General features: G+C 59.1%; 50 protein-coding genes and 2 pseudogenes (1 of these 52 running past the window's edge). 34 read left to right on the top strand and 18 right to left on the bottom strand.

Going from position 1 to position 57,671, the window contains the following annotated elements:
- A protein-coding gene (locus QP971_RS08730; RefSeq protein WP_204610730.1) for a transglycosylase domain-containing protein crosses the window boundary here: on the bottom strand, positions 1-1,852 show its 5' portion. It extends 398 nt beyond the left edge of the window; the window shows 1,852 of its 2,250 coding nt (coding positions 1-1,852); its start codon is at positions 1,850-1,852; the stop codon falls past the left edge of the window.
- Between the two features lie 75 nt (positions 1,853-1,927).
- Complete coding sequence (locus QP971_RS08725; RefSeq protein WP_034667960.1) at positions 1,928-2,305, bottom strand: DUF5318 family protein; 378 nt, start codon at positions 2,303-2,305, stop codon at positions 1,928-1,930.
- A 117-nt stretch (positions 2,306-2,422) separates the two neighbouring features.
- Here QP971_RS08725 and QP971_RS08720 point away from each other — a divergent pair, with 117 nt between their 5' ends.
- From QP971_RS08720 to QP971_RS08695, 6 genes are all read left to right on the top strand, one after another.
- The gene (locus QP971_RS08720; protein WP_269953952.1) at positions 2,423-3,511 is read left to right on the top strand and encodes an inositol-3-phosphate synthase; all 1,089 of its coding nucleotides are present in this window, start codon (positions 2,423-2,425) and stop codon (positions 3,509-3,511) included.
- A 54-nt stretch (positions 3,512-3,565) separates the two neighbouring features.
- A complete protein-coding gene (locus QP971_RS08715; protein WP_005326985.1) occupies positions 3,566-4,066 on the top strand; it encodes a MarR family winged helix-turn-helix transcriptional regulator in 501 nt (166 codons plus the stop codon).
- A gap of 86 nt (positions 4,067-4,152) precedes the next feature.
- Positions 4,153-5,124 (top strand): universal stress protein, encoded by a 972-nt coding sequence (locus QP971_RS08710; protein ID WP_284811364.1) that lies wholly within the window; start codon positions 4,153-4,155, stop codon positions 5,122-5,124.
- Between the two features lie 9 nt (positions 5,125-5,133).
- Positions 5,134-5,616: a hypothetical protein gene (locus QP971_RS08705; protein ID WP_284811365.1), complete on the top strand. Its 483-nt coding sequence runs from the start codon at positions 5,134-5,136 to the stop codon at positions 5,614-5,616.
- 17 nt (positions 5,617-5,633) lie between these two features.
- The gene (locus QP971_RS08700) at positions 5,634-7,493 is read left to right on the top strand and encodes a chorismate-binding protein (protein WP_284811367.1); all 1,860 of its coding nucleotides are present in this window, start codon (positions 5,634-5,636) and stop codon (positions 7,491-7,493) included.
- On the top strand, positions 7,490-8,236 hold the full coding sequence (locus tag QP971_RS08695) for an aminotransferase class IV (protein WP_284811369.1): 747 nt from the start codon (positions 7,490-7,492) through the stop codon (positions 8,234-8,236). The genes QP971_RS08700 and QP971_RS08695 overlap by 4 nt, the downstream gene beginning before the upstream one ends.
- Here the strand turns inward: QP971_RS08695 and trhO are convergent.
- Together trhO and QP971_RS08685 are read right to left on the bottom strand one after the other, a co-directional pair.
- Complete coding sequence (gene trhO / locus QP971_RS08690; RefSeq protein ID WP_005326978.1) at positions 8,233-9,168, bottom strand: oxygen-dependent tRNA uridine(34) hydroxylase TrhO; 936 nt, start codon at positions 9,166-9,168, stop codon at positions 8,233-8,235. The two genes, QP971_RS08695 and trhO, sit on opposite strands and share 4 nt — an antisense overlap.
- Before the next feature lie 191 nt (positions 9,169-9,359).
- Entirely contained in the window at positions 9,360-10,856 is a 1,497-nt protein-coding gene (locus QP971_RS08685) for a DUF1846 domain-containing protein (RefSeq protein WP_239274357.1), read from the bottom strand.
- 127 nt (positions 10,857-10,983) lie between these two features.
- Between QP971_RS08685 and QP971_RS08680 the strand changes: the two genes are divergently transcribed.
- Both QP971_RS08680 and QP971_RS08675 read left to right on the top strand, forming a co-directional pair.
- A complete protein-coding gene (locus tag QP971_RS08680) occupies positions 10,984-11,799 on the top strand; it encodes an Fpg/Nei family DNA glycosylase (protein ID WP_049377045.1) in 816 nt (271 codons plus the stop codon).
- Positions 11,800-11,817: 18 nt separating this feature from the next.
- Positions 11,818-13,395 carry a bifunctional ADP-dependent NAD(P)H-hydrate dehydratase/NAD(P)H-hydrate epimerase gene (locus QP971_RS08675; RefSeq protein ID WP_049377044.1) on the top strand — a complete coding sequence of 526 codons (1,578 nt, stop codon included), beginning with the start codon at positions 11,818-11,820 and terminating at the stop codon, positions 13,393-13,395.
- Here QP971_RS08675 and QP971_RS08670 read toward each other — a convergent pair.
- Entirely contained in the window at positions 13,392-14,033 is a 642-nt protein-coding gene (locus QP971_RS08670; protein WP_284787973.1) for an ABC transporter ATP-binding protein, read from the bottom strand. The two genes, QP971_RS08675 and QP971_RS08670, sit on opposite strands and share 4 nt — an antisense overlap.
- Before the next feature lies 1 nt (position 14,034).
- Positions 14,035-15,018: an ABC transporter permease gene (locus QP971_RS08665; protein ID WP_049377042.1), complete on the bottom strand. Its 984-nt coding sequence runs from the start codon at positions 15,016-15,018 to the stop codon at positions 14,035-14,037.
- A gap of 105 nt (positions 15,019-15,123) precedes the next feature.
- Between QP971_RS08665 and QP971_RS08660 the strand changes: the two genes are divergently transcribed.
- The 4 genes from QP971_RS08660 to QP971_RS08645 all read left to right on the top strand — a co-directional run bounded on the left by QP971_RS08660 (position 15,124) and on the right by QP971_RS08645 (position 18,688).
- Positions 15,124-16,272: a sensor histidine kinase gene (locus tag QP971_RS08660; RefSeq protein WP_049377041.1), complete on the top strand. Its 1,149-nt coding sequence runs from the start codon at positions 15,124-15,126 to the stop codon at positions 16,270-16,272.
- Positions 16,265-16,882, top strand: coding sequence for a response regulator (locus QP971_RS08655; RefSeq protein WP_049377040.1), 618 nt, complete (start codon positions 16,265-16,267; stop codon positions 16,880-16,882). Before QP971_RS08660 ends, QP971_RS08655 begins: the two co-directional genes overlap by 8 nt.
- Positions 16,882-17,856, top strand: coding sequence for an NAD(P)-binding domain-containing protein (locus QP971_RS08650; protein ID WP_284787968.1), 975 nt, complete (start codon positions 16,882-16,884; stop codon positions 17,854-17,856). The genes QP971_RS08655 and QP971_RS08650 overlap by 1 nt, the downstream gene beginning before the upstream one ends.
- An 82-nt stretch (positions 17,857-17,938) precedes the next feature.
- Positions 17,939-18,688, top strand: a complete 750-nt coding sequence (locus tag QP971_RS08645) for a DUF364 domain-containing protein (RefSeq protein WP_049377038.1) — start codon at positions 17,939-17,941, stop codon at positions 18,686-18,688.
- Here QP971_RS08645 and QP971_RS08640 read toward each other — a convergent pair.
- On the bottom strand, positions 18,685-19,275 hold the full coding sequence (locus tag QP971_RS08640; RefSeq protein ID WP_284811373.1) for a VanZ family protein: 591 nt from the start codon (positions 19,273-19,275) through the stop codon (positions 18,685-18,687). The two genes, QP971_RS08645 and QP971_RS08640, sit on opposite strands and share 4 nt — an antisense overlap.
- Before the next feature lie 78 nt (positions 19,276-19,353).
- On the opposite strand from QP971_RS08640, the gene QP971_RS08635 reads away from it, so the two are divergent.
- Positions 19,354-20,328 (top strand): MDR family oxidoreductase, encoded by a 975-nt coding sequence (locus QP971_RS08635; protein WP_269953962.1) that lies wholly within the window; start codon positions 19,354-19,356, stop codon positions 20,326-20,328.
- Positions 20,329-20,405: 77 nt separating this feature from the next.
- Here QP971_RS08635 and QP971_RS08630 read toward each other — a convergent pair whose 3' ends face one another.
- A complete protein-coding gene (locus QP971_RS08630; protein ID WP_239274365.1) occupies positions 20,406-20,864 on the bottom strand; it encodes a MarR family winged helix-turn-helix transcriptional regulator in 459 nt (152 codons plus the stop codon).
- A 333-nt stretch (positions 20,865-21,197) separates the two neighbouring features.
- On the opposite strand from QP971_RS08630, the gene QP971_RS08625 reads away from it, so the two are divergent.
- Entirely contained in the window at positions 21,198-21,839 is a 642-nt protein-coding gene (locus QP971_RS08625) for a hypothetical protein (RefSeq protein ID WP_269953963.1), read from the top strand.
- Here the strand turns inward: QP971_RS08625 and leuS are convergent, their stop codons facing one another.
- Positions 21,840-24,686, bottom strand: a complete 2,847-nt coding sequence (leuS, locus tag QP971_RS08620) for a leucine--tRNA ligase (protein ID WP_284811378.1) — start codon at positions 24,684-24,686, stop codon at positions 21,840-21,842.
- Between the two features lie 173 nt (positions 24,687-24,859).
- Here leuS and QP971_RS08615 point away from each other — a divergent pair, with 173 nt between their 5' ends.
- Together QP971_RS08615 and QP971_RS08610 are read left to right on the top strand one after the other, a co-directional pair.
- Positions 24,860-27,433, top strand: coding sequence for a hypothetical protein (locus QP971_RS08615; RefSeq protein WP_284811380.1), 2,574 nt, complete (start codon positions 24,860-24,862; stop codon positions 27,431-27,433).
- Positions 27,434-27,443: 10 nt separating this feature from the next.
- Positions 27,444-28,076, top strand: coding sequence for an MOSC domain-containing protein (locus tag QP971_RS08610; protein WP_284811382.1), 633 nt, complete (start codon positions 27,444-27,446; stop codon positions 28,074-28,076).
- Between the two features lie 285 nt (positions 28,077-28,361).
- Here the strand turns inward: QP971_RS08610 and QP971_RS08605 are convergent, their stop codons facing one another.
- Both QP971_RS08605 and QP971_RS08600 read right to left on the bottom strand, forming a co-directional pair.
- A complete protein-coding gene (locus QP971_RS08605; protein WP_284811384.1) occupies positions 28,362-29,573 on the bottom strand; it encodes an MFS transporter in 1,212 nt (403 codons plus the stop codon).
- A 263-nt stretch (positions 29,574-29,836) separates the two neighbouring features.
- The gene (locus QP971_RS08600; RefSeq protein WP_431831084.1) at positions 29,837-31,318 is read right to left on the bottom strand and encodes an NAD-dependent succinate-semialdehyde dehydrogenase; all 1,482 of its coding nucleotides are present in this window, start codon (positions 31,316-31,318) and stop codon (positions 29,837-29,839) included.
- 323 nt (positions 31,319-31,641) lie between these two features.
- On the opposite strand from QP971_RS08600, the gene QP971_RS08595 reads away from it, so the two are divergent.
- From QP971_RS08595 to trpA, 6 genes are read left to right on the top strand one after another with little or no spacing between them, the layout of a single operon-like run.
- Complete coding sequence (locus QP971_RS08595) at positions 31,642-33,159, top strand: anthranilate synthase component 1 (protein ID WP_284811388.1); 1,518 nt, start codon at positions 31,642-31,644, stop codon at positions 33,157-33,159.
- Entirely contained in the window at positions 33,156-33,803 is a 648-nt protein-coding gene (locus tag QP971_RS08590; protein WP_284811390.1) for an anthranilate synthase component II, read from the top strand. The genes QP971_RS08595 and QP971_RS08590 overlap by 4 nt, the downstream gene beginning before the upstream one ends.
- A 1-nt stretch (position 33,804) precedes the next feature.
- On the top strand, positions 33,805-34,839 hold the full coding sequence (gene trpD / locus QP971_RS08585; protein ID WP_284811392.1) for an anthranilate phosphoribosyltransferase: 1,035 nt from the start codon (positions 33,805-33,807) through the stop codon (positions 34,837-34,839).
- Positions 34,839-36,245: a bifunctional indole-3-glycerol-phosphate synthase TrpC/phosphoribosylanthranilate isomerase TrpF gene (trpCF, locus tag QP971_RS08580; RefSeq protein ID WP_284811395.1), complete on the top strand. Its 1,407-nt coding sequence runs from the start codon at positions 34,839-34,841 to the stop codon at positions 36,243-36,245. Before trpD ends, trpCF begins: the two co-directional genes overlap by 1 nt.
- 13 nt (positions 36,246-36,258) lie before the next feature.
- The gene (gene trpB, locus QP971_RS08575) at positions 36,259-37,464 is read left to right on the top strand and encodes a tryptophan synthase subunit beta (RefSeq protein ID WP_284811396.1); all 1,206 of its coding nucleotides are present in this window, start codon (positions 36,259-36,261) and stop codon (positions 37,462-37,464) included.
- The gene (gene trpA / locus QP971_RS08570) at positions 37,464-38,330 is read left to right on the top strand and encodes a tryptophan synthase subunit alpha (protein WP_284811398.1); all 867 of its coding nucleotides are present in this window, start codon (positions 37,464-37,466) and stop codon (positions 38,328-38,330) included. The genes trpB and trpA overlap by 1 nt, the downstream gene beginning before the upstream one ends.
- A 65-nt stretch (positions 38,331-38,395) precedes the next feature.
- On the opposite strand, the gene QP971_RS08565 is transcribed toward trpA, so the two are convergent.
- Entirely contained in the window at positions 38,396-39,607 is a 1,212-nt protein-coding gene (locus tag QP971_RS08565) for a dicarboxylate/amino acid:cation symporter (protein ID WP_284787930.1), read from the bottom strand.
- A 191-nt stretch (positions 39,608-39,798) separates the two neighbouring features.
- Between QP971_RS08565 and QP971_RS08560 the strand changes: the two genes are divergently transcribed.
- The 5 genes from QP971_RS08560 to QP971_RS08540 all read left to right on the top strand — a co-directional run bounded on the left by QP971_RS08560 (position 39,799) and on the right by QP971_RS08540 (position 42,670).
- Positions 39,799-40,269 carry an SdpI family protein gene (locus tag QP971_RS08560; RefSeq protein ID WP_284787928.1) on the top strand — a complete coding sequence of 157 codons (471 nt, stop codon included), beginning with the start codon at positions 39,799-39,801 and terminating at the stop codon, positions 40,267-40,269.
- 337 nt (positions 40,270-40,606) lie between these two features.
- Positions 40,607-40,828, top strand: coding sequence for a hypothetical protein (locus QP971_RS08555; RefSeq protein ID WP_284787927.1), 222 nt, complete (start codon positions 40,607-40,609; stop codon positions 40,826-40,828).
- An 85-nt stretch (positions 40,829-40,913) separates the two neighbouring features.
- Positions 40,914-41,279 (top strand): Rieske (2Fe-2S) protein, encoded by a 366-nt coding sequence (locus tag QP971_RS08550; protein ID WP_284787925.1) that lies wholly within the window; start codon positions 40,914-40,916, stop codon positions 41,277-41,279.
- Positions 41,280-41,380: 101 nt separating this feature from the next.
- Complete coding sequence (locus tag QP971_RS08545) at positions 41,381-42,346, top strand: bile acid:sodium symporter family protein (RefSeq protein ID WP_284811401.1); 966 nt, start codon at positions 41,381-41,383, stop codon at positions 42,344-42,346.
- 15 nt (positions 42,347-42,361) lie between these two features.
- Positions 42,362-42,670, top strand: a complete 309-nt coding sequence (locus QP971_RS08540) for a hypothetical protein (protein WP_239274576.1) — start codon at positions 42,362-42,364, stop codon at positions 42,668-42,670.
- A 12-nt stretch (positions 42,671-42,682) separates the two neighbouring features.
- Here QP971_RS08540 and QP971_RS08535 read toward each other — a convergent pair whose 3' ends face one another.
- Genes QP971_RS08535 through QP971_RS08520 form a run of 4 tightly spaced genes read right to left on the bottom strand, consistent with a single transcriptional unit; the run spans position 42,683 to position 45,816 of the window.
- Positions 42,683-43,015: a branched-chain amino acid transporter permease gene (locus tag QP971_RS08535; protein WP_239274575.1), complete on the bottom strand. Its 333-nt coding sequence runs from the start codon at positions 43,013-43,015 to the stop codon at positions 42,683-42,685.
- Positions 43,016-43,744 (bottom strand): AzlC family ABC transporter permease, encoded by a 729-nt coding sequence (locus tag QP971_RS08530; RefSeq protein ID WP_284787920.1) that lies wholly within the window; start codon positions 43,742-43,744, stop codon positions 43,016-43,018. It lies immediately after the preceding gene.
- A 39-nt stretch (positions 43,745-43,783) separates the two neighbouring features.
- Entirely contained in the window at positions 43,784-44,380 is a 597-nt protein-coding gene (locus tag QP971_RS08525) for a YqgE/AlgH family protein (RefSeq protein WP_239230176.1), read from the bottom strand.
- A complete protein-coding gene (locus QP971_RS08520; RefSeq protein ID WP_284811403.1) occupies positions 44,380-45,816 on the bottom strand; it encodes a CCA tRNA nucleotidyltransferase in 1,437 nt (478 codons plus the stop codon). Before QP971_RS08520 ends, QP971_RS08525 begins: the two co-directional genes overlap by 1 nt.
- Positions 45,817-45,994: 178 nt before the next feature.
- Here QP971_RS08520 and QP971_RS08515 point away from each other — a divergent pair.
- From QP971_RS08515 to QP971_RS08495, 5 genes and pseudogenes are all read left to right on the top strand, one after another.
- Positions 45,995-46,498: pseudogene (locus tag QP971_RS08515) on the top strand (NUDIX hydrolase); the annotation flags it as partial.
- Positions 46,498-48,693: a DUF6049 family protein gene (locus QP971_RS08510; RefSeq protein WP_284811405.1), complete on the top strand. Its 2,196-nt coding sequence runs from the start codon at positions 46,498-46,500 to the stop codon at positions 48,691-48,693. The pseudogene QP971_RS08515 and the gene QP971_RS08510, both read left to right, overlap by 1 nt.
- An 18-nt stretch (positions 48,694-48,711) precedes the next feature.
- Positions 48,712-52,140 (top strand): murein biosynthesis integral membrane protein MurJ, encoded by a 3,429-nt coding sequence (murJ, locus tag QP971_RS08505; RefSeq protein ID WP_284811407.1) that lies wholly within the window; start codon positions 48,712-48,714, stop codon positions 52,138-52,140.
- A 183-nt stretch (positions 52,141-52,323) separates the two neighbouring features.
- Positions 52,324-52,857 (top strand): YceI family protein, encoded by a 534-nt coding sequence (locus QP971_RS08500; protein ID WP_284767160.1) that lies wholly within the window; start codon positions 52,324-52,326, stop codon positions 52,855-52,857.
- 466 nt (positions 52,858-53,323) lie between these two features.
- The gene (locus QP971_RS08495) at positions 53,324-53,809 is read left to right on the top strand and encodes a hypothetical protein (protein WP_248099349.1); all 486 of its coding nucleotides are present in this window, start codon (positions 53,324-53,326) and stop codon (positions 53,807-53,809) included.
- 189 nt (positions 53,810-53,998) lie between these two features.
- On the opposite strand, the pseudogene QP971_RS08490 reads toward QP971_RS08495, so the two are convergent.
- Positions 53,999-54,708, bottom strand: a pseudogene (locus QP971_RS08490) (IS6 family transposase).
- A gap of 742 nt (positions 54,709-55,450) precedes the next feature.
- On the opposite strand from QP971_RS08490, the gene cmtR reads away from it, so the two are divergent.
- Together cmtR and QP971_RS08480 are read left to right on the top strand one after the other, a co-directional pair.
- Positions 55,451-55,810, top strand: coding sequence for a Cd(II)/Pb(II)-sensing metalloregulatory transcriptional regulator CmtR (gene cmtR / locus QP971_RS08485; RefSeq protein WP_003849933.1), 360 nt, complete (start codon positions 55,451-55,453; stop codon positions 55,808-55,810).
- Positions 55,807-56,406 carry a cadmium resistance transporter gene (locus tag QP971_RS08480; RefSeq protein ID WP_049361033.1) on the top strand — a complete coding sequence of 200 codons (600 nt, stop codon included), beginning with the start codon at positions 55,807-55,809 and terminating at the stop codon, positions 56,404-56,406. The genes cmtR and QP971_RS08480 overlap by 4 nt, the downstream gene beginning before the upstream one ends.
- 754 nt (positions 56,407-57,160) lie before the next feature.
- Here the strand turns inward: QP971_RS08480 and QP971_RS08475 are convergent.
- Entirely contained in the window at positions 57,161-57,592 is a 432-nt protein-coding gene (locus tag QP971_RS08475; protein WP_284811410.1) for an ASCH domain-containing protein, read from the bottom strand.
- Positions 57,593-57,671: the final 79 nt, after the last annotated feature.

The following is a 57,671-nucleotide window of genomic DNA, read 5'->3' as shown; positions in this document are numbered from 1 at the left end:
CGCCGTACATGATGCCGCCGTACTGATCGAAGATGGCGGAGGTGTTATCCGCGGTACCTACCCACACGGCGGTAGCCAGCTGCGGGGTGGCACCGACCATCCAGGCATCCTTGTTATTGCCGGTATCGCCCATCTGAGTAGTACCGGTCTTGGAGGCGGAAACACGGCCACCGGCAAGGGCGCCATTAGACCATGCGGCCACCGGCTCCATGGCTTCGATGACGTTATTAGCCACGTTGGACGATACGCGGCGCTCGCCCTCGTCTTCGGGGTGCTCGTACAGCACTTCGCCGGCAGCGTTTTCTACGCGCTGCACAAAGTGCGGGTTATGCCATACGCCCTGGTTGGCCAGGGTGGACATTGCGGTGGCCATATCGAGCGGGCGGGACTGGTACTGGCCCAGAACAATGCCTTCGAATGGCTGCTTGCCGTTTTCCGTCAGCGTCTTTTCAATGCCCGGCAGGGACTTAGCCACGCCAAGGGCGTGCGCCATATCTGCGGTGTCCTGCGTGCCGTTCTTGAGGTCCTCCTGCAGGCGAAGGAAGGAGGTATTCAGGGATTGCTTGGTAGCCTCGCGCAGGTTGCATACGCCGCAGCCGCCGCCCACGTTGGTGACAACATCCGAGCCAGGCAGCTGGTACGGAGCGGACGAGTAATTGGTATCTAGGCTGATGCCCTGCTGCAGGGCGGCCGCAAGGGTCATGATCTTGAAAGTAGAACCGGTCTGCAGCGGGGAGTTGGCGTAGTCCCAACCATTGGAATCGTGGCCGCCAAAGTATCCACGGACCGCACCGGTCTTCGGATCGATGGTCACGGAAGCCGCACGCGCATCCTCTTGCAGCGGAGCCATCTGGTCATCGACTGCCTGAATGGTGTTGTTTTGCACATTCATGTCGATGGTGGTGGTGATGCGCAGGCCGCCGGTGGACACCTCGTTTTCGGTGATGCCTACCTCTTCCAGTTCGCGGATGACCTGATCCTTGATGTGGCCATTAGCGCCTGGGGCTTCGGTGTAGGCAGAGTACTCAGCTGGGTCGCGCGTCTCTGGGAAGACCATGCCATCGCGCTGTTCCTGGGTGAGGTCACCCATGTCCACCAAGCCATCAAGGACGTAGTTCCAGCGGTCCTCGGAGCCCTCCTGGTTCACACGTGGGTCGAGGCCGGACGGGGACTGAATGAGGCCGGCGAGCATGGCGCCTTCCTCCGGAGTGAGGTCCTTGGCGTCCTTATCAAAGTAGGCGTTGGATGCCGCCTGGATGCCGTAGGCATTGCGGCCGAAGTACACGGTGTTGAGGTAGGCGTTGAGAATATCCTCCTTATCCCACTCATTGGTCATCTTCACCGAGTAGATGAGCTCGCGAATCTTGCGCACGTAGGAGTATTCGTTGCCCACCAGCGTGTTTTTCACATACTGCTGGGTAATGGTGGAACCGCCGCCAGCATCTTCATTGCCGGTTACCTTACCCACCACGGCTCGGCCGAGGCCGGTGAAGGAGAAGCCGGAGTTATCCCAAAAGTCACGGTCCTCCGCGGCCAGCACGGAGTCCTGCACGTATTCCGGGATTTCATCCAGCTGCACGTGGGTGCGGTTGCCTTCCGGCGGCACCAAGCGGGCGAGCTGGGTCTGATTATCACCCGCATAGATGGTAGAGACCTGGTTATTGGCCAGGTCTTTCGGCTCCGGAACGGAGTATTGCGAGTATGCGTAGGCAAAAAGTCCTGCGGGCAGTGCTACAAAGACCAGTAGGAACGCCAAAACGACCCACGGCCAGATGCGGCGCTTCTTTGTCGCCTGCTTTTTGCTGGGGCGAGCCACCTTAGTGGACTTGCCGGTAGATTCCTTCTCGGTCACTGATTCGTGTCCTCATTCATCCCTGATCACAAACTAAATAATTGCAGCTTACTGCCTAAGGCGGTGCGCTGGAAACTAACACGCGTTAAATGCAGTAGCAGAACGCAACAAGTGGTTCCACCGGCACTGGCGGCATACCTCCACCTCGTGCACTGTAAACTCCAAGCCCTCGGCTACAAACTCCGCTATTTCTTTCTCACTGCGGGCACTCCCGGCGCGGCGGCCGAGGTTCTCGCCATAGACCCAGCGCGTAAGCCGCAAAGGCTCGCCGCACACGGGGCATTCCTTATCCATGGTGCGCCCGTGGTGCTCAGCTGCGGCGCGCAGCAAAAAGTCAGCATCGCACACGTCCTCCCGCGTGAGCTGCCCGGCGCGAAATTCGCGCAGGTGGTGGGCGCGCTCCCACTCGTGGGAGAGCACATGCTTATAGGCAACGGAATTCACCCGGATCATCCTAATTACCTCTTCTTGATCGATCCACATGGTGTTATGCCACCGTAGGGCATAATTTTCGGCTTACTCTTGCGCAGTCACTGACAGCCACAACTCATGGAGTTAAAGGAGTAGACCGTGTCCGAAAAAGTAAAGGTCGCCATCGTGGGCGTCGGCAACTGCGCCACGTCCCTCATTGAAGGCGTGGAGTTTTATCGCGACGCCGCGGCCGATGCAGATATTCCCGGTTTGATGCACGCCCAGTTTGGCCCGTACCACGTAGGCGATGTGGAATTCGTTGCCGCCTTCGACGTGGATGCAGACAAAGTAGGCAAGGACCTAGCGGAGGCTACGCGCAGCTCCCGCAACTGCACCATTTCCATTACCGACGTCCCTGAGCTGGGCGTTACCGTGCAGCGCGGTCCTACCCTGGACGGCCTCGGCCGGTACTACCAAGAATCCATCGCGGAATCGGAAGCCCCGCTTGCCGACGTCCCCGCCATACTCCGCCAGTCCGGCGCCGACGTCGTAGTCTCCTACCTGCCGGTGGGCTCTGAAGAAGCGGATAAGTTCTACGCCCAGGCGGCCATCGATGCCGGCTGCGCCTTTGTCAATGCCTTGCCGGTCTTTATTGCTTCTGATCCGGTATGGGCGAAGAAGTTCGAAGACGCCGGGCTGCCCATCGTGGGCGATGATATTAAGTCCCAGGTGGGCGCCACCATTACTCACCGCGTCATGGCGAAGCTCTTTGAAGACCGCGGCGTGCGCTTGGAGCGCACCATGCAGCTCAATGTGGGCGGCAATATGGATTTTAAGAATATGCTCGAGCGCGAGCGCCTGGAATCCAAAAAGATCTCCAAGACGCAGGCCGTAACCTCTAACCTGCACAACTCGCCCATCGCCGGCAAGCGGGAGGACCGCAACGTTCACATCGGGCCTTCCGATTACGTGGAATGGCTCGATGATCGCAAATGGGCCTATGTCCGCTTGGAAGGCTCTGCCTTTGGCGAAGTACCTCTGAATTTGGAGTACAAACTGGAGGTCTGGGACTCGCCTAACTCCGCCGGTATCATCATTGATGCGGTGCGTGCCGCCAAGATTGCCCTCGACCGCGGGGTGGCGGGCCCGGTACTGGCCGCCTCGTCCTACTTGATGAAATCCCCGCCGGTACAAAAGGCCGATGACGTGGCACGCGCCGAGTTAGAAGACTTTATTGCCGGAAACTAATTTTTTAACTTCCGAACTACCGCACAGGGAAAACGGGCTATACAATCGTTTTCTATGACGCAGCAACATGAGGAGAAGGGCCCCGCTCAATCCCCGTCTACGTACGAGGATGCCGTCGAGGTCGCGCGTTCCATCCAGCCGTCGCTCAATAAGCTCATTCTTATTTTCCAGCGCACGGCGGAGGGCTCTTCACTGACCACCTCCCAGGTGTCCATCATGAACCAGCTGCGTATGCGCGGACCGTCGCGCGTTTCCACTATCGCGCAGGCAGAGCTTATCCGCATGCCTACCGCCTCCAACGCGCTCTACCAGCTAGAGCGCCGCGGCTACGTGGAACGCCACCGCGATGAAGAGGACCGCCGCGGCGTCTTGGTAGCACTGACGCAACTAGGCGAATCCGAACTAGCCATCGTCTCGCAGCAGCGCGCTTCCGCCCTAGCAGAAATCATGCGGTGGCTCGAGCCGAAGGATTTGGAGACCGCGAACGACGTTGCCACCGTCATCTCCAAGCTCGCTGATGTCTATCGCCCCACAATGAACGGCGAACAGCGCTAGTTTTACCCGCGGTGATTTCATTTTTCTTGGCCTTAACGTGATAATTGAGAAAACGAAAACCGTAATCTCTCACTAGTTCACTCCGTATGGCAACTGATTCTTCCGATGGGCATCTGCCAGCCTTGAACAAGGGCTCGGCCGATAAACCCCTTCGTATCCTCATTTCTTGGAGCCCTTCTTCCTCCGGCACCGAGGCTCTAGATTGTGCCGCGTGGCTTTCCCGTACCGCCACTACCCAGGTACGGGTCATCTCTACCGTGTTCCAGCCGTGGACTACTACCTCCCTCAGCAAGCTGGGCGGAAAATATAAGAAATGGTTTAAAGCACAAAAGGAAGCCTGCGCGGCCGCTACCCATGCCGCCCTCGATGAAGCCGGCGTACCCCGCAGCTGCTGGGATGATAAGCCTTCCCTCTTGGTCGACGGGCCTTCGCGCCCCCAGCTACTGACGGAGATGGCCAAGAAGTTCCAGGCAGACCTCATCATCTTAGGCCCCAACCAGGCGGCGCCGAAGGGCCGTTTCTTTGCTGGTTCTACGGCCGATACCCTGCTGCATTATTCCCCTCAACCATTGGGCTTGGTGCCCCGCAAGGTGAAGCTGTCCAAGCACGGCGTCACCCGCTTCAACTTTGCCATTACTGAACGCAGCCCGCGCGAAGATCATGAGATGCTTGCCGCAGCGGAGCTCGCGAACCGCTGGAACCTGCCGCTGCGCCTGCTTGCCTTCTCGGCAAACGGTCTGCTCAATACGCCGTCCAAGGATAAGCACGATATGGCGCTTAAGCTCACGGCCGAGTGGCTCGAGGATTCCCTCGCAATGCTGGACCGCGCCCGCGATTGCATCCAAGAGCAATTCCCCGAGCTGGATGTCACCTCTGAAATTGGTTCCGGCGCGGGCTGGGGCGGCGCGGTGGATTCGCTCAAGTGGAAGAAAGGCGATCTCATGCTCATGGCCTCCACCCCGCAGGGCCCCATCGCCCGCGTATTCTTGGGATCTACCGCCACGGAGCTGCTGCCGCATATTCGGGTGCCTATCTTGGTCCACCCATCCTGCGGTTAAGATTGGGGCATGAGCCTGCGACCAGAGCATCCCGAAAACGACCTGACCTCCGATGCGGACTATGCCAATCTGCGCCGCCCGGAACCGCAGAGCTTTGATGAGCTGGCCGATGAGCCAGACCCTTTAGCGATTGCCGCTGCTAACCGCCGCTCCACCCGCCAGGCCATCTGGTACATGATCGGCGTTTTGGTTCTCTCCGCGCTTTATGGTTTCGCGGTCGCGCTCGTCACCCGGCTCTCCGGCGGCCCCTTGTGCGAGGACGGCACCGCCGCGTGGCTCTGCACCGACGGGCAGCGCACCTTCTTTAGCCTGACCACCCCGATCATTCCGTTCTTCGGCATGATCGGCTGCGCCATCATCATGGTGCGCAAGCTGCACCGCTATCTGCGGTGGCGCAGTTGGATGGCCATTTTCTGGGTAATGGCCTGCAATTTCATGCTGTGGACTATCACCGATATCCAGCTGTTCCTCATGGACTCGGCCGCCGCGTAGAAACTTTCCGCCTCCCTATGATCCTCCTGCTTGATAATTACGATTCTTATACCTTCAACCTTGCCCACCTCATCGCGGAGGTAGCCGGACGCGAACCACTCGTCATCGCCGCCGGTGAAGCGGAAGGCCTGGCCGAGCGCGTCCATGGGGGCGAATTTTCCCACGTGGTGATCTCTCCTGGCCCGGGCACGCCGGAACGCGAAGAGGATTTCGGTGCTGCCCGGGGCATTATCGCCGCCGCGGCCGCGGCCGAGATTCCGGTGCTGGGCGTATGCCTTGGCCACCAGGGGCTAGGTCTGCTAGCCGGCGCCCAGGTGTCGCCGGCGCCGCAGCCGCGCCACGGTTTCGTCTCCACCATCCGTCACTCGGGCGAAGGTATCTTTGCCGGAATCCCGCAACACTTCGAGGTGGTGCGCTACCACTCCCTGCATATAGAGGAGGCCCCCGGTATCACCGTCCATGCCCGCAGCGAAGACGGCGTCATCCAAGCCCTCAAGGTCGATGGCTTGCCGCACTGGGGCGTGCAATTCCACCCCGAGTCGGTGCTCACGCAATACGGGCGGGATATTATGCGCAATTTCCTCGGCGGTTTCCGCCTGCTCCACCGCGAGGTGCCCGGCGCGGTGGACTGCCCACGGGTCTTTGCCGCCCTGCGCGCCGAGGGCAACGATGCCTTCTTCCTCGACTCCGCGGATCCCCGCGGGCGCTATTCCATCCTCGGCGATACCGCGGGCGCGTTGAGTCGCTCTTTCCGCTACCAGCTTGGCGACGCCCCCGATATCCTCACCCTCCTCGACCGCGAGCTCGCCACCCGCATCATCGATGCACCGGCCCTCCCATTTACCGGCGGGGTCATCGGGTACCTAGGCTACGAATGCGCCCAGCTCACCCTGCCGATTGAACTTAGCCACCGCTCCCCTTACCCAGATGCCTATTTTGTGCGGCCGCAGTCCTTCATCGTCTATGACCACCACGCAGAAATAGCGCACCTGTGCTGCCTTGCCGGCGACGGCGCCGAGCAATTGCTAAACCGCCTGGAAGCCGCCTTGGGTGCGGAGGAACCACGGCCTACGGGGGAGGACAGTGGGGCGTCGCTAAGCGCGGGCTCCTGGCGCAGCCCCGGCTACCTGGAGCGGATTAAACGCGCCCAGGAATTCCTGCACGCCGGCGAGAGCTACGAGGTCTGCCTGACCGATACCTACTCGGCCGCGGCCGAGGGCGATCTCTATCCCCAACTGCGCTCGCACAATCCCGCCCCCTATGCCGCACACCTCGTCTTCGATGGTGTGGAGGTCTGCAGCGCCTCGCCCGAGCGCTTCCTCACCGTGCGCGGTCGTGAGGTAGAGGCCAAGCCGATTAAGGGCACTATCTCGACCGACCAGGATCCCGCGCTGCTGACCACGGACCCGAAGACACGGGCCGAAAATCTCATGATCGTTGACCTACTGCGCAACGATCTCTCCCGGGTATGCGAGCCCGGTACCGTGCGCGTGCCAAAGTTGATGCAGGTAGAAAGCTATGCCACCGTCCATCAGTTGGTCTCCGCCATTACCGGGCAACTGCGCGCCAGTGCCACCGCGGTCGATGCCCTCCGCGCCACCTTTCCTCCCGGATCGATGACGGGCGCGCCGAAGCTGCGCACCTGCGAGATCATTGACCAACTCGAAACGGGACCGCGCGGTGTGTACTCCGGCGTGGTGGGCTACCTGGGGTTTGACGGTCAATCCGATCTCAGCGTGGTTATCCGCACGGCCGTGCGGACGGCCGGTGAGGTCACCATCGGCGCCGGCGGGGCCATCGTCCTGGATTCGGATCCGGCCGCCGAGCTGGAGGAGCGCGACCTCAAGGCCCAATCCGTGTTGGGGGCATGGCAATGAGCACCTACCTCTGGCACGAGGGCAGTTTTATTCCAAGCCAGGCCCACCCCGGACCCTTTGACGTTGCGGATTCTTGGCGGATGCTTGCCGACGCCCACTCCAATGCCCTCCCCCTGCACCTCCAGCGCTTCGAATCAGTGGCCGGCCCACTTCCCGCCGGCTTCGTACCCGCGATGCTGCAGCTTGTGGGTCTCGGCGATCTCTTCCCCCGCATCTCGCTAGCCGGCGGACACCTGCGCCTCGATATTCGCCCCGCACCCCCTGCGCGCAGAACCACCCGGTTGACCTATGTGCAAGCCCCGGACCCGCGCACGCAGCCTTTGGTCAAGGGCCCCGACTTCCCAGCGCTGGCAGGCTTCCGCGCCGAATACCAAGCAGACGGTACCGATGACACCGCCATCGTGGATGCCTCCGGTGCCATGGTGGAGACCACCACCGGCGCGCTCGTCGCTTGGGATGGGGAGACGCTCATCCTCCCCACCGGACTGGCGCTGCCTAGCATCACGCTGCGCCAAGTTGCCCGGCGCGCCTCAGACCTCGGAATTCACACCGAAACGCGCCCCATCACCCCCGAGCTCGCCGCCGAGTGCCCCCTGTGGTTCCTCAACTCGCTCCACGGCATGAGCCCGGTTAGCGAACTACACGCCCCCACCGGTGTCATCCATCCACCGCACAGCCCGCATACCACCGGGTGGCAGCACTGGTGGTGGGGCTGTTTCCGCAGGGAAACGGCGGGCGACTAGCTCTCCTGCTTGGCTAGCTGCGCTGCCACTTCGGCGCAATCCGGCCGACCGCAGTGCTGGGTTTCTACATGCTGGATGCAGTCATCACAGATGAGTACCTGCTGGCGGCAGGTATCTTCATTGATGCAATTGTGGAATGTATTCGTGCCCTTACCGCAGTGCACGCAGTGGCCGAGCTGAATGAAGCCGGGGTCTTGGAGTCCTTGGCCAAACTCATGGTGCATGCGCTTGTCAAAGACATACATGGAGCCTTCCCACAGCCCATCATTGCCGTACTTTTCGCCATAGCGCACGATGCCACCATCAATTTGGTAGACCTCTTTGAAGCCACGGTTCTTCATCAACGAGGACAGGATCTCGCAGCGAATGCCACCGGTGCAGTAGGACACCACCGGCTTATCCTTCATCCAGTCATACTTGCCAGATTCGATTTCCTCGATGAAATCATGCGTGGTTTTCACATCGGGCACGACGGCATTTTTAAACTTGCCAATCTCCGCTTCCATGGCGTTGCGGCCGTCAAAGAAGACGACCTCCTCGCCACGTTCTTCTACCAGCTTATTTACCTCTTCTGGCTTGAGGTGCACGCCGCCGCCAACGACGCCGTTTTCATCCACCTTCAGCTCGCCCGGCGCGCCAAAGGCCACGATTTCATCGCGCACCTTGACCGAAAGCCGCGGGAAGTCATCCGCGCCGCCTTCGGACCACTTGAACTGCATGCGCTTAAAGCCGGGGTATTCCTTGGTCTGGCGGACGTAGCGCTTGCAGGCTTCCATATCGCCGCCAACGGTGCCGTTGATGCCGTGCTCGGAAATGAGGATGCGCCCCTTGAGCCCCAGGGACTCGCACAGGGTGCGCTGCCACAGCATGATTGCGGTGGGATCTTCGATGGGGGTAAAGCAGTAATACAGGAGAACTTTGCCAATAGTCACGCCCCAATCTTAGGCCCGCAACTGTACAGTCCCCAATCGTTAATTCTAACCGTGCGGTCACGGCCTGTAGTGACTAGTCGATTGCCATACTTCTACACTGCAATTCCTCACTATTAACAGTGAGGAGCTCACTTTTGTAAGTGAGGAAGATCAGTGTGAAAGTGAGAGGACGAGCCCTTGCAGTGAGAATTCTAGCGCTTTTGGTACAGCGCCTTCTTGCGGGCAAAGACTGGGTCAGAGGTCACGAGCACGCCAAGGTTGCGGAAGATTCCCTCATCCACAGAACCCAGGATGGTGGTGGTGTGGACGTCGCAACCAGCAAGTTCCTTGATCTGCTCCAGCGCCTTGCGGGCATTGTCATCCTTCGCCGCAGACACGGACAAGGCGATCAGCACCTCGTCGGTGTGCAGGCGTGGATTCTTGGAACCCAGGTGCTTGGTCTTGAGCGTTTGAATCGGCTCGATGGACTCGGGCGACAGCAGGTGGATATCGTCATCGATGCCCGCCAAGTGCTTTAGCGCATTAAGCAGCATAGCTGCAGAACAACCCAGCAATGGCGAGGTGCGGCCGGTGATCATGGTGCCGTCGTGCAGCTGCATAGCAGAGGCAGGCTCGCCGGTTTCTTCCGCACGCTGGCGAGCAGGCGCCACCACAGGGCGGTCCTCAACCTTGATGCCGGCCTTAGCCATGATGACGGCGGCTCGCTCGGACTGCTCGGTGCCCAAGCCGGCACGCGCCTCTTCCACCTGCGCCTTGAAGTAGCGGCGGATAATTTCTTGCTGGGCAGCGGCGCGGCACACGGCGTCATCAGTAATGCAGAAGCCGACCATATTCACGCCCATGTCCGTTGGAGACTGGTACGGGGTGGTGCCGGTGAGCTTTTCCAAAAGCGTGCGCAGCAGCGGGAACGCTTCCACATCGCGGTTGTAATTCACGGTGGATTCGCCGTGGGCGGACAGGTGGAAGTGGTCAATAATATTGGAATCATTGAGGTCTACCGTGGCTGCCTCATAGGCCAGGTTCACGGGGTGTTCCAGGGGGAGATTCCAAATAGGGAAGGTTTCAAACTTGGCGTATCCGGCGTTATTGCCGCGCTGATGCTCGTGGTAGACCTGCGAAAGCGCAGTAGCCAGCTTGCCGGAGCCGGGGCCCGGCGCGGTGACCACGACGAGGTCGCGGGAGGTTTCCGCAAACTCATTGCGGCCAAAACCTTCATCGGACACGATGAGGTCCGTATTGGTGGGGTAACCAGGGATAACACAGTGGCGCGCCACCTTGAGGCCGAGGCGCTCTGCCTTGTCGATGAAGGCTTCGGCTTGGGAGTTGCCTTCCTCCAGCTGGGTCATGACGATGTTTTCTACCAAGAATCCGCGGCTGCGGAATACGTCCACCAGGCGCAGCAGGTCATCTTCATAAAGAATGCCCAGGTCCGCGCGCACCTTCTGGCGGGAGATATCTTTCGCGTTGATGCAGATGAGGATCTCTACGTCCTCTTTGATGCGCTCCAGCATCGCGATTTTATTGTCTGGGGTGAAGCCGGGCAGCACGCGGGAGGCATGCATATCGTCAAAAAGTTTGCCGCCCATCTCTAGGTAGAGTTTGCCGCCGATTTCCTCGCGGCGGGCGTGGATGTGCTTCGACTGCAGCTCGATGTATTTCTCGCGGTCAAAGCCGATTTTTTGCGTCATGATTTGAAAGCCTTCCCCTGAGTTAAATCATTCCGCATTTCGAGTTTACGCTATTGTCACCTCCCGAATAAGTGGGCTGGTTAGCGGCAGGTTTGGCCGAAAATTCTTCCCGGTTAGACTGAGTTCTATGCCTGAAGGTCACGTCATCCACCGCCTAGCTAATAAATTCAACGCCGATTTTCGCGGCATGCCGCTGCGCGTGACCAGCCCGCAGGGGCGCTTCGCAGCGGAGGCGGAGCTTCTCGATGGCGAGCGTATCGAGCTGGCAGAGACCTACGGCAAGCACCTTTTCGTACACTTTAGCGCCCAGGATCCGCGCCATATCCTCTATATTCACTTAGGCCTGATTGGCAAGCTGCGCTTCGAGCCCCGCGAGGAAGTAGGCGGACAGATCCGGGTGCGCATTGATAATGGCGCCGAGGCCGCTAACCTGCGCGGGCCGCAGTTTTGCCGCCTGCTCACTGAAGAGGAGTTCCGCGCACAGCTAGCCAAGGTAGGCCAAGACCCGCTGCGCGCGGACGCCGATGTGGAGGCACTCTGGGCCAAAGTGCATAAATCGCGCCGCAGCATCGGCTCTCTCATGATGGATCAGCACCTTTATGCCGGCGTGGGCAATATCTACCGGGCCGAGACCCTCTTTCGTCACGGCCTCTCCCCTTTCCTCCCGGGCCGGGACGTTTCCCGTGAAACCTTTGACGCCACGTGGGCGGACTTGGTGGATCTCATGGAATACGGAGTGGAGCACGGCCGCATCGATACCGTGCGGCCCGAGCACTCCCCCGAGGCCATGGGCCGCGAACCGCGCAAGGATGACCACGGCGGCGAGGTCTACGTCTATCGCCGCGCCGGCCTACCTTGCTATATCTGCGGCACCCCGGTGGCAGAAAAGGTCATGGAGGGACGCAACCTATTTTGGTGTCCGACCTGCCAACCGGCTCCTTAAAGGCCTATCCTGGCGAATATGCGACATGCCTATAGCGTTGCCGCCGTTCGCGCGGCAGAGCGTTCCCTTCTAGCCCAGCAGAACTTTGACGATGAGCTCATGCGCTTGGCCGCACGAGGCGTGGCGGCCACGGCCGCGAACATGCTCGGCTCTTATCGGCGCGTAACTATCCTTGTCGGGCCAGGCGGCAACGGCGGCGATGGCCTCTATGCTGGCGTTTTCTTGGCGGAGGAAGGCTATTCAGTAGTGGCTATCCTCGCGGCGGATGCCGCACACGAACCCGCGCTAGACGCATTTGCCACGGCCGGCGGAACCATAGCGCACGACCTAGGAAACGCCGATCTGCTTATCGACGCCGTCGCCGGCCTCGCCTCCACCCGCGGCCTTTCCGGTGCCCCACTGAGGGCCTATACCGAGGCCAAGAAGCGTGGGGTGCCGGTATTAGCTGTGGACATTCCTTCGGGAATTAACGCCGATACCGGCGTAGCCGCAGCCGATGCCGTAGAGGCAGACGTGACCATTAGCTTTGGCTGGGCCCGTGCCGGACATATCTTTGCCCCGGCATGCGGTGCGGTGGTGCTCTGCGATCTGCTCCTGCCCGGCGCCCCGCGCTCCTTTGCAGAAGAGCTTTCCGCTACCGCGGAGCCGGTGGGCTATATCGCCAATGAACCCACTATCCCCCTGCCCTACCAGTGGCCGACTGAGCCGGTGCTTTCCGGAGAACAAGGCCTAGTTACCGCCCCGAAGGCGGTGGGCTGCACGGGCCCGATTCTGGATCCGACTCCGGGGGCTCAAAGCACCAAATACACCGGCGGGGTGACCGCGGTATGTGCTGGCAGCAACACCTTTCCCGGCGCGGGCATTCTCGCCGCCACAGGCGCGGTGCGCGCCACGCCGTCCATGGTTCGCGTCGTGGGCAATGACTCCGTGGTCACGAGCCTGCCGGAGGTAGTGCCCCATGCCAGCGCCCAAGAAAAAGTCCACGCCCAAGCCTGGGTCGTAGGCCCAGGGCGAGGCACCGGACCGGAGGCGGCCGCCGAATTGCGCGCCGTGCTAGAACGCAGACTGCCCACGATTATCGACGCCGATGCGCTGACCATACTTTCTACCTGTGGGGATCTGCGCGAACTCGTACGCGATCATCCCTGCGCCGTCCTGACCCCGCATGCCGGGGAATTTGAGCGGCTCTACGCGGCAACTCTCGGCCGCGAACTTGATCTTTCGAAGGGACTCGGGGTGCACCTGCGCGAGCTTTCCGACGCGCTCGACTGCTTCATCCTGCACAAGGGCCGGATCACCACGGTCACGGCCCCAGGCCAGAAAATTTACGGCATGAACGCTGGGCATTCTTACGCAGCCACCGCCGGTTCTGGTGACGTGCTCTCTGGCATCCTCGGCGCCACGCTCGCGCAATTGGATATCGCTGAAGTAAGTGCGGAGACGATCATTCTGGAAATCCTCCATGCCGCGGCCATACACCAGCATGCTGCCGCCATTGCCGCCCACACCCCGGACGGCTTTGGGATTTGCTCCGCCTCCCAGATTGCCGCAGCCGTGCCGCAGGCAATCGCACGGCTGCTCGCCATGCAACGCTAGCTGAGCACGGAAACCTTCTCCTGTTCAGAAACGTGACCGTCCTTGACCTCTACCACGCGGTCAGCAAAATTCAGCAAGGAGCGATCATGGGTCACTAGCACGGTGGCGGTCTGCATTTCTTGGGTGACATCACGCAAAAGACGGATGATCTCCTGCGAGAGATGGGAATCAAGCGCAGAGGTAGGCTCATCGGCCAAGAGCAGGTCTGGCTGCTCCATCAGCGCCCGGGCGATATTGACGCGTTGGCGCTGACCACCGGACAACTGACCCATGCGTCGATTGCCCATTCCCGCTAGGCCGACAAACTCCAATAACTCATCGGCGCGCTGCGGACGCAGCTTGCGGCCAGCGATGTGGTCCATAATAAGCAGCTGGTCGCGCACATTGAGCGAGGACAGCAGGTTGGCCTGCTGGAAGATGATCGAGCGGGTGCCATCCACCTGCACGGACCCGGAGTCCGGGGTGATAAGCCCGGCGGCGACGGAAAGCAGCGTGGACTTGCCGGAACCGGACTCACCCACAATGGCGGTAAGCGTATTGGATTCGGCGTTGAGAGAGGCCTCGGCTAGAGCGGTAGTCGTTGTCTCGCCGTCCTGGTAGGTCACGGTAGCGTTGCGGATATCAAGAATGGTGGACATGTTAAGCATTTCCTCCAAGGGCATCGAGTGGGTTGGCTTTAGCTACGCGGCGGGTAGCAATAAGGGCACCGGCCATGCCGAGAGCCCAGATGCCAACCGCGGGAACGGCGATGGTGCGCAGGGAAACATCAAAGGGCACGGTGCCGGAAGCAAGCGCGCCGAGCACCCAACCAACGACGGCGCCCGCAATAGTGCCGGCGGCCAAGATGATGGCGGCTTGTGCCAGGGCATCGCGCAAGAGGTAACGCACGGTAGCGCCGAGCGCGCGCAAGATGGACAGGTCACGGGTGCGCTGGATGGTCCATACGGTCAGGAAAGCGACGGTGACCAGCGCGGAGATTCCGTACAGGAAACCCTGCATGGTTAGCAGCGAGCCGCGCTCAGACTGATAGGCCGCCAAGCCGGAAAAAGACTTGGACACCTTCACGGAGCCAGGAACCTCTTGTTTATATAGCGCTGCCGTACCAATCACGCCCTGCGGAGCGTGGCTGATGCGCTGCCAGGTTTCGGTAGATGCCCATACCACCTCGGAATGTGCATACATCGTCTCTGGGATGGTGTCCTCCACCGAAAAATCGGCGCTACCTAGGGTGACGGTATCGGTCGCGTCGATGGACTCTGGCAAGAGCACGCCCTGCTCCGGGATGGTCTTATCGGTACCCGGAACCTGGGTGCCGGCCGGCAGGCTGAGGACGGCAACGCCGCCGTGCCCCTCCAGCTTGGTCTGCGCTACGCCGAGCGGAATGCCGTCGCTGGCGATATCGCCGGCGTGCATCTCGGATTCACTAAAGGAGGGTTCCTCGGTGGAGAAGGAGATATATGGGTATTCCTTTTCCAGGGACTCCAACGCGGAAGTATTTTGCTTGGACAGGCCCTCCGTCAGACCGGAGAGCATCACGAGCAGAAGGGTAATGAGCGCAACCGTGCCGCCGATGAGCGCGAAACGGCCGCGCGCTGTGGTGATTTCTCTGATTGCTAGGAACATAGTTCTATATTCGCTTTATGCAGGTCAGAAGTAATCGGCCAGCTCGCTGAACCTCGAGTCAACCAAGTGGTTGATTCACGGTCCACCCGTACGCGGATATCCTGGGTGGTTGTGTTTAAAGGACAGAAATTATGGGTCTATGGCCTGCACGCCATGTTCGCGTTTCTGCTGGTCTTCGGCGTGGCGCGCGCCTATGTGGATGACCGGCTCGACGCCCGGGTAATCGGCTTAGCCATCACCCTCGCCGTGGTCTATGCCGCACAGCGTTGGCTGCCCACATGGTTATGGCTGGGTGGGCTATGCCTCCTGTGGCTGGGTCTGATGGTCCATGCGCAAGATTTCATGTGGTTGGAATTCCCGCTTATTTTTGTCTTTTTGCGCGCTTTGCCCACCGTGCCTGGGTTAGTCTCCATCGCCGCGCTGTGGGCAGCGGCCGCCTTTATTCCCGCCTGGCTGCACCCCGAGGGCTGGTCCATCGCTGCGGCCGTGGGACCACTTATCGGTACCGCCTTTGCAGCCACGGTCTTTTTCATCCAGCGGCGTCTGCAGGCAGAGGCGGCGCACCACAGGGACATAGCCAAGCAGCTGCGCGAAACCCAAGCCGAACTGGCCGCCAGCGAGCACCAAGCCGGCCGGCTAGAGGAGCGTGAGCGCCTCTCTCGCGAGATCCATGACACCGTCGCGCAAGGCCTCAGCTCCATCTTGTTGCTCTCCCGCGCGGCCCGCGGTACCGACGATCCAGCGACCAAAGAGGAGCAACTGGCGGTTATTGAAGACGTCGCGAGCGAAAACCTGGCTGAGGCCCGCCGCTTTGTCCGCGAACTAGCCGGCCCGGATGAGCGACTGGAAACCCAACTTAGTTCCCTGCTGTCCCAGATGCGCAGCCGCGTGAAAGCCTTGGGGGAAGAGACCGCCTTTGAGCTGGTGGTATCTGGAAGTGGCAAGGTGCCCGGACGCATCAAAGAGGTCATCATACGTGCTGCGCAGGAAGGGCTCAATAACGTCATCAAACATGCCCACGCCTCGCGCGCCGTGGTCACGCTCGGTCTCTTTGAGGATGCGGTGACCTTGGACGTCGTTGATAATGGATGCGGACTATCCGCCTCCCCTCGCCCCAGCGGCAGGGACCATGGTTTTGGGCTCAGCGGCATCCGCGGCCGCGTGGAAGCTGTGGGCGGCACCATGAACCTGGAATCCGGCGAAGGTACCGCCCTGGCCGTCCGTATCCCGCTGAAGGAGAAAAGCAATGGTTAATGTCATGCTGATTGATGATCACCCCGTGGTCCGCGCCGGCCTGCGCGCCATCCTCAATACCTTCTCCGATGTCGAGGTTGTCATGGAAGGCTCTACCGGCGCGGATGTGGATAAGCTCTTTACTGACGACGCCCCACAGGTAGACGCCGTGGTCTGCGATATCCAGATGCCTGGCATGGATGGCATCGCGGCCACCAAGCGGGTAGTGGAGGCCGGCGGCCCACCGGTACTCATCCTCACCACCTATGACACGCAGGCCGATATCCTTGCCGCCGTAGAGGCCGGCGCGATGGGCTATCTGCTTAAAGATTCCCCCGAGCAGGCGCTGCACGAGGCCGTGCTCAATACCGCCGCGCACCGCCGCACCTTGGCACCGGAGGTAGTAGACCTCCTAGCCCAGCGCGTGGGCCGGCCGCACGAATCGCTGTCCGCCCGCGAGCTAGAAATCCTCCGGGCGTTGTCTACCGGTTCCTCCAATAAGGAGCTGGCCAAGCAACTCTTTATCTCTGAGGCCACGGTCAAAACCCACCTCATCCATATCTTTCAGAAATTGGGTGTGGAAACTCGCACCGCCGCGGTGACCGTGGCGCGGGAGAGGAAGCTCATCTGATGCTGGACTGCATAGTCATTGGTGCCGGCCAGGCGGGTCTTGCGGTGGGCTACTATCTGCGCAAAAAGGGCCTGGATTTTGTCATTCTAGACGCTGAGCCCGGGCCCGGCGCGGCCTGGCGCCATACCTGGCCCTCGCTCACGCTCTTTAGCAATTCTGCCTCCTCCAACCTGCCGGGATGGCCCATGCCCCACTATGAAGGCTTTCCGCCAGCTAGCCACGTTATTGATTACTTTGCGCGTTATGAGAAGCGCTATGAACTGCCCATTCGTCGGCCGGTCACAGTGGATGAGGTAACCCATGACGGCGCGTGCTTCCACGTCTTCGCCGGCGAAGAGCATCTGACAGCACGCACGGTCGTGGCGGCCACGGGCACGTGGTCCGCTCCCTTTATCCCCTACTACCCCGGTACTTTTGACGGGAGGCAATGGCATTCCGCCTTCTATCCAGGCCCCGCGGACTTCGCCGGATCTACCGTGGCGGTCGTCGGCGCGGCCAATTCCGGTGCCCAAATCGCAGCCGAGCTCCTACTCTCCGGTGTGGAAACCACCTGGTATACCCGCAACTCCCCGCGGTGGATGCCCGACGACGTTGACGGCCGAGTGCTCTTTCAGCGCAATCGCGCCCGCCTCAACGCCATGCTCCGCGGCGAACCAGACCCCGGCGCGGATTCCAACCTGGGCGATATTGTGATGGTTCCGCCGGTTCTACGCGCACGGGATTCCGGACTCTTGCAGGCCACCCCTATGTTTTCTTCGCTTGCTGAAGTCACCGCAGACCACCTCATCTGGTGCACCGGTTTCCGGCCCGCCCTCCGGCCCATCCGCGGGCTCCTTGATGGCACCTCCCCCACCGTCGACGGCCTCTTCCTCGTGGGTTACGGCACGTGGACCGGACCCGGATCCGCAACCATTACCGGGGTAAGCCCCTTTGCCAAGCAGACCGCGCACGATGTAGCGAATATATGTGACTAAAGCTATAGGTTAGTCCCAGCTAATTCGACTACACTGCCTTCACACAAAGAGTGCGACACAATTTGGGAAAGCTGGTTTATGCATGTCTGCCTGGGATCTCTACGATGACCTCATCGATGCCATTCCCCGTGACATAGTGGTCTCCCGCGCCGCCCAAGGCCCGCGGTGGACCCGGGTATACACCGAAAGTCCTAGCTGCGGCATGGCCATGACCATGTCTGCCACCTCTCGCCCGGCCCAGATGCGCGCCGAGTACTCTGGGGTTCCTCTTCGCGCCATCGCCCAACTGGCCAAGAGCTGGAATTTTTCGGAGGCTTCCTTCGGCATGGCCGCGCTAAATTCCTACTACGCCACGCCTTCTGTAGCCGATGAGCATGGTTTTACGCTTGCCGACTCCCCCTGGCCCCACTTCTTTGATCCCTTCCGCAACGCCGTCGCGGGGAAGAAGGTCGCGGTCATTGGCCACTTCCCTTTTGCACCCAAGACACTCAACCAGGCTGCGGATTTTTATATGTTGGAGCGCTCGCTCAATGAGGGCGACTACCCCGATTCCGCCGCCGAATACATCCTGCCCGAGTGCGATTATGTCTTTATTACCGGCTCTGCCTTTGTCAATAAAACCGCTCCCCGCCTGCTCGAGCTCTCCCGCGAATCCTTCAATGTCGTCCTAGGCCCATCAACTCCCCTAGCCCCTGTACTGCTTGAACACTACGGCGTATCGCAAGTCACCGGCATGGTTCCGTCCAACCCCGCGGGGATGTTTGAGGGCCTAGAGAAAGGTGATTCCCTCGATATGTTCAACTTCGGACACCGAGTCACCCTAGGGCGCTAAACAATCACGCCGGCCAAGATTACGGCAGCGAGAGTACCCAGGCCCGCCGCCGCAGTCCAGCCGATGAAGCGCACAGCTCGCAGCTGTACCTTAAAACTGCTGCGGCTTACCAGGAACGCACCCAAGGATGCGCCGAGGGTATTGAAGACCAAGTCGTCTACGTCGCTAAATCCCAGCGAGAATACGTATTGGGTAATTTCGATACCTAGGCTGAGCGCCATTGCCAGAAGGATGGTTCCACCGCGGCCAAAGCGGATGCGCCGCGAATTGTGCCCCATTACTACCAAGCACGCACCGAGCGGCATAAACAGCGCTATATTGCCAAAGGTATTGGTCCACGGACCCCACCACGGATGAGGGTTATTAAAGCCGTTGAACATTTGCAGATCGAGGCTGCTGCGTGCGTGCGCAGACGCATCAACCACACCGGGGATATCTATGAAGGGCTTGCCCACCGTAGCTACTGCGATAGCCACCATGACAACCACGCAGGCTACGGCTGCACTGCGCCACAGCGTGCGCTTAGCAGGCATTCCACGCGCACCAATCTGACGCGAGGTGCGGGTGGGCATCGTGGTCATCGTCATGTCCTTCAAGTTAACAAGCGAGCCTGAAAAATCTCCGTGAGATTCGCTGTTAAATCGCTGCATCACATTTAACGTACGATGGTGAGCATGAGCACTCTACTAGTTACTCGCAACGATGATAAATCCGTCACGACCTCCTTTGAAGAGGGAGAGTTCCTCGGCGAGGGCGACCTTACCGTCGATGTGTCTTATTCTTCGCTGAACTACAAAGACGCCATGGCAATTGCCGGCGATCGTGGTGTCATGCGCACCAGCCCGCTGGTTCCGGGCATCGACGTGGTCGGCACCGTTGCCGAGTCCAACGTGGAACGCCTCCCGGTTGGCACCTTGGTAGCTTCCTTCGGTGATGGCCTAGGCGAGTTCCGCCACGGTGGCTACACCCCGAAGCAGCGCGTGAACTCCCAAGCAACCGTCGCCCTGCCCGCGGACTTCACCGCAGAGCAGGCGGCCGCCGTGGGAACCGCAGGTTACACTGCTGCCCTGTGTGTTAACTCTCTGCGCGGGCTACCCGATGGTCCAGTTTTGGTCACCGGCGCCACCGGTGGCGTAGGCTCCATCGCTGTGAACCTCCTCTCCAATGCTGGCTACGAGGTTCACGCGATGACCGGCCGCCCGGATGACTACTCCCAGTACCTCCACGAGCTAGGCGCCCACACCATTGTGGACCGCGCCGAATTTACTGAGGCCGGAAAACCCTTGCAGAAGGCAACGTATGCCGGTGCGGTTGATACCTCCGGTTCCCACGTCTTGGCTAATGTATTGTCCCGCACTGTGTGGGGCGGCACCGTCGCCTCCACCGGTATGGCCGCCGGCCCGGACCTGCCCACCACCGTCTTGCCTTTCATTCTGCGCAATGTGCACCTCGCCGGCGTTAACTCTGTCGACGCCCCGCTGCACTACCGCCAGAACGCTTGGCAGCTCCTCGCACGCAAGCTGGACCGGTCCATCCTTGAGTCCCTGACCAATACGATTCCGTTGTCGGACGTTGTCAAGGAATCCAAGTCCCTCCTCGAGGGCACCCACCACGGACGCACCGTTCTTAAGATTTCCTAGGTCCCGCCTAGCCAATCTTCTAAGGCGCCCGCCGTTATAGCGGGTGCCTTTTTACATCCACCGGCCGGCGCGGACAGCTAGCTTTCCGACGTCCCCTCTTTAACTACCGCGCGTAGCAACGTGCGGGAAATCCTGCCCAAGGTTTGTAGGTCTTCGTCACTAAGGGTGCCCACCACGATCTCTTCGACTGTGGCAGTATGTCGCACGATCGCTGTGTTGAAAGCAGCACTTCCCCTTTCCGTCACAGTGACTTCAACTGCACGGGTTCCTAACTCCGGCGCCTCGCGCCTGGAAACCAATTTTCGGGACTCCATGCGCACTAACTGCCGATGCAACCGCGACTTCTCCCACCGAAGCTCCGCCGCCAATTCATGCGGGCGTGTAGAAATCTGGCGCCGACGATTCAGCACGGCCAACACCGCATAATCTGCCTCGCTCAATCTAGAGCCACTCTGCAGCTCCCCAGAAAGACGTGCGTGGAGCGCTTCTTGCATGGCAACAAAGTCACCCCACGCCGCACTCTGCTCCACGCGCATCGCATTCCTCCTTTGGTTCTCCTTCTATCAACAGTCTATACTGCAGAGTTGATCTAGCAACTCATTGGCTTACCAAGAGTTGATACACCAACTCCCACTACTGCACAGAGATGTGGGTCTACGAGAACCACAATTGCACAAACCCATACCTTTGCTACCAAAAGCACTTTGATGTTCCTTTTGAATACCTATTCGCTGAAACGCACCATTGTTTGAGAAGATATGTTCTTGCCTTAAAAATTAAATAGTGAAGTAAATACTCGCGGCAAAGATGCGAGTGCGAAAGCAATGACCGCTCCGGCAGAGCAGACCACAGCGTTTAGAATGGCAAGCATGGATAAGCTATTTAGCACGTGCGGTTTCGACTTCGCGGATATGGAAGAACTCATTGCGGAGCTACCTAACGACCACGACATGTGGGAGGCGCCCGGATTTGATCGAGTGTTATTCCACGCCGACCCATCTGGCATGGCGGTTACAGGTATGGAGTACGAAGGGGAGTGGGCCGCAGTTCCTTCCTACCGGGGTGGGGAAGAGGCGCCGGGCACGATATATCGCGCAACGCCCTATATCGGCATTGTGGAAACTGGTGATCTACAGTTCGCGGCGCTGGCGGATGCGCCCTTCGCCCTGCCGGCAGGCAACCCAGTCGGAGGAGAAAAGCTCCAGGGACAGGTGCGGCCGGCGGTTGTGGCTTTGAATTACCAGGTAGGGGAGCCGGAAGAGTTTTCGTTGACTTCGCCCGCTACCGAGCGCTTCTACCGGAACTTCAAGCCCAGCATGCTTAACCCGCAGGTAGAGGTAGCGGGGACTATCGGAGGCGTCGCCAAGCACAGCAATGAGCTGGGCATGGGGGAGTTTTGGGTATGCGACCTCGACGGTCTCCCGCTCATCGTGAACGAGAAGCTGGAGGTCGGCAAGGGGATCCGGGCGCACGGCATTGCGCTGTGCGCCACGGAATTTTGGGACGAGTAACTACTTGACCACGAGGTTGACCATCCGGCCAGGGACGTAGATCTTCTTGACTACGTTCTTACCGTTGGTCAGCTCGGCAATCTTCGCGTCAGCGAGGGCAACGTCAAAGACCGCGTCCTGGTCCGCATCAGCGGCCACGTTGATCCGGGCCTTGACCTTGCCATTGATCTGAACTGGCACCTCGATTTCATCGTCTACCAGGTACTTTTCCTCATAAGTGGGGAAGGGCTGATAGGTGATGGTCTCGTCATGGCCGAAGCGCTGCCACAGTTCCTCCGCGATATGCGGGGCAATGGGGGAGACCAACTGTGCGATCGGCTCCACGGCGGCGCGCGGGGCCTCGGTGCGGTAGGTCTTGGTCAGGTAGTTGACGTACTCGATGAGCTTAGCCACCACGGTATTGAGCCGCAGGTTCTCGTAATCATCGCGCACGCCTGCGATGGTGCGGTGGAGCTGCTTGAGGTCATCCTCGCTCAAGGCGGCGTCGGTAGTGGCCAGCTCGCCGGTGTCCTCGTTGACGGCTAGGCGCCACAGGCGCTGCAGGAAGCGTTGGGAGCCTACGACGTCCTTGGTAGCCCACGGGCGAGACGTATCCAGAGGACCCATGGACATCTCGTAAACGCGCAGGGTATCGGCACCGAAGTCGCGGCAAATATCGTCCGGAGCCACGGCATTCTTGAGGGACTTGCCCATCTTGCCGTACTCCTGATTGACCTCTTCGCCGTTGTAGTAGAATTTGCCGTCCTTTTCCTCTACTTCAGCGGTTGGAACGTACACGCCGCGGGAATCCGTGTAGGCATAGGCCTGGATATAGCCCTGGTTGTACAGGCGGCGGTAAGGCTCTTGGGAGCTAACAAAGCCCAGGTCAAAGAGCACCTTATGCCAGAAACGGGAGTAAAGCAGGTGCAGCACAGCGTGCTCGACGCCGCCGACATAGAGGTCCACGCCGCCCGGGTCCTGCGGGCCATGCTGCTCCGGACGCGGGCCAGTCCAGTAGCGCTCGTTCTCGATATCGCAGAATGCCTCATCATTGCGGGGATCGATATAGCGCAGCTGGTACCAGGAAGAACCCGCCCACTGCGGCATAACATTGGTATCGCGGAAGTAGGTCTGTGGACCGTCGCCCAGATCCAGCTCTACCTCGACCCAGTCGCGCACCTTTGCCAGCGGTGGTTGTGGCTCGGAGTCCTTGTCCTCTGGATCAAAGGAAACGGGCTTATAATCTTCTACCTCTGGCAGCTCTACCGGCAGCATGGATTCCGGCAGGGCGTGGGCGAAGCCATCCTTGTCGTAGACGATGGGGAAGGGCTCGCCCCAGTAACGCTGGCGGGCGAAGAGCCAATCGCGCAGTTTGTACTGCACCTTTTCGCGGCCAGAGCCGTCCTTTTCCAGCCATTCAATGGCCGCGGCAATGGCCTCAGCCTTGTTCAGGCCGTTGAGGTCCAGGCCCTTGTCGTTGGAGGAATTAACCAGCGCGCCGTCCTCGGTCCAGGCTTCTTCCTCCACGTTTCCGCCAGAGACAACCTCCGTAATTGGTAGGCCGAAAGCCTGGGCAAACTCGAAGTCACGGGTGTCGTGCGCCGGAACTGCCATGATGGCGCCAGTGCCGTAGCCGGTCAGCACATAGTCCGCGATGAAGATCGGGACCTTCTTGCCAGAGACCGGGTTGGTGGCATAAGTACCCAGGAATACGCCGGTCTTTTCCTTGTTCTCCTGGCGCTCCAGATCGGACTTGGCGGCAATATCGGTGCGGTAGGACTCCACGGCCTCCTTCGGATCATCGTGTCCATAGGTCCAACGCTCATCCACGTCATCGTCATAAGGGATGGGGGAGAGGAGGGCGTCGACAAGCTCATGCTCTGGGGCCAGGACCACGTACTCGGCACCGAAGAGGGTATCCGGGCGGGTGGTAAAGACCTCGATCTCGTAACCCTCAGCAGGGAAGGAGACCTCTGCGCCGCGGGAACGGCCGATCCAATTGCGTTGCATGGACTTGACCTTGTCCGGCCAATCCAAAAGCTCCAGATCATCCAGCAAGCGATCGGAGTAGGCGGTAATGCGCATCATCCACTGCGAGAGGTCCTTACGGAAGACCGGGAAATTTCCGCGCTCGGACTTACCCTCAGCGGTGACCTCCTCGTTTGCCAGCACAGTACCCAAGCCTGGGCACCAGTTCACCGTGGAATTAGACAGGTAGACCAAGCGGAATTCATCGATAGCCGCGGCCTTTTCCTCTTCGGTAAGGTCCTCGTAGTAGCGGCCGTCCTTAGTGGTGCGCTTATTGGCCTCTAGTTCCTTGATGAGCTCTGCAATCGGGCGCGCCTTCTGCTGCTCCTCATCGAACCAAGAGTTATAAATCTGCAGGAAGATCCACTGCGTCCACTTGAAGAACTCCGGATCGGTTGATTCCACGGAGCGGCGCGGATCATGGCCCAGGCCCAACATGCCCAGCTGGCGGCGCATGTTTTCAATATTTGCCTCGGTGGTGGTGCGCGGGTGGGTACCGGTCTGAATGGCGTACTGCTCGGCCGGCAGGCCGAAGGCATCGTAGCCCAAGGTGTGCAGCACGTTCTTGCCCAGCATGCGGTTATAGCGGGCGTAAGTATCGGTGGCGATATATCCCAGTGGGTGTCCCACGTGCAGGCCCGCACCGGAAGGGTAGGGGAACATATCCTGCACATTGAGCTTTTCCTTAGGCAACTCGCCCGCATCGGTGGCGAGCTCGCCTACCGGGTTCGGGGCATTAAAGGTGCCATTATCTTTCCAGTACTGCTGCCAGGTCTTCTCGATCTGGTTCGCCAGCTCCGGGGTATAGCGGTACGAAGTGGAATCGCTCTGGGTAGTCATAATCACACAGTGTAATAGCCGCATCCCGGCGCGGGGTAGTTCGCTATGCTTTCCGCGTTCCGCAGGGCACGCACATCCAAAATCCCCGCCGTATTCGCCCCCGCTTTTCGCATCATTTCCGCCGCTCGCAGCCAAAATGCAGATCTGCATGAAAATGATCTAGGCTGGGGTAAATGAGCCAGGAGAAGTTTCGCAGCCAGCTATCATCTTTTGCAGACGCAGCGGTTTTCCAGGGGATCCCGCACCTGCGCCTCTCCCCAGCTACCGACACATTGGAGCTGTACCTACCGGCCGTAACCGCAGGTTATGAGCCAGAAGATCCCCAGTGGACCGTGACCGCACAGCTGCTCAATGGCAGCGAGGACACCCGCAAGTTCTACTACGTGGAGGGCGAGGAGCCCGGCTTGTGGATCAGCATGCCGCGGGCCTTTAGCCACCTCAGCGTCTCCTTTGAGGAGCACACAGTGGAATTCGCCGGCGTGGCCAATGGCGGCCTGTTGTTGGATTCCACCCATCGGCCAGTCGATACCACCACAGCGGTAGCCAAGGGTTCTTATACCTTCATCACCCCCACCGGCACGGAGCTTGCTAAGGCCAAGGTCGGCGAGGCCCGTCCCCACGGCGCATGGGAGGGCTGGACCATCGCCCCGGTAGAGGTCAGCCAGTCTTTCACCGTGGAGGTTCCGCGCCAGGAACCCGCGACCATCAAGGTGTCCGGCAGCCCTGATTTTGCCTGGGACATGGCCGTCAAGACGCTACCCAATGCCCATGGCCTAGATGGCGAACTGGTCTATACCCAGTCCCCGCGGATCATCGCCAATACGGATCTCAGCATGGAGCTGACCTATGTCCCCATTGGGGGGGAAGAGGAGGCCGTGCTGGAGGATGAACTACCGGAGGGCATCCACGAGGTGCTCCCCGCAGACGCCTTCGAGGATCCCTGGGTAGGCCGCTACCGCTTCACCCTGTACAAGGACGAGGAACTGGTGGATATCCAGTACCTCAACTTTGCGGAGTCGCTGCACATGCGTGCCAAGAACGAGGGCCCGCGCGGCACCAACTTCCGCTTTATCGACGCCCTGGGCAACCTTTCGCCGTTTAGCTATGCCTTGGCTTCTGCGCCGGGCAAGGCTATCCAGATGGAAAAGGGCCAGCGCGTCTTTGGCGGAGACGAAAGCGTGCGCGAGGAGACCGTCGGCAGTGAAGCCGGCTATGAGCTGACCTTCCAGGTGGAGCCGGCGACGATTCGCACCCGCGTCAAACGTACCGCGGCCGAGCCCGTAGATTACCTGGATAAGCAGGTCATCCTCGCGGACCAGCTCGATGCCGATGCACTTTTTACCATCCACTCACCGGAGCCCCTGCCGCTGGCAAAGTTCGTGGTTATTGATAAAAACCAGAAGATTAGGGACCTTGTCACCGCCAATGGCTCTACGGAGGCCGCCACCAGCCTGTCCGTGCCTAACCGCGCGCTGAAGTCGGCGCTGACGAAGAAGACCTCGCTGGAGCTCTACCTCCTGTGGTCCACGTTGTCCTATGAGGAATACCTCGAAGGACTGCCGGAAAAGGAGCGCGCAGCGCACCAAAAGCGCAGCTTTGAGCGTCGCGTCATGGAATATGAGGCCACCGCGGCCAGCGACCTCATTTATGCCGCCATCGCCACCGTGCGCAAGGCGCCGTTGGTCGCCCGCGCAACCATTGAGGACGGCATCCTCGTCCCCGAGCAGACGCATGAGGAGGAGGTAGAGCTGCTGGCTTGGGCGTGGCCGCTGGGCAATCCTGCGGGCGAGCCGCAACCGCTGGAACCCACGGAGGAAGGCTTCGAGCTGCCCGAGGAGCTGCTGAACGCCGGCCACCTCATCGTGGACTTCCGCGAGGATGAGCCGGCCAGCGACTTAGCCGCGCCACAGTACCCGCCGGCTAGCGCCCTCATCATCTTCCAGGACGGCGAAACCGAAAACACCGAAGGTATGTGGCCTACCTACGCGGCCATGCGCCGCCTCGCGCCCAAGGCCAAGGAAACCTTCGAGGGAATCATCAAGGAGATTGAGGCGGATCCGCGCGCCAGCATGGACGCCCTTATGGCCGCAGACTTTGAGCCAGGGCAGCGCATGCGCGCCTTTGTCCGCACCGGCTTGGTCTCCCGCACCTTCCGCCGCGAGGAGCCGGCCACCGAGCCTTCCTCACTCTTGGCCGCGCTTGCCGACGCCGCCCATGACTACGTCGAAGCCCACGGCTCCGCCTCCCTCGCGCGCGTGCCGTCCACCGGCGTCGACGATGTCACCCGCCCCATGCTGCTGATGAGTGCAACGGGCGAGGCACCTACGCCAGCAATGGACAGCGACCAGCTCTGCGATGATGCCCACCGCATCGCCGCACTGCGCGAGTGCTTTGCCAATGACCTTGCGCTCACCCGCCTGGGCACCATTTCTAACCTGCGTAGCACCGCAATGCAGCTGCGGGTGACGCTGCAACAGCTGGGCGTCGATAAGTCCGTCCTGCATACCCTGCTCGCGCTGGACGCCTTTGGCGATGGCAATTCGGAGCTCGGCGATTCCGCCTGGATGCCGTTTATTTCCTATGTCTTTGCCATCACGGCGCGCGGAGTGGCCAATGGCAAGCTGGCGGACCCTGCTTTCGCCGCCACGCTTGACGACGCCCTCCCACAGCTCGCCGAGGCCGTCTCCCTCGCCCCGCAGCTGTTCTACCGCGATATTCTCACCGCGGAGGCGCTCACACTCAGCTAGGGTGACAGGCATGCAGGTCGTCTCCACCAATGTCGCCGTCCGCCGGCCGGACCCGAGCGGGCGGCATGAGTTCTCGGGCATCGACAAAAGGCCGCAGGATTTCATCGATCTTGCAGCACCCGGCCCCCATTATGGCGATGGTTCCGGCGTGCGCGGCGATATAATTGGTGACGCCAAACATCACGGCGGCAACGATAAAGCCGTCTACGCCTACTCCCGCGAGGAACTGGATCACTGGCAATCTGAACTTTCCCGCCCGCTGGCCTCCGGGAGCTTTGGCGAAAATCTCACCACGCAGGGCATCGATCTGTCTGCTCTGCTCATCAATCAGCGCGTGTGCATCGGTACTGCCGTGCTTGAGGTATCCGTGCCCCGCCAACCGTGTGCCACCTTCGCCGGCTGGCTAGGGGAGCGCGGCTGGCTCAAGCGCTGGACCGCGCGTGGCGACTGCGGCACCTACCTGCGCATCATCTCCCCCGGCCGCATTCACCCCGGCGACGCCATTGAGTTGGATACCCCGCCTAGCCATGACATCACCATGCGCATGGCCTTCGCCGCCAAGATGGGCGACCGCGCCCTTGCCCGGCGCGTTATCGATGCTGGCTGCCTGCCCGCTCACCAACAGAACTCGCTTCGCACCTAGTTACACAAGCACCCATAGTCCGCCATGTCGAGCTCAGCAATGTCCCGTTGTCGCACCCGCACTCGATGAGCCCAAACATCCAATAGGGGAATGGGACCGTTAATCAGCACATCCATGCGCAGCGGATCTCGACGCATACTCTACGTCCGAAACCGCAGGCTGTGTCAGGGCCTTTAGCTTACCGGCGAGGCCAGCACCCTCTTCTTGCCCGGAGTGCGCACAAAACAAAAGCACGCCAGCGATTAGCGCTGGCGTGCTTTACATGCTGAGTGCGAAGGAGGGGGGTTACTTTCCCTCTTCAAAGCTCAGATGGTGCCCCTTAGCCTTCGGGAAGCGGCCGTGCACGAAGAAGTAGTAGATAGCGGCGATGACCACGAGACCCGCGAGAATGAGATACATCGTGTCAAAGCCAGTTGCCGCAACGATGGGGCCCAAGCCAAACGGGGCCAGGCCAATGCCGAGGTCCATGAGCAGGAACATGGTGGAGATACCGGCGCCCAACTGCGCGGCAGACACCGAGCGCACGGAGATGGCTTGGCAGGCGGGGCTGAGGGTGCCGAAACCCAAGCCGGTGCAGGCGCCCGCGACCACCAGCATGACGTCATTGGTGGGGAAGCCCATGATCAGCAGGGCCACGACAAAGGCGGCCAAGCCGAGGTACATTACGGCATTATCACCCTTATGGTCCTGGATACGGCCCAAGAAGAAGCGCATGATGAGCATCGTGACCGCATAGCCGATAAAGAAGAGCCCTGCGCCGGTGGCCAGGTCTTCCTTGCGGGCGTAGGCGTTGAGGTAGGTCACCACGCCGGAGTAGGCGATGCCGACTAGGAGCATGAATAGACCGATAGGAACCACGTTGGGGTGCACGGCATTGCGCAGACTAAAGGCCGGCTTTTCGGAGGAAACTTCGGCCGGATAGCGCAGCACCAAGGCCAGGATCAGGGAAGCAATATTTGCACCAAGGGCGACAGCAAAAAGCGTGGTGTAGCCGATGTTATTAGCCAATAACAGGCCGATAGCTGGACCAAACGCGGTTGCCAGGGTAGTGCCCAGGGCGAAGTATCCGGTGCCTTCCGCACGGCGTTCGTGTGGGATAACGGACTGCGCCACGGCCATAAGTGCGGTGGAGGTCAAGGCATAGGCCGCGCCGTGCACCATTCGCACGATAATCAAGACCGCAACATTATGCGCAAAAAAGTACGCCACAGCTACTACTGTGACGAAGGCTAGGGAAGCCAAGGCCGCCTTCTTGTGGCCCACGCGGTCCACGATCCAGCCGGAGAACACGCGCATGCACGTCGCGCCCAAAACAAAGGCACTGGAGGCGAAACCGCCCACGGTATCCGATGCCCCGAAACTCTCTACCGCGTAGAGGGCCATGGTGGTTACGAACAGGTAAAAGACCAAGAACTGACAAAAATTGGCCACCCACGCGAGGACAAACGTAGGCGTAATCAGCGGCGGCTTAGCCGCTGAAGATTCGGTAGGCGTCATATACTCACTCCAAATAACAAAAAGAAAATTCCCTCTCCACGCGCTGGCCATAAGGCCGCGCATCGCAGACGAAGGAAATAGAAATTGAATTATACGGAGAGGCACTATACGCCCCGCAGCCTGCAAAAGTTAATTGAAAAGCTTTCCAGGTCCTTATCGACGCCGCCCTCGTGCAGGTGGCTACCGGCAATCGCCGTAACTTGAGCCGGGTCGCGAAAAGGGGACCCGGCTGGTTTCTCCCGCCTTGTTAATCGCTCAAATCTCTAGGCACCGGTATAAGGATCACGGATACCCAAGTACTGCACCGAGGTATATTCCTCAATACCCTCGGCGCCGCCTTCGCGTCCTAAACCAGATTGCTTGACGCCGCCGAATGGGGCAGCGGCATTAGAGATGACACCGGCATTGAATCCCATCAAACCAAACTCGAGGCCGTCGGCAACGCGCCAGAGGCGATCGGAATCCTCCGTATATACATAGGAGGCAAGTCCGTACTCCGTATCGTTCGCAATCTCTAGCGCTTCCGATTCATCCTTGAAGGTAAGGATGGGCGCAATCGGTCCAAAGATTTCTTCCTGAGCCACGCGAGTTTCACGTGAAACATTGCTCAGGATAGTGGGCGCATAGAAGTGACCCGCACCCTCGCCGCGGCTGCCACCGGTGACAACGGTCGCACCCTTGTCCACCGCATCCTCAACCAGGGCTGCAACATTGTCGAGCGCCTTAGCCTCAATGAGCGGACCACACGTCACGCCTTGGTCCATGCCATCGCCAACGACGAGCTTCTCAAACTCTGTTGCCAGCTTCTGCGTAAACTCCTCCGCCACGGACTCGTGCACCAAGAAGCGATTGGCCGCGGTGCAGGCCTCGCCGATATTGCGCATCTTGGCGCCCATGGCTCCCGCAACCGCTTGGTCAATATCCGCATCCTCGAAAACAATGAACGGTGCATTACCGCCTAGCTCCATAGAGGTGCGCAAGACATTGTCCGCGGCACCCTTGAGAAGGGTTTTGCCCACTGGGGTAGAACCGGTGAAGGAGAGCTTGCGCAAGCGGGCGTCGGCAAGCAAGGGCTCCGAAATCGCCGAAGCGGAGCTGCCAGAGACAACATTGAGCACGCCCTTCGGCAGGCCGGCATCGAGCATGGTCTGCGCGAAGTACTGCGCGGTGAGCGGCGTCAGCTTGGCCGGCTTCAGGACCATGGTGCAGCCCGCGGCAACGGCCGGGGCAACCTTTCGGGTGGCCATGGCGAGGGGGAAGTTCCACGGCGTAATCAAAAGGCACGGACCCACGGGCTTGCGGCGGGTAACCATGCGCAAGGTGCCTTCCGGGACAGGAGAGTAGCGGCCGTAAGCGCGCGTGGCTTCCTCGCTAAACCACCGCAAATATTCCGCGCCGTAGGTGACCTCACCTTGGGACTCAGCAAAAGGCTTTCCCATTTCAAGGGTCATCAGGGTGGCGAACTCATCGGCGCGCTCGTGTACCAATTCAAAGGCGCGGCGGAGAATATCGGCGCGCTCGCGCGGGGTGGTGCGCGCCCACTCATCTTGTACCGCACAGGCAGCATCGAGGGCAGCCACCGCATCATCAGAATTACCGGAAGACAGCGTGGCGATGGTCGCGCCCGTCGCCGGATTTTCTACGTCAAAGGTCTCGCCGGAGGACGCGTCGCGCCACTGTCCGCCAATCAAAAGCTGAGTGGGGACCTTCGCTAGTAGTTCCTTCTGATCGATGCTCATATTCATCACCTTTCTCCATTGCGTGAATGCACTCCACAGTACCGCGATTCGTTAGCTGGTTTTCTTGGTTCGGCGCCAAGCACAAGCGCATAGGGGGAGAGGATGAATATTTTTATCGATTACCTGACAGGCTATAGAAACGTAGGTTAGTATGACCGATATGAAGAAGATGACTACTGCTTGGTGGTGGCGCGCGTAACCCGCGGGCCTTATTCCACCTCCCATTTTTAGGCTCGCATTCTGCGGGCCTTTTTGCGTTTTAGTGCCCCTGCTCGCGGAAGCTCACTATCCATTTCCCGGTTTCCCTCACCCACCGAAAGGGCACTGCAATGCCATACACCGCCACTCGCGATATCTCCTACAGCAGCGATGCGGCCGCAATCTTTGACGGCCTCGCACAACCGCACGACTCCCTATTGCTCGAGAGCGCAGACATTGAGACCAAGAAGAATCTCAATTGCCTTGCCGTACTCAAGGCGGCCCTGAAAGTAACGTGCTACGGCCAGAGGGTCGAGGTACGCGCTCTCACGGAAGCAGGGGAGACGCTCCTTCCTTCCCTCGAGGACCGGTTCCACCATCGCCTAGTTTCACGTGAAACGACCGCTGCGGTTTTCGAATTCTCGCTGTCCACACAGCCCGACGAGCGGGAACGGCTTCTTGCCGAATCTACCGCCGATATTTTGCGGTTCCTGCAATTAGAAGCCAATTATTCCTCTCCTTTATTGCCGTTCCTTGGGGGTGGATTCGCCTATGACTACCTCGCTACTTTCGAGGAACTGCCCGAGGTTGAGCCCGGGGCCAACACCTACCCGGACTTTGAATTCTTGGTAGCCCAAACGGTCCTCGCAGTCGACCACCTACAAGGAACTGCACACCTAGAAGGCTGGGACATCGACGACAAGCGCCTGCAGGAAGAGTTGGATTCTCTTGCCTCACTGCCGGTGGCTGCTCGTCCCACGGCGCCGCAAAGGGAAAAGATCCGGGCGGTGGCCGATGTGAATGATGCGGGGTTTCGGGCGGACGTCGACAAGCTTAAAGGCAATATTCACGCCGGCGATATCTACCAAGTAGTGCCCGCGCGCGCCTTCACCGTGGAATGCCCCAACGCCCTGGCTGCCTACCGGGCGCTGCGCGAGACCAACCCCTCGCCCTATATGTTCTACGTCCGCGGTGCCGTCTATGAGCTCTTCGGCGCCTCGCCAGAATCAAATCTCAAGTTCACGCCGGAAGATGGGCAGATTCAGCTCTATCCCATCGCCGGAACCCGGCCGCGCGGGCTCAACCCGGATGGCAGCATCAACCATGAACTAGATATCCGCAACGAGCTGGACATGCGTACAGACCAGAAGGAGATTGCGGAACACACGATGCTGGTAGACCTAGCGCGCAATGACCTCGCTCGCGTGGCCGTGCCCCGCAGCCGGCAGGTGGCAGAACTCCTGCACGTTGACCGCTACTCGCGAGTAATGCACTTGGTCTCCCGCGTCACGGCGACGCTCCACCCGGACTTCGATGCGCTCGATGCCTACCGCGCGTGCATGAACATGGGAACGCTTACGGGAGCGCCCAAACTTCGCGCCACCGAACTGGTGCGCTGCACGGAGGGAAAGCGCCGCGGCTCCTATGGCGGGGCGGTGGGATACCTGCGCGGCGATGGAGCCATGGATAACTGCATCGTCATCCGCTCGGCCTACGTCCAGGACGGCACCGCAGTTGTGCAGGCCGGCGCCGGCGTGGTCAAGGATTCAGTGCCGCAAGCCGAGGCCGATGAAACGGTGCATAAGGCCTACGCCGTCCTCCATGCCATCGCCATGGCACACGGAGCCGAATTGGAGGTACAGCGATGAGCTCGCCGCATATTGTCCTTCTGGATAACCACGATTCTTTTGTCTACAACCTCGTCGATGCCCTCGCTCGATTCGATACCACCGTGTTTCGCAATACCGTAGCGGTGCACGACGTGCTGCACGCGCAACCCGACATTATTGTGCTTTCCCCGGGCCCCGGTCATCCTCGGGATGCCGGCTGCATGATGGAACTTATCGACGCCACCCTAGGCACCACCCCGATCCTCGGCGTATGCCTCGGCTTCCAAGCGCTACTCGAGCACCACGGCGGCGCGGTCGAACCGTGCGGCCCCGTACACGGGAAGTCCCTCCCGATGACCCTGACCGAGGCCGGCGTTATGCACCCCGTCTTTCAGGGCCTTGCCACCGATACCGAACCGGACCAACCGGATCACTTAGGTACGCAAGTTCCGGTGGCGCGCTATCACTCGCTTGGATGTACGGACCTCCCTCGGGGGATGCGTTGTCTCGCGCGTACGTCCACAGACATCGGAGAGGTAGCCATGGCAGCCGAAACGGACGACGGTAGGGCCCTCGGCTTGCAGTTCCACCCCGAGTCCATCCTTACGCCCCGCGGCCCCGCCATGCTTGAGCGTTGCATTAACCAACTATATACACCCCCAACTATGGATACGGAGCACTAAAATGAATCACACACCCCTGCGTACCTTGCAAGCCTTCCTGAATAATTCTCAGCCCACCATCGAAGAAGCCATGGAGGTATTTACCCCCTTGGCCGTGGGCGACTACGACGATATTCATATCGCGGCGCTACTTACCCATATCCGCACCCGCGGCGAGACCTTCGCAGACATTGCCGGCGCGGCCAAAGCTTTCTTGAAAGTGGGCTATCCATTCCCCATCACTGGAAAAGGACTCATGGATTCGGCCGGCACTGGGGGCGATGGCGCGAATACTATCAATATCACTACGGGCGCCTCCCTCGTTGCCGCCGCCGGGGGAGTGAAGATGATCAAGCATGGGAACCGCTCGGTCTCTTCCAAGTCGGGATCGGCCGATGTTCTCGAAGCCCTGAATATCCCTCTGGACCTAGACGCCGCCCGGGCAGTGCGCCAGTTTAAAGCTTCCAACTTCACGTTCCTATTCGCGCCAGCCTACAACCCAGCGGTCGCCCACGTACAACCGGTGCGCAAGGCGCTAGGCATCCCCACCATCTTCAATACACTAGGTCCCCTCCTGTCCCCAGGACGCCCATCACTGCAAATCATGGGCATCGCACACCCGGCCCAAGGCCAACTCATCGCGGAAGTCTTCCGAGAGCTCGGCCGGGAACGCGCCTTGGTCGTCCATGGTGCTGGCACGGATGAGATCGCTACCCACGGCACGACACAGGTCTGGGAGCTCAACGACGGCGAGATTGTCTCTTATGAGCTCGCCCCAGAAGACCTAGGCATCAAGCGCCACGAACTAGCGGACCTAGCCGGCGGCGACGGCGCCGCCAATGCCCAAGCCCTCCGTGCGGTTTTTGCCGGCCGTGGCGAGCCCGCCCATTGTGACGCCATTGCCGCCACCGCCGGCGCCATGTTTTACCTCAACGGGACCACGGAGACTATCGCGGCGGGAGTCACTCACGTAAAGGAACTGATTAGCAGCGGCACTGTTGAAGATTGGCTCGCGCTCCACGAGAACACCAACTATGCCGTAGGGGAGGAGAGTTGATGTCGGAAAATACTTTACCTACGGTGCTCGAGGAGATCGTCGCCCAGCGCCGCACTCACCTGCCCGCACTCCGGGAGCGGCTATCCCATGTGGACTTAGCTAGCGTGCCACGTTCGGAGCGTTCGCTTGCCGACGCCCTCCGTGGCACCAACCGCTTCATCTTAGAGTGCAAGTCTGCCTCGCCGTCCCTTGGCAAAATTCGCGAGAACTATCGCCCGGGCGATATTGCCCGGATCTACTCTCGCTACGCCTCCGCCATCTCGGTCTTGTGCGAGCCCGATCGGTTTGGCGGCGACTATGACCATCTACAGACTGTCGCGCTATCCACCCATGTGCCGGTGCTGTGCAAAGACTTCATTGTCGATCCCATCCAGGTCTATGCCGCGCGTTATTACGGCGCCGATGCCATCTTGCTCATGATGTCTATCGTCGACGATGACACCTACGGTGAGCTCAAGGCACTGGCGGAAGAACTCGGCCTTGACGTCTTGACTGAAGCCATCACCGAGGACGAAATCGATCGCGCGGTGAATTTTGGCGTCGATATCATCGGCATCAACAACCGCAATCTCCACGATCTCAGCATTGATTTAGGCCGCACCGAACGCCTAGCCCGTCATGTTCCACACGGAAAGGTGATAGTTTCCGAATCTGGAATCCGCGATAACGCCACCGTCCGCCGGTTAGGAGCCTACGCGCATGCCTTCCTTGTAGGCTCGCAGCTCACCTCCCAGGAGGACATCGATCGGGCGGCGCGCGACCTCGTCTTTGGTACCAATAAAGTATGTGGCCTTACCACCGCCTCCTCCGCACAAGCAGCCCGCGCTGCTGGAGCCCGCTATGGAGGCCTCATCTTCGCACCGGATTCGTCCCGCAGTGTTTCACGTGAAACCGCACAAAGCATCATTTCCACGGAACCAGAGTTGGAGTACGTAGCCGTGACGCGGTCTACGGATTTGGAGACGCTAGGAAACCTAGCCAGGATCCCCGGCCTCAAAGTTCTCCAGCTTCACGCCCCATTCCAAGGCAGTAGGGAAGCAGAGTTGGAATTCCTTCAAGATGTTCGCGGCGTCGCTGACGGTCTTAGCCTTTGGCGGGCCATCGACATGAATAACACTGACTTCGCTGCCTTGACACCGTACCTAGTACCAGAGGTAGGCGCTCTTGTCCTCGACTCCGGCAGTGGCGGGACGGGAACCACATTTGACTGGCGGACGATTCCCCCTGAAGTGAAGGAGAAAGCTCTCCTCGCCGGAGGACTCCGGGTAGAGAACCTCGAAGAGGCGCTGAGAGTCGGAACCTCGGGACTGGACCTCAACTCAGGCTTGGAGTATGCGCCCGGCCGCAAGGACTCCTCATTGATCGCCCAAGCCTTTAGCACCATCCGAAACTACACACACCCATAGAAAGAAGAGAACGATGACAGTTTCACGTGAAACGCTCCTTCCGGCATACTTTGGTGAATTCGGCGGACAGTTCGTCCCCGAATCCCTCATCCCAGCACTCGACCAACTTGAGAAGGCTTTTGTCGAAGCACAAAACGACCCAGCCTTTCACAAAGAGCTAAGCGCGCTATTGCGTGACTATCTCGGCCGTCCCACACCAATTACAGAGGCGAGGAACCTCGGGGGCAAGGCGCGCATCTTCCTCAAGCGTGAGGACCTCGTACACGGTGGAGCACACAAGACGAACCAAGTTCTCGGCCAGGCACTGCTAGCAAAGCGGATGGGGAAGACACGCATTATTGCGGAGACCGGAGCGGGCCAGCACGGCACCGCTACTGCACTTGCTTGCGCACTACTGGATCTCGAGTGCGTGGTGTACATGGGCGCGAAAGATGTGGCCCGACAGCAGCCAAATGTATTCCGTATGGAGCTGATGGGCGCGAAGGTCGTCGCCGTCGACACCGGATCCGGAACTCTTAAGGACGCGGTAAATGAAGCCCTCCGTGATTGGACCGCCACTTTCCATGAATCCCACTATCTCCTCGGTACCGCGGCCGGACCCCATCCATTCCCAACCATCGTCCGAGAGTTCCACAAGGTCATCTCTGAAGAGGCTAAGACCCAGATGCGTGAGCGCACCGGTGGGCTACCGGATGTAGTAGTGGCTTGCGTCGGCGGCGGTTCTAATGCAATCGGTATGTTCGCAGATTTTATTGAAGAAGAGGAAGTCGAACTCGTCGGCGCCGAACCTGGCGGCGAAGGCCTAGACTCCGGCAAGCACGGTGCCACCATCAACAACGGTACGGTTGGCATCCTCCACGGCGCGCGCAGCTACCTCATGCGCAACGCGGACGGCCAAGTGGAAGAATCCTATTCGATTTCCGCCGGACTCGACTACCCAGGTGTAGGACCACAGCACGCGCACTTACACGCCAGTGGCCGCGCACAATATGTCGGCATTACTGACGCCGAAGCACTCGAAGCATTCCAACTTCTTTCCACTAAGGAAGGCATCATTCCGGCCCTCGAATCCTCTCACGCGTTGGCCTACGCCTTGAAGCGTAAGGACGAGGACATCACCATTTTGGTCTCCCTTTCCGGCCGCGGCGATAAGGACATCGACTACGTTCGCCACACCCTTGAGAACCACCCAGAATTTAAGCTCCAGGAGAAGAACTAATGAGCACCCGATACGAAGACCTATTCCACTCACTACACAACAGGGGAGAGGGCGCTTTCGTCCCATTCCTCATGTTGGGCGATCCCACGCCGGAGCACACGCTGGCCATCGTGCGAACCGTCGTCGCGGCCGGAGCCGATGCATTGGAGCTAGGAGTTCCATTTTCTGACCCAATGGCCGACGGCCCCACCATTCAGGCCTCCCACCTTCGCGCGCTCGACGGCGGCGCCACCGTAGATTCCGCCTTAGAACAGGTGCGAACCATCCGCTCGGAATTTCCCGAGCTTCCCATTGGCATGCTCATCTACGGCAATGTGGCGTTCACTCGGGGTTTCGACCGCTTCTACGCCGAGTTTGCAGAAGCGGGCGCGGACAGCATCTTGCTTCCCGACGTCCCCGTGCGCGAAGGCGCTCCCTTCATCGCCGCAGCAGAAAAGGCCGGTATTGACCCAATCTTTATCGCCCCGGCCCGCGCTACTGCGCACACCCTCGAGGGCGTCGCTCAAAGCTCACGCGGCTATATCTACGCAGTATCGAGAGATGGAGTTACCGGCGCCGAAAAGGAATCCGAAACTATTGGGCTCGAAGAAGTCGTCGCCAACATCAAAAGATTCGATGGACCTCCGGTACTGCTAGGATTCGGCATTTCCGAGCCGCAACACGTGCGCGATGCCGTGACCGCTGGGGCAGCGGGCGCCATTACTGGCTCCGCAATCACCAAGATTATCGATCGCCACGTTTCACGTGAAACAGACGCGGAAGGCAGGCCAGTGGAAGGAACTCCAAGCCGCATTTCCGACGAGAGAGCATTGCATCAGGAACTCGCCGAGTATGTAGCTCGCATGAAGGCAGCGACTCAAGAGTAGTCCTGAAGACGCGAAGAACCCTCCTCAGCTCTCGGCAGCTGAGGAGGGTTCCCTATAAAAAGCCTCTACGCGGTTGCTTCCGCTGATTCCTCTTCGGTGTGGTCCTTCTTGGAGCCCGCGAACTTGTCCACGATCATCGCAATGGCGCCGTCGCCAGTAACGTTGGCAGCTGTGCCGACCGAGTCAATGGCGATGTAGGCCGCGATCATCAGCGCCACCATGCCATCGTCAAAGCCCATCATATCCGCCAGTAGTCCAGCTGCGACCATAACCGCGCCGCCAGGCACACCTGGTGCCGCAATCATCATGATTCCCAACAGGAAGATGAAACCAAGGCCGGTGCTCGTACTAATATCCAGGTTCGCCATGTACACAATCGCAAAGGCATAGAGCGTCAGCTTAATCATGGAACCAGAGAGGTGAATGGTCGCACACAACGGGATAACGAAGCTTGCCACTGGCTTCGAAATGCCGTTCTTCAAAGTGGACTCCATAGACACCGGGATGGTGGCGGCAGAAGAGGAGGTTCCCAGTGCGGTGAAATATGCCGGCACCATATTGCGCAGTGCTTTGAAAGGATTCTTGCCGGTAATTACACCCGCGATAATGTACTGGAGCACCAGATAGACCAGAGTCATAACAACCGCCAGGATCAGGACCTTCGCGAAGGCCGAAAGCACTGAGCCCAAATTGCCATTCATGCCCAAGCCCAAGAACATTCCGAAGATATAGAAGGGCAGAATTGGCACTACAAAGCCCCAAATGACCTTGACTACTACGCTCTCCAATTCCTTTGTAACCGCATACAAGGTATCGGACTTCACTGTAGTCATCGCTACACCGATGCAGAATGACAACAAGAGAGCCGTCATGACCTCAAAAGGCGGCGCCATTTCCACCTCGAAGTACGGAGTGAGTGCCCCCTCATCAATATCGGAGACATTTGTAATCAGATCCTGACCACTGAGCATGGTGGGGTAGAGCCAGTGCGCAAGTACGTAGGCAAGAAGACCCGCAACAATCGTTGAGCCGTAGGCAATACCTGCAGTAACACCCAGCCATTTTCCGGCTCCCCGTCCCAGACCAGCAATCGACGGGGCGATAAGCGCGAAGATGAGGACCGGAATAAAGAAATTGAGGAAGTTACTAAAGAGTCCATTGAAGGTGGCGAACACGCGGCCAAACCATTCGGGCGCGAATTGGCTCACCACCACGCCAAGGATGATGGCGACGATGATGCGGAACAACAGAGATTCCGAGAGTTTCTTGAGATTCATGTACTTACAATCAAATCGGGTGTTTCGCCCCTTGGTAAAAGTTCCAGAGTGAAACAGCGCGGTACAGAGGCAACGGCCGCTTCAATATCTATCGATCGACCTTAAAGGCATACTACCCGACAGAAGACCTAGCCATTACACTCACCCCAGCCACGATTTTTATCTTGGCGCTACAAGGTTAAACTAAGTACATGATCGCTGTGGGAATCATCTTTTTAATCCTCGCCGTCTTCTTCATCATCGTGGGAGCCTTGGCCTCGACCAAGCGCCTGCCTGGAAATAGTTATATCGGTTTACGCCTGCAGGAAATTCGCAAGTCCCGTGAAGCATGGGACAATGCCCATCGCGTCGCCGGACCATTCTGGATCCTTAGCGGCGTCTGCTTAGTCTTCGGCGGCATCGTCGCGCTCCGCGCTGAGGGCTGGATGTGGCTTATCCCAGTTCTTACCTTTGTGGCCGCAGTTCTAGCCCTCTCCATCGGTTCCAACCTCGGCTCACGTGCCGCGTTCCTCTACGAACAAGCACACACAGACGAGGAGGGTTGCGGAGACTCCTGTAATTGTGGTTCCGACGGTTGCGGTGGGGAAGAGGCCGCCGCAGCACCCGCCCCCCAGGTTGATGTCGACGCGCTCCGTCACGCCGCTCGCGAATCCGACAGGTAGCCACGCACTGCTGCGCAACTAACCCCTTCTGGAAAAGAATTACATTCCATCCAGAAGGGGAATTTTTGTAGCTATGCCTTTCGTACTGAATTATCGCTACACACTTTGTTCTAGTCACAGTGACGTTAATAGTTGGATCAGTTGCTTATTCTGTTTTAGTAACAGCCGATATTATAGTTCAGCATATCTTCTGGCCCAACCCATACTTGACTGCACCTACAGTAGGTCCATCGTCCCATTCTGGTTCCTGCGAAGGAGGGTAGAGGTTGCGTAAAACTGCCATGGAACCCCAGCGGCTAAGGACGTAATCAGTACCCTAAAGGGCAGAATGTAGTCCATGAAGAAAAGTACCGCCCTGGCGGCCATCGCCGCTTCAACTTTTGTTATCAGCGCTTACGCTGAGCAAGACCACAAGGCAACGACGTCCGTAGCAGAAGCACACGAACAACAAACTGCCGAGAGCATCGTAGATGATTTAGGAATTGACTCCGGCACCTATGAACTTGTCGCTACCTCCAGTGGCTCTCCGGAAACGTGGGAGGGGCTCCTAGCTGACTAACTTCAGAGTTTCACGTGAAACTTTGATTTCACCCGAGCGAACGGGAACGGCACAACACGCAAGACCGACAAGCTAGAGTAGAGGCATGATTAAGTGCTCCCGTCGAATGTTCTTGCTTGGAACCGCCACTACATTTGCAGGCGCCTACGCCGCGGCCTGTGGCTCCTCTCCGTCCGCAGAAATAGCGGCGACCGAGATTCCGATTGGCTCCGCTAAGATTGTCGATGGCGTGATCTTCACCCAGCCCAAGGAAGGCGAGTTTAAGGCCTACTCCCAGACCTGCCCCCACCAGCGCAATCCCATCACCGAGATCGATGGCATGACGGCAACCTGCACGGCACACAACACCTCCTACAATCTCAGCGATGGAAGCGTAATCTCCGGCCCGGGGCGCGATCCATTGGAAGAATACGAAGTTAAACAAGACGGCTCTAACGTCACTACGGTCTAAAGTATATCTTCCGTGTGGTTTCACGTGAAACTACACGGGTTGTGTTTTCTTGGCTCGAGTATCTGCAGCATGTGAAGACGAATCGGGTTTAAACTCTTAGCATGCTGCAGCGTTTGAAGAAGCCCGACCCGCTTATTGTCCTCATTATCCTGGCGGTCATCATTGCGATAATCGCACCAGCCCGCGGGAACTTCGCCGACATATTCGGCCAATTAACAAACGTAGCCATCGCGCTACTTTTCTTTTTGTATGGCGCGAGGCTTCCCACTCAAGAAGCCCTCAACGGACTAAAACACTGGCGGCTACACCTCACAATTCTCGCCTTTACCTTTGTCTTTTACCCGCTAATAGGCATAGCACTGCGGCCACTCACCGCTGTCATATCGCACGACATGTACTTAGGTATCTTATTCCTCACGCTGGTTCCATCCACGGTGCAGTCTTCGGTTGCCTTCACCTCAATCGCGAAAGGAAACGTGGCGGGCGCGATCGTATCGGCTTCCGCCTCAAACTTGGTGGGAGTAATCATCACTCCATTGCTCGTCATGCTCCTGATGGGAACTGGGGGAGAAGTTCACATCGATACGTCAGTATTCAGCGAAATCGCCCTTCTATTGTTGGCGCCATTTGTTTTAGGTCAACTTACTCGGCGTTGGGCGGGGAAGGTTGCGCAAAGCAAGGCCACTAAAATCGTGGACCGCGGCTCAATCGCGATGGTGGTATATTCCGCTTTTTCTAAGGGTGTGGTGGACGGAATTTGGTCCTCTATTTCCCTGTGGGATCTGGCTTTCCTAGTTGTGTTCGCTGCTGCCTTCGTCGCCTTCATGCTGTGGCTCACCAGAAAGGCAAGCCAAAAGATGGGATTCAATCGCGCCGACACCATTGCAATCGAGTTCTGTGGATCGAAAAAGTCTTTAGCCACGGGACTACCCATGGCGTCGGTCATCTTCGCTTCTGGCGGCGCATCCCTTGGCCTACTCATCCTCCCGTTGATGATTTATCACCAGGTTCAGCTGATGATGTGCTCGTGGCTAGCGGCCCGCTACGCACAGCGCCCCAGCACGTAACTAAACTTAAGTGCCATGAGAAATTACCTATACGTACGAACCGAACTGAATGTACCCGGAGTGGGCTCAGCGATCCACATAGCGGAAATGGAAGAGCGCGATGCAAGCAGCTGCCGCATGGTGCGCATGATTGCACTGGATCCCTCGGATGCCATCGTCGGGGTAGCGACACCAACTAGTTCCACGGGAAACGTAGATCAGCCGCAAGAGGTTGTCCCTCACCCGGATACCTATGATGATTTTCCGGACATTCGCGCGCAGTACGTGGACCAGTCTCGGTTCGATGCCCTGTGGTCCGAAGCCACCGCCAAGTTCGGCCTATAAGAGTCGCAAGGGCTAAAAGACTACGTTGACGAGGAGCATATAGAAGGCGGTTCCGCCGAAAATGGACAGCGCTGAGTCTCGCTTCCACAGGTGAAGCAGGAAGGTGACCACCACGCCAAGGAGAGCCGCCCAGATACCACCGGGGGCGCCGGCCTGCCCGTGGACGGTATACACCACCAAGATGGTCATTACGCCGACAGGCATCATCATGCCGAGTAAAGAAAAGAACTGACTATCCTTCATCCATTTCACAAAGGAGAAAGGAAGTTGGCGAAGTACAACGGTAATGAGGCCGATGGGAACTAGGACGGCCGCGATGGAAGCAAGGGCAACTCCAGCGGGCATCTAGCACTCCTCCCGGAATCGCGTCAGGTCGCCTCGCCTACGCAAGCTGAAAGCGGCATCAACGCGTGGGGAGAGGTACCGAATAATGAGCAGGATGAAGTAGACGCTGAGAGCCACCATAAGGAGTTGTCCGGGGGCAAAGGCGGCCACGAGGATCCCCACCATCGCCGCGCTCAAAGGCAAAGAGAAGTCCTGGTTATTGCGGAAGGAATCCATCGCCAGCACGACGAAGAGCGCCACCAGGGCGAATTCCATGCCCTGCACGGTAGAGGGAATCACCTGGCCGGCGAGAGCACCGACAATGCCACTACCTACCCACAGGGCCTGACAAAAAATTTGGATGGTGAGGATCCGGGCCCCGGTCGGACGATCATCGGTGGGGAGGGAGGAGACGATGGCATAGGTTTCGTCGGTAAGCGCGTAGGTGGAATAAGCCCTGCCCAGGCGCGAGTGAATGCGGTGGCGAGGAAAAGTGAGACCATAGAAAATATGCCGGAAGTTCACCATGAAACCGGTGACTAGGGAAGCCACGGCGGTGGCGCCGCCGGTGACCATGGAAATGGCGAGGAACTCCATCGAGCCGGCGTAGATGACGGTGGAGAAAATAGGCGTCCACCACCAACTGAAGCCGGATTGGACCATGAGCAGGCCGAAGGCTAGGCCAAGGGGAATGAGGCCGATGGCGGCGGCCCAGGTATCCCGCACACCTTGTGCAATATCCTCACGCATGCGGGCTAGTGTAGCCCACTGCCTGCAGAGCGATAGGAATTAATTGTCTTCCACGTTAACAGGATAGGTGGAGTACAAGGGCAATGGCATGGGTTGACGCTTCATAACATCGGACCAGAGGTCGGCCGGGCCCGGCGTAATAACGTCTTGGGCGAGGGCAGGGGAGACGAACCATTCGCCGGCCTCGATTTCCTCCTCGAGCTGGCCTGGGCCCCACTCGGCGTAGCCGGCAAACATGCGCATGCCCGAGACTAAGGGCTCTATCTCTTCTGGGTCGGCACGCAGGTCCACATGCGCGAGGCGCGGGGCGAGGCGGGTGAGTCGGTCATGCTTGTCCGGATCGACGCCCTGGTTGGTCTGCGCGAGCCCTACGACGGATTGCTGATTGAGCGGGCCACCAATATACAGCGCCTGCGGCTTGGCCACGACGGGAAGCCATTCCGGCAGCACATTGAAAATCGCCACCTCGGAGCGCTTGGTCAGATCCACGCCGAAGGTCATCATGTCATTGTGCTCAATGACGAGAATGACGGAACGGGCGAATTCCGGCGAAAGCATGCCCGGAGCGGAGATGAGCAGCTGGCCAGGGGCAGGGTCATTGCGCTCGAGGGCGTTGAATAATCTATCGGCAAACATCACTGTTTAGAATCCCACCACTCGCGCAACTTCGCAATCGCGTCCTCGCGCTCGAGGGGACCATGCTCGAGGCGCAGCTCCTTGAGATAGGACCACGCCTGGCCCACCTCTGGGCCGGGCTGGATCCCTAAGATCTCCATGATCTCGTTGCCGTTGAGGTCTGGACGCACGCGGGCCAGGTCCTCCTTACGGCCGATCTCTTCGATACGCTCCTCGAGCTGATCGTAGGTGCGCTGGAGGCGACGGGCCTTCTTGGCATTGCGGGTAGTGCAATCGGCGCGCACCAGCTTGTGCAATCGGGGAAGGAGATCGCCGGCATCAGTGACATAGCGGCGCACGGCAGAATCCGTCCACTGATTTTCCCCAAACCCATGGAAGCGCATATGCAAATAGACCAGCTGGCCGATGGACTCCGTGGTGGCCTTGGGATACTTCAACTTCCGCAGTCGCTTGCGGGCGAGCTTGGCGCCCACCACCTCGTGGTGGTGGAAGGAGACCTTGCCATCGGTGTTATCAAAGGTATCCGGCTTGCCAATATCATGTAGTAGCGCCGCCCAGCGCAGGACGAGGTCTGGACCATCTTCCTCTTGATCCATGGCCTGGCTTAGCACCTTGAGCGAGTGGGCATAGACGTCCTTGTGCTGCGCGTGTTCGTCCGCGGTCATGCGTAGCGCGGGGATCTCCGGGAAGATATAGTCCGCGATTCCCGTAGATACCAGTAGATCAATGCCATCCCACGGGGCCGTGCCGCAGATGAGCTTATCCAGCTCCACCTGCACGCGCTCCACGGTGATGCGCTGGATCTCGCCAGCCATATCCCGCATGGCTTCCACGACGCGATCGGCCACGCGAAATTCTAGCTGGGAGGCAAACCGAGCTGCACGCAGCATGCGAAGCGGATCATCGTGGAAGGAGATCTCCGGCTTATCCGGGGTATCGAGAACCCGGTCAGCTATGTCTTGGAGGCCGTGGAGGGGATCGTGGAACTTAAAGGAGGCGTCGGCAAGCAGCTCAATGGCCATCGCATTGGCCTTGAAGTCGCGCCGGACAAGATCGCCTTCCAAGGTGTCACCGTAAACCACCTCAGGATTGCGGGACTGGCCGTCATAAGAATCGGAGCGGAAGGTAGTGATCTCAATCTGCTGGCCCTTATAGGCCGCGGAGACGGTACCGAAGTCTATGCCGGTATCCCACACGGTTTCGGCCCACTCATCGAGGATCTCCTTGACCACCTCGGGGCGGGCCGGGGTAGTAAAGTCCAGGTCATTTCCCAAGCGACCCAAAAGCGCATCGCGCACAGAGCCGCCCACGAGGTAAAGCGAGTAACCGCGCGCGGCAAATTTCTCCACCAGTCCGCCCAGCAGGCTACTGAGGGAGGAGACGGTGGATTCCGCGCGGGCAAGAACGCCGATTAGCTGAGTGTCCTGAAAATTCACGGGTGAGAGTCTACTACGATTGGCAGGGATGACTAACCAAGAACAGGGCCCCTCCAAGGGAGGCGGCCGCAACCGCAACCGGTCTCGGCGCAGGCGGCGCCGCCGGCCGGATAATCGCGCGCGCCGCACCACTCAGCAGCGCAAGCCCTACCGCGGTGGCAATGGCCAATCCACTGCCATGGAAACCCGCGATGAAACCTCCGCGGGCGGCCTCGTTGTCTCCGGCTTGGCGGAGTGCGTCGATGCCAATGGCAATGTCGACCTTTCTCGGCTCTATGTGGCGCTCATCGGCCGCCTCGACCGCCGCGGACGCCTGCTGTGGTCCATGCCCAAGGGCCACGTGGAAAATGGCGAGGCCAAGGAGGTCACCGCTGAACGCGAGGTATGGGAAGAAACCGGCATTTCTGGTGAGGTTTTTGCGGACCTCGGCATGATTGATTACTGGTTCGTCTCTGATGGCGTGCGCATCCATAAGACCGTGCACCACCACTTGCTGCGTTTTGTAGACGGCATTATGAACGATGAGGATCCAGAGGTCACCGAGGTCTCGTGGATCCCCGTCTCTGAACTCATCGAGCACTTGGCTTACGCCGATGAGCGCAAGCTGGCGCGCATCGCGCATGATCTCCTCCCCGATCTCGCACGAAAGGAAGCCGCCGCGGGGAAAGTGACCCCACGGTAATGCGCCAACGCCTGAAATCTTGGGCCGCCATGGGCGGGTGCCTGGCGGTAGCGGGGTGGGGGTTGTGCCTGCCGCTGCCAGAGGCCGCCGCGCAGATGGATTCGGCTGCGGAAAAACAGCAGGATATCCAGGCATGGTTGGGCGCGCGCGGGCCGGAGCGGGCCACTCTCGACCTCATTGCGGCCGAACCCTTCGCAGTGGGCAAGGAACTGAAGCTTACCTTCCGCGTGCACAATCCCACCGATGAAGCCATGGAGGATCTCCAGCTCACCAGCCGCCGTGGCGATGCCGTCGAGGATACCGCGCAGGCCCGCACACAGCTGGCCACCGGCGAATTCCCGTATTACGGACCCAGCACGACCACCGCACCCCTGCAGCCCGGCGAATCCCGAGAGATCACCTTTCAGGTACCCACCTCCTTACATGGCGAGCAGACCCTAGCCATCGAAGACCCCGGCGCCTATCCACTGCTATTTACCCTCACCGGCACTGTTGGCGGCGAGGCGGTCAGCTTTGCGGAAGAACGCCTAATAGGCCAGGTACAGGGAAAGAAGCAGGCGCTTGGCGATGCCCCCTCGGATCCCAAGCCCCACGACCTCACCGTGGTCTATCCCATCAGCGCCGATATTGACGCGGTGCCAGGCGGGACTGGGGGAGAGGAGCTCATTCTCACCTCTGATGAGCTAGCCGATGAACTGGCCGAGGGCGGTCGACTCGACCGCTTGTTAAGCACCTACGCCGACCACGATCTGCGGGGAGCAGGCTGCGTAGCCATCGATCCCGCACTTTTAGATACGGTCAACCGCATGGCGGAGGGCTATAAGGTGGGTTCGGACCGCCCGGCTCAGGCGGAGCGTCCTAAGCGCCTGCGTGATTCGTGGTTCAATAATAATGACGATGTGCACCTTGAACCCGGCACTGGCAAAGAAGACGCCGCCCGCTGGCTCAAGCGCCTTCGGGAACTCGATTGTTTTATGTCTATGCCGTGGGCAAACGCTAATGCCTCGTCCGTAGCCAAGGCGAATAATCCCTTCCTTACCTACGAAGGACTGCAGCGCGGCAATCACACCATCGAGCGAATTCTCGGCACCAAGCCGGCCACTACCGTGCTCGCGGTGGGCTCCGGCTACGTAGACCAGCAGCTCCCCCTGCCCGCGTTGGTGGCTGATAATACCTCGTGGCCTGGCCACGCCGTGACTTTCGACGCCTCCCTGGGCGCCCTATTGGCCCAAACCGGCTCCAAGCCACAGACGGTGGGCTATTCCAACCCGGAGCTGCGCTACGACTACTCGCTCGATTCCGAACTTTCCCGCGCCATCACCGGCGGTGCTGCCTTGAGCTTGGCCGCTAGCGATGACACCGTGGCGCGTTTGCCCAATTATCTGGATCCCAGCGCCGCCGAATACGCGCTTGACTCCGCCGAAGCGCTTATCAATTCCGGCCAGTCCCATCCGCGTACCGTCGGCAGCCTCAAGAAAAAGACCGCCGCTCCGAGGTCACTGCCTGGCAGTCCCTTTAGTGATCCCGCCGCCTTCGCCGAATCCGATATCGTCCGCGTGGAGCAGCAGGCCCGCTATACCGATGAGCTGATGAATATCATGGTCGATGATCCAGATATCGCACTGACTCCGTATGAATTCGTCCTGCCTTTGCGCCGGGATCTGCTAGCCGCGCTCTCGCTGACCAACCGCGACAGCTTGGGCAGCAATGCTGAAGCGCGGCGAAGGTTCACGCACACCACGGATGTGCATTCGAATACATTGCGGGATCTGCGATCTTCTGTGGCGCTTATCCCACCGGGCAATGTTTATACCCGCGTATCCGAGTCATCGCCACTGCTCATCGTGGCAGAAAATGGCCTGCCACTCCCGGTGGAGGCCAAGCTGCAATACGACGCCCCCGATGGCGCGCGCCTCAACACACCCAAGAGTGTCCGTATTCCGGCCAAGGGCTCTATTACTGTATCCATGACCGCCGATATGCCTAAGGACGCCGATCGCACGGACATTGGCCTGTGGCTTGCTACCCCAGAAAAGCAAACCATCTCCGAGCCCATCAATATCGCTGTGCAAACGCGTGCCGGTATCGTAAGTGTGTATGGCGTCGGCATAGCCGGCGCCCTTGCGCTGGTCTTAGCCACGCTCTTCCGGCTAGGCCGCCATCGGCGCAAAAAATCACAAAGGCTTAAAAAGTAAGTTGAAGTTGTATCCTCTATGACTGATAAGACTGGCCGCGAGGCCGAACACGTGGAGAAGTCACCTGCGGGTGTAGTTGAGCCGAAGGATGCCGCCGTGCCGGCAGAGCACCCCGCCCCGGCGGGTGCCCGCGGCCGCATCGTCCAGGCCTCTCCTCCCGCTCCGGTACCCGAAAAGCGCCCCACCCCAGCGGTGAAGGACACCACCGTTCCTCCCGAGGAGGATAAGTCCGCGCTCACTGGACGCAACGCGGACAATGAATCATCCAATCAGGATGTCATCCGCGCAACAGGCACGATGGCCATCGCGACGCTGCTATCCCGCATCACCGGCTTCTTGCGCCAGATGCTCATCGGCGCCACGCTCGGCGCAACGGTGGGAACTGCGTTTAGTAGCGCCAACCAGATCCCCAACCTCGTCACCGAGATCGTTTTGGGTGCGGTGCTGACCTCTCTGGTCGTGCCCGTCCTCGTGCGGGCCGAAAAGGAAGACACGGACCGCGGTGAAACCTTTGTCCGGCGGCTATTTACCCTGGCCTTTTCCATCCTGGGCATAGTTACCATCGCCTCCGTAGTACTCGCTCCCTTCTTAACCAGGATGATGCTGCCGGAAGATTCCAAGGCCAATGCCGTGCAGGCAACGTCCTTGGCCTTTTTACTGCTGCCACAGATCCTTTTCTACGGCCTCTTCGCCCTCTTCCAGGCCGTCCTCAATACCAAGAATGTCTTTGGTCCGGGCGCCTGGGCGCCGGTAATCAATAACGTCATCTCCATTAGCGTGCTGCTGGCTTATCGCATCCTGCCAGGCGAGCTCGACCCGCATGATCCCACGCCGGTGGCCGATCCACACGTCATGCTACTGGGTTTGGGCACCACCACGGCGGTGATGGTGCAGTGCCTCATCCTATTGCCGTATCTGAAAAAGGCCGGCATTAACCTGCGCCCCAAATGGGGCTTGGATGCGCGCATCAAGCAATTCGGTGGCATGGCACTGGCCATTATTACCTACGTAGCCATCTCCCAGTTGGGCTACGTAATCACCTCTCGCGTGGCCGCATACGCGGATGCGGGCGCTCCGCTGGTCTATCAGAATGCCTGGCTCATGCTGCAGGTGCCTTATGGCGTTATCGGCGTGACGCTCCTGACGGCGATTATGCCTCGCCTGTCCCGCAACGCCGCCGACGGCGATGTAGATGCCGTGGTCCGCGATCTCACCCTGGGCTCCAAGCTGACTTTCATCGCACTTATCCCCATCGTCATCTTCATGACCGGCTTCGGCGTTCCTATCGCCCGTGCCCTCTTCCAATACGGTGCCTACGGCGCCGAGAGCGCCGAGCAGCTCGGCCTGACCATCAGCTTCTCCGCCTTCACACTCATCCCGTATGCCTTGGTGCTGCTGCACCTGCGCGTGTTCTATGCCCGCGAGGAAGCCTGGACGCCTACCTTCATCATCGCCGGCATCACGCTGACCAAGATCGTCCTCACGCTCTTGGCACCATTGATGACGTCCAACCCAGACCGCGTGGTGATCCTGCTCGGTACGGCCAATGGCTTTGGCTTCGTCTCCGGTGCGGTCATTGGCGGCTTCCTACTCAAGCGCAAGCTCGGCAGCCTCGGCGGCAAGGCCGTCACCCAAACCGTGCTGTGGGCTTCCGGTTCCGGCCTAGTGGGCTTGGTCGTCTCCTGGGTGCTGTACTGGGGCGTGAATTACCTCCTCCCGGAGAATCTGCCGTCCATCGTCTCGCTGATCAAGGTCGCGGTGCTCGGCATCATCTTCCTCATCGCCACCGGCTTGGTGCTGTCCAAGTCCTCCTTGCCGGAGGTCCAGAACCTGGCCCGCGCCCTGCAGCGCATCCCGGGCATGTCCCGCTTCATCAAGGTCGATTCTTCCAAGGCCATCGAGTTGGAAGAGCCCGACGTGCCGGAAATTCAACCGGTATTCTCCCAGGACGCCTTCAACGCCACCCTGGTACCGCCGCCGATGTCCGCCGGTATCGTCCGCGGACCACGACTCGTGCCGGGTGCCCCGGTATCGGATGGTCGCTTCCGCCTGCTCCAAGATCACGGTGCGGTTACTGGTGCGCAGTTCTGGCAGGCGCGCGAACAGTCCACCGGCCGACTGGTCGCCTTGACGTTCGTCGATACCAATAGTCTGGCGCCGATTGCGCCATCGACACCGGGAGTTGCCGCCCGCCGCTCCGCAGAGATTTCGCGCAATACCCGCCGCCTTGCCGAGCTGGAGCTCGATACCGTGGCGGATAATATCCAAGTTCTGTCTTATCGCACTGGCTGCCTGGTAGTGGCGGATTGGTTTGAGGGCACCTCCCTTAAGCAGGTGGCTGAGGCCGATAACCTCGATCCCCATTCCGTGGCTCGTGCTACTGCACCGCTATTTGCTGACGCCGCCGCTGCCCACGATGCCGGCCTCATCCTCGGAGTGGAACATCGCGACCGTTTCCGCGTTTCTACCGACGGTGTGGTCAAGGTTGCCTTCCCCGCCGTGCTGGACGGCACCTCCGCGGGCACCGACCGCGAGGCTTTGAGCTCCGCCCTCGAGCTGCTGGTGGAGTCCACGGAACCTTCGCCAAAGAAGCTGCGCGATATTTCTGAAGATGCCAACCTTCCCGCGGACGAGGCCGCTCAGCGCGTTGAAGATGCGCACTACGCGCTCGATAGTGCCGACGAAGACAGCCGCGAGGAAAAGATGGAGGAGCTGCAAGAGGCACAGGCGCTAACCTTGGCCGGCATCGCCCAGCGCCTGCGCGACTTCGCACCGGATGAACCAGAAGAAGCACCCGAGGCCCTGCCGGTAAAGGCGGAAGAAGAACCAGCTCAAGAAGATGATCCAGCCCAAGAGCCTGGCTTCGGCGGCCGCGGTTATTCCGGTTCCGGCGTCATCGTCATCGGCATCTTCGCCACCATCTTCGTCGTAGCAATGGCCGCGCTCACCACCTGGATCATGTCCCTGCTCAGCAATGTGGAGGCATCCAACTCGGTCAGCGAGACCATCCACGGCAGCACGGACATTCCGGATACCCCGCCGGTGCGTCTCCAGCCTTCCTCTGCGGTTACCGTCCCTGATAACAAGGACAATGCAGCGCTTATCGACGGCAAAACGGCCACCACTTGGTCCACCGAAGAGGAGGACACCGGCGTCCTCGTCACCTTGGATACGCCAACGCACCTTGCGGTCCTGCCGGTGGTGCAGTCCAACTCCACTGGGGCGAGGTACGCCGTCTATGGCGTAAATCAGGACAGCTTCAATCCGGAGAACCCACAAGCTGGCTCCCTGCACCAACTGGCCAGGGGCAAGTTCGAAAGCGGCAAGGAAGATATCGAGCTGGAGGAAACCACCGAGCAATTCGACGGCCTCCTCCTCATGATCACCGAGCTGCCCAAGTCCGATAAGGCAACCATCGCAGACATTGGTCTCGTCGGGCAGCCTTAGGCACAACCCACACGGCCGAATCGAGGACACGCCCCTCGATTCGGCTTTCTTTTTTAAGATTTTCCGCATTCACACTTCTTTGACCTGCACATTCAAGAATTATTTACTTCACATGTTGACTATTTAGAAGTGGTACGTACACTGTGGGGTGTAACGCAAACAACAGCTTTAGGAGTATTCATCATGTCCCTCGCAGCAGGTACCTACGCACTAGACCCAGCCCACACCGTTATCGGATTCGTCGCCAAGCACGCGATGGTCACCAAGGTTCGCGGTAACTTCGCAGACTTCGAAGGCACCATAACCGTGGCCGAGAACATCGCTGAGTCCAACGCTCAGGCCACCATCCGTACCGCATCCATTTCCACCGGCAACGATGACCGCGATGCACACGTAAAGAACGAGGACTTCTTCGCAGTAGAGCAGTACCCGGAGATCACCTTCAAGGCCACCAACCTCAACGTTGACGAGAATGGCAACGGCACCGTCACTGGTGACCTCACCATTAAGGACACCACCAAGTCCGTCGACCTCGACGTTGAAGACGTTGCTACCGCTGAGGACCCCTTTGGCAATACCCGCTTGGGCTTCGAGGCAACCACCAAGATCAACCGCAGGGACTTCGGCATCGACTTCAACGCTCCGCTGAAGACCGGCGGCGTGCTGGTCTCCGAGGAGATCAAGATTGAGCTCGAGGTCTCTGCTATCAAGCAGTAGACCCATAACCCCAGACACACTAGAAGCATTGAGCTTCCCCAAGCCCGCAGCCACCTTTGGCTGTGGGCTTTTTCTTCATGCGGTATAGCACTCCATTCACTTGGTCAATTCCAAAACAACTTGAAACAACTTTGTTTTATAGTGTTTACTTGCAGGTATCGTCTTATAGACTCGACTAAATTGCATTAGTTATTGTCGAGTTGTTTCAAACAACTCGTGCTACCACGCACCAATTTCAGAGGTAGAGTTAAAAAGTATCCTCGCCGCTCTTGCAGCTATCTCACCAGGAATGACTGGGGATATCCAAGAAGGCCAACTGTTGGATTTCGAAGAGGATCCGGTCAAGCCCATGGAAGTGGTGTATCTGTTCTTTCTGAATCGAGGACAGTGTCAGGAGCGGTGTTAGGGTCCAGCTCATGCTAAACGCAAGATCCCTGGCAAAGGTTAAAGAATAGGACTATGGCCAATGCATATATCTAATATTTATCTCGCCTACGTCAAACGCTTCTTTCTATCCGATCCTGATGGAGCAATCCAGGTTTTTGCAGGTGCCAGTTTTGATGAGCAAGAGATTCTCGAGTGGATTGATAAAGGCAAAAAAGTAGACCATGACATTTGGTACGAGAAAATTCCGATAGAGAACCCTCCCCATTCTCTCAGTTCCCCGAGTGAGGTATTAGTTTATTTCGATGGGTGTTCTTTTAACGAAGGATGGGAACATGATTTCCAGTGGACAGATCCAGTAGGTCGTAGAGCCCTTATCCCCGAAAAGTTTAATGGAGTTGTACGCCCCCAACCTGAGACAGAAGGAGTGCAACGGGAAGACGGATATGTAGGTAATGATTACTATCTGTGGAGAGTTCCTTGCCCATGGAAAAGCCGCTACCTTTTAGCTCCGTTCCAGGAAAAGAGTAATGAGGACATTGACTATGGACGTCCGTTTACGGTTTGAGCGTAATTAAATCGTAAAATCATGATGCAAGAAAAGTGACCTTAACTAGAGCAGTTAGTTAAGGTCACTTTTGTTTGTGCTAATGATTTTCATCAAAAATAAATCCGATAAGGTGCTGTTGCAAAGTTGGGCGGAGAGCCGAGACGACCCAGTTTCTCATTTCCTGATGGCCGCTGCGTGCCGGCGTTCTCAGGCCGTCTCGAAGACCCGGTTGACGATCACCGCGTCCGGATTGGGGTGCCCATAAGCAAACATCGTGCCCTGACCTTTCCGTAATGAATGCATCGCTTCCATCCCTTTCAACGTCCGGTAGGCGGAAATTCGGTTTTTGAACGCCCCCTTCGGTCCCAGGATTCTTTTAAGTCGGCCATGATCTCCCTCGAGAACGTTGTTCAGGTATTTCACCTGCCGGTGCTCCACCGTCTGAGGGCAGATTCCCTCCGCCTTCAGCTCGGATATTGCCTTGGCCAGAGCTGGTGCCTTGTCGGTGTTGATGACCCGCGGGGACCCGGCTGTCGTATTCGATCGCAGCGTCTTGGCCAGGAAACGCTTGGCCGCAGCCACATTCCGTTTTGGTGAGAGGTAGAAATCTAAGGTCTGCCCACCGGCGGTAATAGCCCGGTAGAGATAGCACCACGTGCCGCCGACCCGGATATAGGTCTCATCCACCCGCCAGGACCGGGCCTGCCAGTCGGGTACCTGCCGGTACCAGCGAGTGTGCTTATCCAGCTCAGGGGCGTATTTCTGCACCCAGCGGTAGATCGTGGTGTGATCGACTGGCACACCCCGCTCGGTCATCATTTCTTCGAGGTCGCGGTAGCTCACGCCGTAGCGGCAGTACCACCGCACCGCCCACAGGATGATGTCACGGGGAAATGCCGACCGGAGAAGATGCCCATGGCTCTGATTATTTCACGCCGGTCTTTCTACTGCCCCAACTTTGCAACAGCACCGTTTTGGGTGTCCGCAGCGCGCTTCCCCCGGCGCATAGTCGGACGGAAGGAAAACAAAAAGCCACGACTCCCGCACCCCCGCAGGTGGCTTCTCCCCTAGTGCTTCCAACGACGAGAAGCACTAGGGGAGTTTCCTTTTATTGAGCGCCGTTTTCCTTCGGCCGGCCAGGGGTTTCGTGGAAAGATTGAAGATGTTTCTTGAAAGCCCCGTGACGGACGAGGGGCTTTTATGAAACTTCCTGACCAGATGTATTAGGTCCGCGGCAACACCCCGGTTACACGCAGTTTCGCCTCGGGTTACATAACAGAAGTAAATTTTTGACGTGAGCAGGAGCGCTCCTGAGAACGGGAAGTCAGGAAATCCCGCTTCCGACTCTTCCTGCCTCTCGGCAAGCTCCACGCTCCACGGTGAACGTTCGACAAGTTCGTCAAAGGTGAGCACCTCCGGTGACTTATGGTTCGAGCGGAAACTTTCAACGCTACGGAACTTCGAGCCAATTCGGTTGCCTTCGGCGCGGCACAAATCGCACATGGGCCGATCATCAGAAACGAGCGTGGTTCAGCTGTTTTTGCAACTTTGCCGGAATCTGCGCCATCTCTGCTACTTTCACTGTCTCTTCAGCAGCGCACACAGCTGCACCGCTACCCGGAACTTGACTAGTTCAGCGATGGCTGTATAGTTCAGCGCATGCTGACTATTGCTTCGCGTCTCGACGTGATGAACCGCCTGGGTCGTGCACTGGCCGACCCCACTCGATCCCGGATCATCTTGACCCTGCTCGACCATCCCGCCTACCCGGCGGAACTATCCCGAGATCTGGACCTGACACGCCCGAACGTGTCCAACCACCTGACATGCTTGCGCGATTGTGGGATTGTCGTCTCCGAGCCAGAGGGGCGTCGGACACGATACGAGATCGCCGATCCGCACCTGGCACAGGCACTGACAGCACTGGTCGATGCCACCCTGGCAGTAGACGAAGACGCCCCGTGCATCGATCCCGTCTGCACGCTTCCCGGGTGCTACGCAGCTGGGGAGGACGCATGATCCTCACCTCGGTCTTGCAGGCGATAGGCCTGTTCGCAGCTACCAACATCGACGACATCATCGTGCTCTCCCTCTTCTTCGCGCGAGGGGCAGGCCAGCGCGGCACCACCGCCCGCATTCTGGCCGGCCAGTACCTCGGATTCGCGGGCATCCTCGTCGCCGCGATCCTTGTGACCACCGGCGCCGGAGCATTTCTGCCCCCGGCAGCCATTCCATACTTTGGTCTCATCCCTCTGGGCCTCGGCCTCTGGGCCGCATGGCAGGCCTGGCGCGGAGACGGTGACGACGATGACGAGGCCAAGGTTGCCGGCAAGAAGGTCGGCGTTTGGACAGTCGCAGGCGTCACCTTTGCCAACGGTGGCGACAATATCGGCGTCTACACCCCTGTATTCCTCAGCGTGGAACCTCTCGCAGTAGTCGCCTACTGCGTTATCTTCCTCGCGCTCGTTGCGGTCCTGGTGGCCCTGGCAAAGTTCGTCGCAACCCGCCCCCCGATCGCGGAAGTGCTCGAACGCTTTGAGCACATCCTCTTTCCCATCGTTCTCATCGGCCTCGGTATCGTGATCCTCGTCAGCGGCGGAGCCTTCGGGCTCTGACGTAGCGGCAGCGTTCCAAACGGCCCCGACCGGGCGTTATCGGTGGCTCCTATAACGCCCGGAAGGTCTTTTTGAAGCGCTGTCGGGGCGTGTGAATCTAATCACACAGAGTTTACAGAATCCCAGCAATTAAACTTTCGGCTACCCAATTTCACCCGCGGACGCAATGAGACTAGCACCGACGCTTTCCCCAACGCGCCACCGCTTGCGGCGTAGCCCGACCAAGGCCACCGGCTGGTTCTCAAACGAGGACGAAGCCCGTGGCCTAGAGCTCGTGGTCGAGAGCCGAAATTCGGCCTAAAACCGCGTTTAGCCAAAGAAAAATGACCCCTAGAATCCGCCCCTTCCAGCCGTTCTTTGAGGCTGGTGGCTAAGTCTAGAAGTTCGTCGGGATTATCTGCGGGTCGTTGTTGAGACAGATTTCGTTGTGCTGCGCGCACGAACTTGGCGAGCATGCCGGCGTCGCGGTCCAGTGGGGAAGTGGCAGGCAACTCCGCTTGTATTACCTGTAGGTGCTTGGCGGCACTGTTGGCTGCGTCTAGTGCGTACTCGTAGTCTCCAGTATCCCCGTGCGCTCCAATAAACAAGGCGCACAGGTGCGTGTCCTAGGCTTTTGGTTAGTGAGCTGACACACAGAAAAAACAAGAAATTAGTCGTCGGTTTTGCAGATGTGAAGCACTCCCCTAAGTCACAAACTCTGGTGTAGTTTTACTGCTTCTACAAAAAGGGTAAGTGCGCTTTTAGATTGTTTGAATTACTGGAGTTTGAACTCTACGAGGTCGACTTCGTCATCGGCAGCTAATCCGGGATAGTGAGTATCTAGCGCTTCCTGAAGCTCGGTGAGAGAACCAAAACCGTCATTTCGAGCTTGCTTTTCCGATAATTCACTTCGCTGGGTAGAGACAACGGACGTGACCTGTGCAGGAATGGTGACGACCTCTCCGGATTCTTTCTCGAAGACAATGTGGGCACTTCCTTCATGGAAAGGATCATCTACCCGGATGGTTTGTTGCTTTTCTCCGCTACGAATTGATTCCTCGTAGCCTTCCCACATGTAGATGCGCTGCTCTTGTTCCATATCTCGCCAGTTGAATGCGAATGGCAAGAGTTCTTCTACGGTAGGTGCTTCAAGCCCATTGCTTCCGCGCACGATGCACCGGATGGACGGATCAACATCAAAAAGCACCTTGAAGCGTCCTGGGTTTAGTTCCTACCTCAGCTAAGGAAGGATTGAACTATGCCTAGAAAGTATTCCGTCGAGTTCA

It is taken from the genome of Corynebacterium marquesiae (assembly GCF_030229635.1).
Taxonomy (GTDB): domain Bacteria; phylum Actinomycetota; class Actinomycetes; order Mycobacteriales; family Mycobacteriaceae; genus Corynebacterium; species Corynebacterium marquesiae.
This window is presented reverse-complemented; position numbering and strand designations above follow the sequence as displayed.

Excerpts from the sequence above, each read along its gene's own strand:
- QP971_RS08725 (WP_034667960.1), bottom strand. The coding sequence starts at position 2,305 with ATGATCCGGGTGAATTCCGTTGCCTATAAGCATGTGCTCTCCCACGAG.
- QP971_RS08715 (WP_005326985.1), top strand. The coding sequence starts at position 3,566 with ATGACGCAGCAACATGAGGAGAAGGGCCCCGCTCAATCCCCGTCTACG.
- QP971_RS08710 (WP_284811364.1), top strand. The coding sequence starts at position 4,153 with ATGGCAACTGATTCTTCCGATGGGCATCTGCCAGCCTTGAACAAGGGC.
- QP971_RS08705 (WP_284811365.1), top strand. The coding sequence starts at position 5,134 with ATGAGCCTGCGACCAGAGCATCCCGAAAACGACCTGACCTCCGATGCG.
- QP971_RS08700 (WP_284811367.1), top strand. The coding sequence starts at position 5,634 with ATGATCCTCCTGCTTGATAATTACGATTCTTATACCTTCAACCTTGCC.
- QP971_RS08695 (WP_284811369.1), top strand. The coding sequence starts at position 7,490 with ATGAGCACCTACCTCTGGCACGAGGGCAGTTTTATTCCAAGCCAGGCC.
- QP971_RS08685 (WP_239274357.1), bottom strand. The coding sequence starts at position 10,856 with ATGACGCAAAAAATCGGCTTTGACCGCGAGAAATACATCGAGCTGCAG.
- QP971_RS08680 (WP_049377045.1), top strand. The coding sequence starts at position 10,984 with ATGCCTGAAGGTCACGTCATCCACCGCCTAGCTAATAAATTCAACGCC.
- QP971_RS08675 (WP_049377044.1), top strand. The coding sequence starts at position 11,818 with ATGCGACATGCCTATAGCGTTGCCGCCGTTCGCGCGGCAGAGCGTTCC.
- QP971_RS08670 (WP_284787973.1), bottom strand. The coding sequence starts at position 14,033 with ATGTCCACCATTCTTGATATCCGCAACGCTACCGTGACCTACCAGGAC.
- QP971_RS08665 (WP_049377042.1), bottom strand. The coding sequence starts at position 15,018 with ATGTTCCTAGCAATCAGAGAAATCACCACAGCGCGCGGCCGTTTCGCG.
- QP971_RS08655 (WP_049377040.1), top strand. The coding sequence starts at position 16,265 with ATGGTTAATGTCATGCTGATTGATGATCACCCCGTGGTCCGCGCCGGC.
- QP971_RS08650 (WP_284787968.1), top strand. The coding sequence starts at position 16,882 with ATGCTGGACTGCATAGTCATTGGTGCCGGCCAGGCGGGTCTTGCGGTG.
- QP971_RS08645 (WP_049377038.1), top strand. The coding sequence starts at position 17,939 with ATGTCTGCCTGGGATCTCTACGATGACCTCATCGATGCCATTCCCCGT.
- QP971_RS08640 (WP_284811373.1), bottom strand. The coding sequence starts at position 19,275 with ATGACGATGACCACGATGCCCACCCGCACCTCGCGTCAGATTGGTGCG.
- QP971_RS08635 (WP_269953962.1), top strand. The coding sequence starts at position 19,354 with ATGGTGAGCATGAGCACTCTACTAGTTACTCGCAACGATGATAAATCC.
- QP971_RS08630 (WP_239274365.1), bottom strand. The coding sequence starts at position 20,864 with ATGCGCGTGGAGCAGAGTGCGGCGTGGGGTGACTTTGTTGCCATGCAA.
- QP971_RS08625 (WP_269953963.1), top strand. The coding sequence starts at position 21,198 with ATGGATAAGCTATTTAGCACGTGCGGTTTCGACTTCGCGGATATGGAA.
- leuS (WP_284811378.1), bottom strand. The coding sequence starts at position 24,686 with ATGACTACCCAGAGCGATTCCACTTCGTACCGCTATACCCCGGAGCTG.
- QP971_RS08615 (WP_284811380.1), top strand. The coding sequence starts at position 24,860 with ATGAGCCAGGAGAAGTTTCGCAGCCAGCTATCATCTTTTGCAGACGCA.
- QP971_RS08610 (WP_284811382.1), top strand. The coding sequence starts at position 27,444 with ATGCAGGTCGTCTCCACCAATGTCGCCGTCCGCCGGCCGGACCCGAGC.
- QP971_RS08605 (WP_284811384.1), bottom strand. The coding sequence starts at position 29,573 with ATGACGCCTACCGAATCTTCAGCGGCTAAGCCGCCGCTGATTACGCCT.
- QP971_RS08600 (WP_431831084.1), bottom strand. The coding sequence starts at position 31,318 with ATGAATATGAGCATCGATCAGAAGGAACTACTAGCGAAGGTCCCCACT.
- QP971_RS08595 (WP_284811388.1), top strand. The coding sequence starts at position 31,642 with ATGCCATACACCGCCACTCGCGATATCTCCTACAGCAGCGATGCGGCC.
- QP971_RS08590 (WP_284811390.1), top strand. The coding sequence starts at position 33,156 with ATGAGCTCGCCGCATATTGTCCTTCTGGATAACCACGATTCTTTTGTC.
- trpD (WP_284811392.1), top strand. The coding sequence starts at position 33,805 with ATGAATCACACACCCCTGCGTACCTTGCAAGCCTTCCTGAATAATTCT.
- trpCF (WP_284811395.1), top strand. The coding sequence starts at position 34,839 with ATGTCGGAAAATACTTTACCTACGGTGCTCGAGGAGATCGTCGCCCAG.
- trpB (WP_284811396.1), top strand. The coding sequence starts at position 36,259 with ATGACAGTTTCACGTGAAACGCTCCTTCCGGCATACTTTGGTGAATTC.
- trpA (WP_284811398.1), top strand. The coding sequence starts at position 37,464 with ATGAGCACCCGATACGAAGACCTATTCCACTCACTACACAACAGGGGA.
- QP971_RS08565 (WP_284787930.1), bottom strand. The coding sequence starts at position 39,607 with ATGAATCTCAAGAAACTCTCGGAATCTCTGTTGTTCCGCATCATCGTC.
- QP971_RS08560 (WP_284787928.1), top strand. The coding sequence starts at position 39,799 with ATGATCGCTGTGGGAATCATCTTTTTAATCCTCGCCGTCTTCTTCATC.
- QP971_RS08555 (WP_284787927.1), top strand. The coding sequence starts at position 40,607 with ATGAAGAAAAGTACCGCCCTGGCGGCCATCGCCGCTTCAACTTTTGTT.
- QP971_RS08550 (WP_284787925.1), top strand. The coding sequence starts at position 40,914 with ATGATTAAGTGCTCCCGTCGAATGTTCTTGCTTGGAACCGCCACTACA.
- QP971_RS08545 (WP_284811401.1), top strand. The coding sequence starts at position 41,381 with ATGCTGCAGCGTTTGAAGAAGCCCGACCCGCTTATTGTCCTCATTATC.
- QP971_RS08540 (WP_239274576.1), top strand. The coding sequence starts at position 42,362 with ATGAGAAATTACCTATACGTACGAACCGAACTGAATGTACCCGGAGTG.
- QP971_RS08535 (WP_239274575.1), bottom strand. The coding sequence starts at position 43,015 with ATGCCCGCTGGAGTTGCCCTTGCTTCCATCGCGGCCGTCCTAGTTCCC.
- QP971_RS08530 (WP_284787920.1), bottom strand. The coding sequence starts at position 43,744 with ATGCGTGAGGATATTGCACAAGGTGTGCGGGATACCTGGGCCGCCGCC.
- QP971_RS08525 (WP_239230176.1), bottom strand. The coding sequence starts at position 44,380 with ATGTTTGCCGATAGATTATTCAACGCCCTCGAGCGCAATGACCCTGCC.
- QP971_RS08510 (WP_284811405.1), top strand. The coding sequence starts at position 46,498 with ATGCGCCAACGCCTGAAATCTTGGGCCGCCATGGGCGGGTGCCTGGCG.
- murJ (WP_284811407.1), top strand. The coding sequence starts at position 48,712 with ATGACTGATAAGACTGGCCGCGAGGCCGAACACGTGGAGAAGTCACCT.
- QP971_RS08500 (WP_284767160.1), top strand. The coding sequence starts at position 52,324 with ATGTCCCTCGCAGCAGGTACCTACGCACTAGACCCAGCCCACACCGTT.
- QP971_RS08495 (WP_248099349.1), top strand. The coding sequence starts at position 53,324 with ATGCATATATCTAATATTTATCTCGCCTACGTCAAACGCTTCTTTCTA.
- cmtR (WP_003849933.1), top strand. The coding sequence starts at position 55,451 with ATGCTGACTATTGCTTCGCGTCTCGACGTGATGAACCGCCTGGGTCGT.
- QP971_RS08480 (WP_049361033.1), top strand. The coding sequence starts at position 55,807 with ATGATCCTCACCTCGGTCTTGCAGGCGATAGGCCTGTTCGCAGCTACC.